This is a genomic window from Pelagerythrobacter marensis (assembly GCF_001028625.1).
GTDB lineage: Bacteria > Pseudomonadota > Alphaproteobacteria > Sphingomonadales > Sphingomonadaceae > Pelagerythrobacter > Pelagerythrobacter marensis.
In genome coordinates, this window is record NZ_CP011805.1 from 219,389 (window position 1) to 275,820 (window position 56,432).

Genomic DNA, 56,432 nt, shown 5'->3' on the forward strand with positions numbered 1-56,432 from the left:
GTGCCTGACTGGCAAGACCGTAGCGGTCCGCCAGGGCTGGAATATCGAGCTTCAGGATCGGTCGGCCATCGTCGAGCAGTGCGGTCCCGCCGAACAGCCCGATGCCTTCAAGCACTGGGGGGAGAGGCTTGAGAACGAGATCCTCGTTATCGAGCACGCGGTCCACCGCTACGGCGAAGAGATCGCCGCTGACCAGACGTATGAAAACGAAAGTGGCGCGGTCGAGATCGACGCCCTGATCCAGCCCCAGGACTTCTCCCAGATCGAGACAGGGGACTCTCTCGTTACGAAAGGTCAGAAAGATGCCGTCTCCCAGCCGGTCGACAGAGATCGCTCGCGAGGCGCTGCGGGCGATCTCCACGATGTAGGAACGCGGCAGGCCCAGCGTGTGGGCGCCGACGGTGACTGTCAGGCCTTCGACGATGCTCAGGGTCAGCGGGACGTAGAGGAACACGATCGTGCCCTGGCCGGCCTTGCTCGACACGGTCACCGATCCGCCGATCCGTTCGATATTGGCGCGCACGACGTCCATTCCGACCCCGCGGCCGGAAACCTGGCTGACCCGGTCGGCGGTGGAAAATCCCGCAGCGAAAATCAGTTCCAGCGTCTGTTCTTCGCTCAGCGCGGCGGCCTGGGCTGAATCGATCAGACCGGCGGCTACCGCCTTCTTGCGCAACCTGCCCGGCTCTATCCCGCGACCGTCGTCGCTGACCGCGATCACGATGCGATTGCCGGTCCGCCGGGCCGAAACGGTGATCGTGCCGATTTCCCGCTTGCCGGCGGAGAGGCGTTCCGACGGCGGCTCTATCCCGTGGTCGATCGCATTGCGCAGGATATGGGTGAGCGGATCGCGCACCGATTCGATCATTTCGCGGTCGAGTTCGACGTCGCCGCCATCCAGGTCGATCATTACCTGCTTGCCCAGTTCGGCCGACAGATCGCGGACCATGCGCGGCAGGGCGCCGAACAGATGTTCGAGCCGCTGCATCCGCATCCGGGTTGCGCCTTCGCGAACCGTATCCAGGATAGACGACAGGCGATCGAAAGGCCCCTCCAGCGCAGGGTCGGTGCCGTGTTCGCGCAACCTTCGCGCCAGTTCGTTGCGGGCCAGGACCATGTCGGAAACGCCGCTCATCACCCGGTCGAGCAGTTCGACGGGCAGACGGATCGAGCGTGATCCGCTGGCTTGCCGGGGTGCCCTGCCGCCCGACAGCTCTTCAGCCTGTATGCTTTCGCTGTCGGGTTCGTCGCCCTTGGGTTCGAGCGCTGCGATCAGTATCTCGTCGGCGCCGTCCGGGATCGTTTCGCCCCCATCGATCGCGTCGATCATGTCGTTGATGCGATCGATGATCGCCAGCACCGCGCTCACCAGCTGGCCGCTGGCGCGGCGCTGGCCAGCGCGCACTTCGGAAAGCGCGCTTTCCGCTGCGTGGCTGAGTTTTTCGAGGCGCGGGAAGTCGAAAAACCCGCAGTTCCCCTTCACCGTATGGACGAAACGGAAAATGGCATCCAGCCGCTCGCGGTCCGCGGGATCGGCTTCCCACGCCACGATCTCACCCTCGATCGCTTGGAGCATCTCGCGGGTTTCGGCCACGAAGTCTGCCAGCAGGTCGTCCATCTAAGTCCATGCCCCCGGATAATGGCGAGCGGTATGGACTTAGATGGTTAACGAAATGTCACCGGGAGGTGGCGGTCTTCCGCAGGGCCCGTGCGACGACATAGAGGGCGATCGCGCCCCCGATCAGGTTCGCCGCCAGCTCAGCGGCATAGATCGATTCCGCACCCCATGCCGGGCGCAGCACCCAGCCCACTGGCAGCATGATCAGGAACACCCGGGCGAAGCTTTGCAACAGGGCCCAGCTTGCCCTGTCGACCGCGTTGAGCGCCCCGTTGGCCACGATCAACAGGCCGAAGCCGGCATAGCCCCAGGCCGCGATGCGCAGATAGCTGTCGAATTCGGCGACGACCGCAGGATCAGCCGTGAAAAAGCCGGCGAACCATTCCCCGGCGGCGAACAGCACCAGCGCCAGGGCGAAGCCATAGACTATGCAGAATGCACCGGCTTCGCGCATTGCACGGCTGGCCCGGTCCGCGCGGCCCGCGCCCCAGTTCTGCCCCACGATCGCGCCGATCGAACCCGACAGGCCGAGCAGCGGGACGACAGCGAAGCTCTGTAACCGCCCGGCAGCGCCGAAACCCGCCACCGCCGCTTCCCCTTGCGAGGCGAGCAGTGCGGTCAGGACAGACAGCCCGATGGGGTTGATGGCATTGGAAAAGGCCGCCGGCGCGGCCACACGCACGATCGCGCGGGCGGATTCGGCAAAGCGGCATTCGCGGATCAGTGCGGGCCTGATCGGCAGTGCGGTCCGGGCAATCAGCCACAGCGCCATGGCGATCGCGAGGCCATAACCGGCGATCGTCGCGTAAGCGGCCCCGGCGATGCCGAACCCGGCAAATCCGAACGCGCCGGAAATCAGCGGCGGGTCGAGAACCCAGTTGGCCGCGGCATAGGAAAGCGAGACGAGGAAAGTCTTGCGCGCTTCGCCCTGGCCGCGCAGCACGCCGTTGAGCGCCATCTGCAACAGCAGGATCGGCATGCCGAGCGAGAAGGGCACCATATAGGCGCGGATCAGCGGTAGAAGCTGCTCGCTGGCCTGCATCATCCGAAACAGCGGATCGAGCAGAAGATATAGCGCGCAGCCGAGCGCGAGCCCCAGGCCAACCGCGAAGACGGCGCCGAAATTGGCCCGCCGCGCGGCCCGATCGACATCCCCTTCGCCCAGCGCGCGGGCGATCACGGCGTTGACCCCTACCATCACGCCGACACCCAGGCTGGAAAGGGCGATGGTCACGGGAAAGACGAAAGCGACCGCGGCCAGCTCCGCACTGCCCAGTTGGCCGATGAAGTAGGCATCGACCAAGCCCACCGACATGATCGCGGCGACGCCCACGACCATCGGCAGCGTCTGTTGTACGAGATGGCCGCGGATCGATCCGCGCGTCAACTTGGCCGTCTCGTTCATGGTTCCGCCGATAGCCGCCCGATCGCGCCCTGCCTAGCGGGAAGCTTGTGCGCGCCGCCGTGGCTGTGCGATAGCTGCCGCAAAGGACACCGACCCAGGCATCGCATGACCGCGCTCACCGTCAACGACCGGCCCGTCGAATTTGCGATGGACCCCGAAACCCCGCTGTTGTGGGCGCTGCGCGATGCGGCCAACCTGACGGGCACCAAGTACGGGTGCGGCGTGGGCGATTGCGGCGCCTGCATGGTGATCGTCGATGGTGAGGCGCTGCGCAGTTGCCTGATCACTCTGGCAGAGGCGGAGGGGCGGTTCGTCACCACGATCGAAGGGCTCAGCCGCGACCGGTCGCACCCTGTGCAGCAGGCGCTGGTCGCGGAACAGGCAATTCAGTGCGGGTTCTGTACGCCGGGTATCGCGATGGCCGCTGCCGCGCTGATCGCCAGAAATCCCGATCCTTCGGACAGCGAGATCAAGGCGGCGATCCCCAATCTCTGCCGGTGCGGTGTCTATCCCCGTCTCGTTCGGGCGGTTCAGCGGGCAGGGCGTGTGGCGCGCCGGCTCGAACGGATCAGTGCCGCGCCCGCACCGGGAATCAGCGCCGAAGACGCGGCGAGAGAAGTGCCGGCGATGGCGGCGCCCGATCCCGCCGAGGGGGATTGAACGCCGCCGTTCCTGCCGGGGCAGCCGTTACAGCGCGAACCGCACGCCGATGCGGGCGCTGAACGGTTCGGCCGGCTGAATATTGTTGTTACCGTGCGCGCTCGGGTAATAGGTTTCGTCGAACAGGTTTTCGATGTTGAGCTGCACGGAAACAGCCTCGTTGACGGTAAAGTAGGCAGCGGCATCGACCCGCCAGTACGCGGGCAGAACGACGGTGTTGGAAAAGCTTGCGTATTGTTCCGACTGATGAACAACACCAAGCCCGAAGCCGAGCCTGTCGTTGAGGTCGAAGCGGTTCCAGGCGGCGATATGGTGGCGCGGAAGCTGCTGCAAACGGGCACCCGCGGTGCCGAAGTCGGACGTCGTCCGCAACTCGCCATCGAGATAGGTGTAGCCGATATTCGCCTGCCAGAAATCGGTCACCGACCCGGCAGCGCCGATTTCGAACCCTTCCACCCGGCTTTCGCCAGCCAGTACCACGACGCCCGGCCGATCGGGGGCCGGTGCCTGCGTGTTGGTGCGATCGAGGCGGAACGCCGCTGCCGTTATCAGCAGATCGTCTAGCGGCGACCATTTCAGGCCGATTTCGTAATTGGTGAACTTCTCAGGCTCGAACGCAGTGTCGCCGGGGCTGAGGATCAGGAACTGGTCGCCCGCCTGCGGCAGGAAGCTTTCGGCGAAACTGGCGTAAAGCGACAGCCGCGTGTCGGGCTTGACGATCAGGCCCAGACGCGGACTGACTTTCTCGTCCACCCGGTCGCCCGGCGTCCCGCCGATCAGATCGGTGGTCTGAAGGTCGAAGCGATCCCAGCGCAGCCCGGCCACGATTTCGACGTGCTGGCCGATGCGAAGCTGTTCCTGCAAGTAGGCGGACAGCGTTTCGAGCTGGCTATCGCGCGAGCGGCTGGTGGGGGCCAGCGTGAATGCGGGAATCGCGATCCGCTCCGCCAGCGGCACCTGATTGGTGGTCGTGAAATCCACCGTGCGGCGGGCGTTCAGCGTATCCTGCCGCGTGGCCTCTACCCCGACAAGCAGGGTCGAGCCGATCCCGTCCCCGCCGGTTTGCCAGACAAGGTTGGCCTGCCCGATCACGTTCTCACGTTCGGTCGCGTCCTGGTATCCGCCCAGCGTCACGCTCTGCCCATCGGTGCCGGAAGGCACGATGTTGGCATAGATCTTGTCGTAATCGGCGTATTGCACGCTGGCGTTGGCGCTCAACCCCTCGGCGAAGCTATGGTCCAGCCGCATACGCGCGATGTGAACCTTGGCGCGCGAGCGATTGAACTCGGGATCGCCGAAGAATGTATCGTCGTACCCGCGCAGCGGTTCGCCCATGAACGAGGGGATGCCGCGATCGGTGACACGGCTATCGTCGTCGTAGCTGTAGCTGGCGGTCACGCGCGTTTGCGGCCCCAGTTGCGCCGTCAGCGTCGGCGCGATCCCGATGAATCGCCCTTCGTAGAAATCGCGGTGACTGTCGAATTCCTCGTACGTGCCGTTCACGCGCAGCGCGACATTGTCGGCGAGCGGCTGGTTGAGGTCTGCGAGCAGGGCGAAGGCACCGAACGTATCGACCGAAGCCTGCCCGTTCAGAAAGGTTTCGCCCGCGCGCGCTGTCTTGCTGACCCGGTTGACCGCGCCGCCCCCCGCACCGCGCCCAAAGATCAGGGCATTGGCGCCCTTCAGCACTTCCACCCGCTCGATATTGTAGAGCGAACGATAGTACTGCGCATCGTCGCGCAGGCCGTCGAGATAGAAATCGGCGGTGGTTTCCTGGCCCCGGATGAACACTTCGTCCCGGTGCCCTTCGCCCGTTTCCAGGCTGACGCCGGGAACATAACGCAGCGCTTCGTTCAACTGGCGGACGGACTGGTCTTCCAGCTGGTCGGCGGTCAGAAAGTTCACCCCCTGCGGCACGTCGATCAGCGGGGTGGGGGTCTTGGTAGCCGTCGACCCGTCGTCGAGGCGATAACCATCCGCCGTACCCGTCACCACGATTTCGCTGGGCAGATAGTCGCGGTCGCCCGATGGGGCCGACGACGCCTCGTCCGATGCGAGGCCCGGGGCGGCCATTGCGGCTATGCCTGCCATCAGCGCGGAGCGGAGTGCGTAACGTGTCATGGTGGTTTCCTGTGCAAGGGGCAGCGGATGATTGGCGGCGCCGCTATTGCAACGCCCTCGCAATAGCAATCGACATCTGCCGCAGTCGCAGGGAAATGGCGCCGCTGTGACTTTTCCGCCACGAGCGATGGCGCTAGGGAGCTGGCAGCACTGCGAATTTCAGGAGAGCGACGATGAAGGCAACCATCTGGCACAACCCCAAATGCGGAACGTCGCGCAATACGCTGGCCATTCTGGAAGCGCGGGAGGATATCGACCTGACGGTGGTCGAATACCTCAAGACTCCGCCGAGCCGGGACAAGCTGGCCCAGCTCTATCGCGATGCCGGAATGTCCCCGCGTGAGGGGTTGCGCCTGCGCGGCACGGATGCTGCGGAGCGCGGACTACCCGACGCGGGCGACGACCAGGTGCTGGATGCGATGGCCGATGATCCGCGGCTGATCGAACGTCCGCTGGTCGAAACGGAAAAGGGTGTGCGCCTGTGCCGCCCGAAGGAAGCGGTCGACGAAATCCTCTAACCGTCTTCTGCCGCTGCGCGCCCCTCCAGAACCGCATCGGCATCGAGCGAGCGATAGCCGAGCACGAAGACGGCGGCGCACAGAAGGCAGATCGCGGCAAAGCCGATCCACTGATGATGGCCATAAAGCCAGACTCCGATCGCGGGCGCGACGACATAGGCCGCACCGTTGACCGAAGCGACGATGCCGCCGATCTGGCCCTGTTCCTGCCGGGTGACGGCAAGCGAGGCCCCGGCGGTAAAGCCGGGCCGGTAGAGGCCGAAACCGAGTGAAGCGACGGCGAACCCGAGCGCGATCGCGTGCAGGTTCTGCGCTACCGAAAAGCCCAGAACGCCGACAATGGCCAGCGCCATGCCCCACAAGGTCGAGGCACGCGGGCCCAGTTTGAGCATCGGGATCAGGCCCCACTGCGCCAACAGGGTGGCGATCGCGCCGCACATCAGGATCAGGCCGATCGGGCCGGTGCCGGCGGCGGGATCGTCCCGCAGACCCAGCCGGTCGAGGATGAAGAACCCGATAATTCCCAACGTCGCGGCCTGGGCATGTCCGCCCAGAAGGCCCGCGACCACCCACGGGCGCAATCGCCGATCGCGCCATGAAAGGTCGGGTATCGCCGCTGCGCCGACGGTTCCATCCGATGGTGCAGCACCGCCTGCGTCCGTCGTTGCCGCTACGTCGTCGCTCTCGCTACCGTCATCGTCGCCCCGGCCCACGGCGGGGTTCGAATTGGCGCTGAAGGGGGCGGCCACGACATTGCCGCGCGCGGCGAAGCTGGGCGCATCGTTGGGCAGCCGCAGGCGCAGCGCGACCAGCACCGCAACCCCGACCGCCGCGAAGGCGAAGAACGGCCCGACCAGCCCGGTGGCGGGGAAGATCAGCAGCGGTGCCAGGGCCGGGCCGATCACCGTGCCCAGCCCGAAGCTGGATGCGATCAGCGCCATTGCCTTGGTCCGTTCCGAACGCGGCGTCCGGCTTGCGACGTAAGCCTGCACCGCCGGCGGTGCGGCAGATCCGAAGCCGCCATAGAGGCTGCGCGCGGCGGCGAAGAAGATCAGCGTGGCTGCCGCCGGGATTGCGGCGGCCAGGCCGAACATCAGGACAAGGCCGCACAACGCGAACGAGGCGATAAAGCCGCCAAGCCCGATCGCCATCATCGCCTTGCGCCCCCGGCGGTCGGAGCGGCGGGCCCATATCGGGGCGAAAATCACCCACAGTAGCGCGGACCACGTATAGGCGATCGAAATCCACACGTCCGCCACGCCCAGGGCGGTGCCGACGGAGGGCATGACCGATTGCATCGCGGTATTGCCCGCCGCAGTAACCAGCATGACCAGGAACAGCAGGGTCATCCGGCCGCGCGAAATGCCGAGCGGCGGGGCGGGGGGAAGGGGGGCCTGCAGAATCTGCGGTTCGGGGGCGGAGTCGCGGTCGCTCATCGCAGGCCGGGCTAGGCCGGGCGCGCGATGCTTGCAATATGCCCGCCGATTTGCAAACGGCGCGCGATTGCGGCAGCTTGGCACCAACGCAATCGAGCGAGGCATTTTTCTTGTCCAATTATAATGATCTGGCGGTTTCGCCGCGCACCCGGCTCCGCGACCGTATGGGCCGGCTGTTCGGCCAGTGGGGTGTGTTTTTCCGGGGATTTGTCGAACACCCGAGGATGGTGGGATCGATCATCCCGTCATCCCGCTTCACGATCCGCAAGATGCTGGACCCGGTGAAGTGGGAAGAATGCAAGCTGTTCGTGGAATACGGCCCCGGCGTCGGCACGTTCTGCCGCCCGGTGCTGGAACGGCTGCCGCGTGATGGCAAGCTGCTCGTGATCGATACCAACCCGCTCTATATCGATTATCTCAAGCGCACGATCACCGATGGACGCTTCGTCGCAGTTCACGGTTCGGCAGCGGACGTGCAGGAAATCGTCCGCGCGATCGGGTATGAGGAAGCGGACTACGTGCTATCCGGCCTGCCGTTTTCGACCCTGCCTGATGGCGTTGGCCCGGCCATAGCGCAGGCGACGCACGACGTTCTGCGGCCGGGCGGTGCATTCCTGGTCTATCAGTTCAGCGCGAAGGCCCGCGATTACATGGTCAAGCACTTCGCCCGGATCGAACAGGGGTTCGAACTGTGGAATGTCCTGCCGTGCCAGCTTTTCTGGGGCTGGAAGGGCGAGGCGGCCTGATCCGCGCTGCGGACCGCGACCGCCCGGCCCAATCCCTTATTCGAAAGTTTCGCTGACCGCTTCGGTCGAAGGCCCTGAAAGCTGTTTGTACACCGCGGCGATCACGCACACGATCAGCACGCTCCAGATCGCCGCGAGCACGCCGTTCAACGCCCCGCCGATCAGCAGGCCGGCCGTGTTCTGGCCCAGCATGGCGACGAACAGGCCGGACACCATGCCGATGACCATGGCAACCACGGCCACCCCGATCCCGAGCAGCAGATAGAACGCGAACAGTCGCAGGCTGTTGCCTTTCGTCAGCCGCCACGAATTGCGCAGCGCGGCAATGGGGTTGAGCGTTCCGCCAAGCACCATCTCCGGCGACACCAGCGAAACCTTCACCATGATATAGATCAGCGCGATCGCGGCGATCAGGCCCACGATCACACCCAGCGCGGCGCCGCCGACGCCCGCCGCGAGGCCCACGGGCACACCCAGAACGATAGCCAGCCCGAGCACGACGATCAGCTGCGCCGCAAGATAGGGCAGCAATGTGACCAGACCGGTTCGGATCGCCTCACCCACAGTGGGGCGCCGGTCGTGCAGCATCGCGATCAGCGAAAGCGAGCCGACAGCCTGCACGATCGCCAGAAGGAAGAACCAGATCCCGTTTTCTGCGTAGAAGGCCTGCATCGTGGCCATGGGATTTTCGGGATCGACCTCGGCCGGCCCCTGCATCATATCCGGGACCAGCATGGCCAGCGCCAGATTGGGCAGAAAGATAAAGATGCCGGCGATTACCGCGAGCAGTTCCTTGTTGGCGCCGAGCAGTGCCGTGGCTTCGCTCCAGGCGCGTCCCATATCGAATTTCATCGTCGAACCCCTCGTGTTTTTGCCTTCCCCCTTGATAAGCCCTGCAAGGCACGCCACGCAATCGGCAATGTCAGGCAATATCCCAAGCGACATCGAATGGCGGTGCGAAAGCGGGCAGGTGCCCTATCGCGAGGCGCTCGACCGGATGGAGGTGCGCAATCGCGCCATCGCCGCGGGCGAAGCGCGCGAACTGATCTGGTCGCTCGAACATCCACCGGTCTATACCGCGGGAACCAGCGCCGCAGCCGCCGAAATGCTCGATCCGCGGTTCGAAGTGGTCGAAGCGGGGCGCGGCGGCCGGTACACCTATCACGGGCCGGGCCAGCGGATCGGCTACGTCCTGCTCGACCTCAACCGGCGGGGCAAGGACGTGCGCTGTTTCGTTCATGCGATCGAAGGATGGGTGATCGACACACTGGCGGATTTTGGTGTGGACGCCTGGCGGGCCGAAGGGCGCATCGGCATCTGGACCCGCGATATCGACGGTTCGGAAGCCAAGATCGGGGCCATCGGCGTGCGGGTGAGGCGCTGGGTCACGATGCACGGGTTCGCGGTGAACCTGGCGCCCGATCTGTCGCATTTCGCAGGGATCGTGCCATGCGGCATTGCCGAATACGGCGTCACCAGCCTCGAACGATTGGGAATCGCGGTTGCGCCGGATGAATGGGATAAGGCATTGGAAGCGCGCGCGCCGGGATTTCTGGATGGGCTCGCACGCGCTTGTGGAGTGAAACGATGATGCACAGGATGGCGGCTGCTGCCGCGCTCGCAGTCGCGCTTGCCGCTTGCGGCGACCAGACGGACGACACCGCCGGAACCGGCGATGCGGAAGGCGAAGTGCTGGGCGGGACGATCAGCGACGAGATGCTGCCGCTGGACACGACCCGCTCGCAATCGCCGCCGCTGCGCACCGATCCCGATGGGGAAGGCGGCAACAACGGTGCCGGCGACAGCGAAACGGCATCGGATGGTTCGGACGACGATGCACCGCAGGATCGCGAGCCCGCCACCCAGACCGCCGGGGAACCGAACGAACCCGAACCGCCCGCATCCGATGAAGACGGAACGAGCGACGGCCAGGAATAGGGCGGGATCTTTGGTATGACCTGAACCGCTAAGCCGGTGGGCAGGCCGGGTCATGGATTCCCGCTTTCGCGGGAATGACAAGTTCAGCGATGACAAGCGGCCATCGTTCTCGAACCACACCTTCCTTGTCATCCCCGCGAAGGCGGGGATCCATGGTGGCCCCTTGGGACCCAACGTCGTGTCCCAGCTTGAAGTTCGATGCTGTCGCCCGTCACGCTGAAATGCGTTCAGGGCGACAATCCTTCAGCGGTACGAACTTCGTTTCATCGCAACTAGGCCGAGACTTGTTCTTCCTGAAGCGTGGGGTAGTCGACGTAGCCTTCCGGGCCGCTTCCGTACCAGCTCTGCGGTACGCCCTTGTTCGGTGCCAGGTCCGCACCCTGCGCGATGCGCTGGGGCAGGTCGGGATTGGAAATGAAGGGGCGACCGAAACTGACGGCATCGCACCGCCCGCTGGCGACATCGCTCGATGCCTCCTGGGGCGAATAGTCGGAATTGAGGATCAGCGGGCCGGTGTAGATCTTGCGGATCAGGTCGTCCTGCTTGGGCACATCGGTGCTGCCGAAAGTGCCATCGGGGCCGGGCTGGCGCAGTTCGAGGAAGGCGATCCCCAGCGATTGGGCGACGTTCGCTGCCGCGGCGAAAGTGGCCGCCGGATCGCTGTCGTCGCAGCCCTGCGTTTCGCCATTTGGGCTGAGGCGCAGGCCCACGCGTTCCGCGCCCCAGACATCGACGAGCGCGGACAGAACCTCGCGCAGGAAGCGCGCGCGGTTTTCCGGCGATCCGCCGTATTCGTCGTCGCGGTGATTGGTGCCGTCGCGCAGGAACTGGTCGACCAGATAGCCGTTCGCGCCGTGCAGTTGGACCCCGTCGAAGCCGGCATCTTTCGCGTTCTGCGCAGCCTTGCGATAATCTTCCACCACGCGGGCGATGTCTTCGATCGAAAGCGCGCGGGCCGGTTCGTAATCCTTGCGCCCGTCATACGTATGGGCGTGGCCGGGCGCGGTCGTCGCGCTGGCGGAAACGGGCGGCGCGCCGTCGAGAAAATCGGGATGGACCAGACGGCCCATGTGCCACAATTGCAAAACGATCCGGCCGCCTTCGTCATGCACGGCGCGGGTGACGGCTTTCCAGCCTTCGACCTGTTCCTGGCTCCACACGCCCGGCGCGGCAGGCCAGCCCGATCCTTCCACGCTGATCCCGGTGGCTTCGCTGATGATCAGTCCCGCGCTCGCGCGCTGGCGGTAATATGTCGCCATCATGGGATTGGGGACAACCCCGGGCACATCGGCACGCCCGCGGGTCAGCGGGGCCATGACTATCCGGTTGGGGGCGTCGATCGCGCCCATCGTCAACGGTTGGAACAGGTTTTCGTGCATCGCGTCAGCCCTTTTTGCTGTGGCTTCGAACGATTGGAGCTAGGTGCCCGCCATGACGCTGACAACCGAATCGGTAGCAGAGAAAAACTTTCAGGTCGGGGCGTGGCACTTTCTCGCGCTGATGGCCGGCAACGTCGCGCTCGCGCTCGGGCCCTGGCTGGTCAGGCTGGCCGACACCGGGCCTGTCGCCGCCGGCTTCTGGCGAATGCTTCTGCCCATTCCCTTGCTGGCGCTGCTGGCCTGGCGCGGGCGGACGCCGGGGCCGCTAAACCGGCGCACCGCACTGATGGTTGCGGCAGCGGGCCTGTTCTTCGCGCTCGATCTGGCCAGCTGGCATATCGGGATCGAGCGCACGCGGCTGGCGAATTCCACGCTGTTCGGCAATTCGGGCAGTGTGATCCTGATGGTCTGGGGCCTTGTCGCGCTGCGCCGCGCGCCGGCGGGCCGCGAATGGCTGGCGCTGTCGGCGGCATTGGGGGGCGCGGCCATCCTGATGGGGCGCAGCCTCGAAATTTCCGCTGCGACACTGGTGGGCGACCTGCTGTGCCTGCTCGCCGGGGTTTTCTACGCCTTCTACCTCATCCCGGCCCAACGGGCCCGGGCCACGCTGGGCCAATGGACGGTTCTGCTGATGGTCGCCGTGGTCGCCGCGCCGGTCCTGCTGGCGATCGCGCTGTTCCTGGGCGAGCCAGTGTGGCCGGGGGATGCGGGCTGGACCCCGGTGGTCGCGCTCGCGATCTCCAGCCAGCTTGTCGGGCAGGGGTTGCTGGTCTTTTCCCTCCGCCATTTTCCGCCGCTGGTGATCGGTGTTGCCCTGCTGACGCAGCCGGCGATTGCGGCGGCCGTGGGCTGGTTTGCTTTTGGCGAGGTTCTGGGCCTGCCGGACATGGCGGGTATGCTGCTGGTCGCCTGCGCGCTCCTGCTCGCCAAGCTGGCCGAACCGCGTGCGGCGCGGGTGGCGCCCGAACGGGGGTGATCCTCAGTTGGCGAAAGCCTGCCTGAACGTGGCGTAGCGGTCTTCGATCGTTTCGAGATCCGGGCCGTCCAGGCAGTGGCGGGCCTGCTCGTACAGCTTCTCCCCCTGCAGGCGCAGCATTTCCTTCCGCGCGCGATCGGGCAACGGCTCTGCCGCCGTGCGCAGGGCGTTGAACATGATCAGTGCGGCGGCCGGGCTGACGGCAACGCCGCTGCGCATGGTGCCGAAACTGCGGTGGAGGAAGTGATTGAACGTGTCCGGCAGCGGCTCGACCCGGTCGCCATCGGGATGATCTTCGCGCCGCCGTTTCAGATCGCGCAGGCCGAGTTCGGCGATAGCCGCGCCCAGCCAGTGGATTGCGGTAATGGCGGTGAAGGGATCGTTGATCCCGGGGGACAGCGCGCGCAGGCCGATTTCGACCAGTTCGTCGATCAGGAAGCGCGGGTCCTGCGTCGGCGTGCGGGTCGATCCCAGCGTGAACGCGCCGCGCAGCTTCTCCCCCACCTGTTCGTCAACGCTCCCCTCGCAGATGCGGATCAGGGGCATTCCGGCGTGCACGAAATCGCCGGTGCGCACTTCCAGCGCAATCTGGCATTCGGCCTCCTCCGCGATTTCCTGCAGCTCGTCGAACTCGATCAGCTGGACGTAGCCGGTGGCCTGGGCGGTCAGCGGGCGCCCTTCCGGCGCGGGCGGCGTTTCGCCGCCGTTGTGATCGTCCGGATAATTGTCGGCAATGTCGCGCAGCAGGCGCCGGCCGATCCCCTCCAGCACCGAATTGATACGGATCGAGGACGGGATGTGGTTGAGGAAATAGACCAGAACCGCGATCGAAAGGGCCATCAGCAGGTAAGCGACCAGCAGCGAAAGCTGCGGCACGAAGCCGGGCAGCGCGGTCGCGATCGCCTGATCCGTGCCCGCCGGTGGTTCTTCGCCGGTGCGCACGGACCGCAGAACCGTGATCGCATAGACGAAGGTGCCGATGAAGGTCGCCAGGCTGAGCTGGTTGCCCTTGTCCTCCATGAAATTGGTCAGCAGGCGCGGGCCGTATGTGCCGCTGGCGTATGCGACGGCGGCGATCGTGATCGAAAAGACGGTGGAGGCCACGCCGATCATCGAACCGGCGATGACCGTCAGCATGTTGGCCGCGCCTTCCGGCCGGGCGGGGACGATTGCCTCCACCCGGTTGAGCCACTCCGCCGCGCCCATCCGGTCCACCTGGATGAGCCCGAAGGCGAGCAGCACGGCGACGAGCGCGAACAGCGCCGGATAGAACCAGTAGTTCGCGTTGAGCCTGGCCAGGAACCAGCGAATATCCACCCTCATGGCGCTTCAACGCCCGGGGCGGCTATCGGTTGCATGGATCGGGGGCGATTGCCGTTCAGACTTTGCCCAGATCGCCCTTGCCGATCGTGCCGCTGGCCATTTCGAGCATCTTGTCGAGGCTCTGCTTGGCCTTCAGCCGCAGCCCTTCCTCGATCTCGATCCGCGGTTCCAGATCGCGCAGGCAGGTATAGAGCTTCTCCATCGTGTTCAGCGCCATGTAGGGGCAGATATTGCACGAACAGTTGCCGTCAGCCCCCGGTGCGCCGATGAAGTTTTTCTCCGGCAGCGCCTTTTCCATCTGGTGGATGATGTGCGGTTCGGTGGCGACGATCAGCGTGTCGCCTTCGAACGTGCGCGCAAACTGCAGGATGCCGCTGGTCGAACCGACATAGTCGGCATGGTCGATGATCGTCGGCGGGCATTCGGGATGGGCAGCGACCGGGGCACCGGGGTGCTGTTCCTTCAGCTTCAGCAGCTCGGTTTCGCTGAACGCCTCGTGCACGATGCATACACCGGGCCAGAGCAGCATGTCGCGGTTGAACTTGCGGCTGAGATAGCCACCCAGATGCCGGTCGGGGCCGAAGATGATCGGCTGGTCTTCGGGGATCTGGCTGATGATCGTTTCGGCGGAGGAGCTGGTCACGATCACGTCCGACAGCGCCTTAACCTCGGTCGAGCAGTTGATGTAGGTCAGCGCGATATGGTCGGGGTGCGCCTCGCGGAAAGCCTTGAACTTTTCCGGCGGGCAGGAATCTTCCAGCGAGCAGCCGGCGTCGAGATCGGGCAGGACGACGATCTTTTCCGGGCTGAGGATCTTGGCCGTATCGGCCATGAACTTGACCCCGCAGAACGCGATCACGTCAGCATCGGTTTCGGCGGCCTTGCGGCTCAGTTCGAGCGAATCGCCGACGAAATCGGCCAGGTCCTGAATGTCCGGCGTCTGATAGTAATGCGCGAGGATGATCGCGTTGCGCTCCTTGCGCAGGCGATCGATCTCTGCAAGCAAGTCATTGCCGGAGGGGATATTGTTTTCAAACGACATACCGGTCTCCTATGCCTGGCCATATAGGAAGCGGTCGGGCGATTGTCGCGGAGATATTCTACGACATGCCATTTCCGCGCTTGTCAGGCGCGGTCGTGCCCCCCTTCCTGAACGGACGAACTGAACGGAGAGAGGCGTGAACGACCCAATCCTGGAGGAAGCGGCGCCGGTGAAGCAGAGCGCGCGCATCAAGGTCAATCCCCCCGTATTCTTCACCTCGGCCGGCCTGATCCTGGCCTTCGCGCTGTTCGGCGCGCTGTTTTCGGAGCGGGCAGGTATGGTCTTCGGCCAGGTCCAGCAGTTCATCGTGCTCGACTTCGGCTGGTTCTACATCGCGGCGGTGGCCGGCTTTCTCGGTTTCGCGCTGTTCCTGATGGTCAGCCGCTACGGCGACATCAAGCTGGGCCCGGACGATTGCGAGCCCGAATATGGCTATCTTTCGTGGTTTGCGATGCTGTTCAGTGCGGGGATGGGGATCGGCCTCGTGTTCTTCGGCGTGGCCGAACCGATCCAGCACTATGCCTCGCCCCCGGTGGGCGAGGGCGGCACGGTCGACGCCGCGCGCCAGGCGCTGGTGCTGACGTTCTTCCACTGGGGTTTCCACGCCTGGGGCATCTACGTCGTTGTCGGGCTGGCGCTGGCCTATTTCTCGTTCCGCCGCGGCCTGCCGCTGACGGTCCGTTCCGCGCTCTATCCGCTGATCGGCAATCGCATTCATGGCCCGATTGGCCACACGGTCGACGTGTTCGCCGTGCTGGGCACGATGTTCGGTGTGGCGACTTCGCTGGGGGTCGGCGTTCTGCAGGTCAATGCCGGCTTCGCGTATCTCTTCGGGATGCCGGTGGGGACGCCGGTCCAACTGGCCCTGATCGCCGTGATCACCGGCCTTGCCACGATGTCGGTGTTCCTCGGCCTCGACAAAGGCGTCAAACGCCTTTCCGAACTGAACATAATTCTGGCCGTACTGCTGCTGCTGTTCGTGCTGTTCGCCGGTTCCACCGTGTTCCTGCTGGAAGCGCTGATGCAGAATATCGGCACCTATCTGGCTTCGTTCGTCCAGCGGACGTTCCGCATGTACGCTTACGAACCCAATCCCTGGCTGGGCGACTGGACGTTGTTCTACTGGGGCTGGTGGATCGCCTGGTCGCCGTTCGTGGGCATGTTCATCGCGCGCATTTCACGCGGGCGGACGATCCGCCAGTTCGTTGCCGGGGTGCTGCTGGTGCCGGTCCTGTTCACTTGCCTGTGGATGACGGTCTTCGGCAATACCGCGATCAATCTGGACATGACGGGGGTCGCGCCGATCGCGGATACCGTTTCCAACAATCTGCCGATCGCGCTGTTCGAAATGCTGAACCAGTTGCCATTCTCCGCGATCACTTCGCTGATCGCGACGCTGCTGGTCATCACCTTCTTCGTGACATCGGCGGATTCGGGCGCGCTGGTGATCGATATGATCACTTCGGGCGGGGCGGAAAATCCGCCCGTATGGCAACGCATCTTCTGGGCGGTCAGCGCGGGCGGGATCGCCGCCGTTCTGCTGGTGGCCGGGGGGCTGGATGCATTGCAGACGGCGGCCATCGCCAGCGCCCTGCCGTTCGCCGTGATCATGGTGTTCATCTGTTTCGGCCTGCTCAGGGCCTTGCAGATGGAAGACCTCGGTTCCGCAGTCGATCTGTCGCAACCGATCAACGCGCCGGCCGACCCGGAACTGAGCTGGAAACAGCGCCTCGCTTCGATCACGCAGTTGTTCCACCGGCACGAGATCGAACACTTCCTGAACCAGATCGCGCGCCCTGCGATCGACGAAGTGGCGAACGAACTGCAACAGCGCGGTCTTGCGCCGGAACTGGTGCAGGAAGGCGACCGGCTGGAACTGACAGTGCCGCATGGGGAACGGGGTGCGTTCCGCTATACCATTCGCAGCCGCGCGTTCCTGGCACCCAGTTTCGTCTGGGCCGAAACGAAGAAGGCACATGACGAGGAACGGCGCCATTTCCGCGCGATGGCGCACAGTTCCGAAGGGGAACACACCCACGACGTTACCGGATACACCAGCGCGCAGCTGATCCACGATCTTCTGAACCGCTACGCGCACTTCCGGCACGCGCGGCGCCTGGCCTGAGTTCGTTTCGGATGCGGGGGAAGCGGTACCCGCCTGCGCTTACTGCGTGGGAACCGCAGGTGTTTCTTCCCCGTCGAACGTGACCGATACGTTCGCGCGTTCATAACCCGCGACCTGCAGCGGGATCGCCAGGTTTTGCCGCACCGCTTCTTTCGCGGCGGTCCGGGCGAGCGCCAGCACTTGCGGATTCTTGGCAAATTCGGTCGCCTTGCGTTCCGCCTGCTGCGAATTGTTGCGGCTGAGGTCGCGCGAGGCATCGCGAGTGATGAACACGCCGTCCTGGAACACGCGGGCCTGCGCTTCGTCGAGATTGGGGCGGGTGGTCTGAAGCTGCGGCAGCCGGACGGTCAGCCGCTGTGCCTCAGGCTCCCACTCCATCCGTTCGCGCCCCATTTGCGACAGGTCCAGCCGATATTCCACCGATGCAGGGATGATCATCGCCTGGCGCGACCGCAGCACGGGCATGCCCAGTACGCCGCGCGTATCCTCGCTTTCGGCGACGACTTCGAACCGCGATGAAAAGACCGTAAGCGAATTCTGTTTTTCGAATGCCAGCATCGCGCTGCCGACCGGATCGCCTTCTTCCTGATAGAAGAACGCCCGCCAGCCAAGCCATGCGGCGAGCGCGATCAGGGCGATCACGATCATCCACGGAACCCCCTGGACCAGCGCCAGCGGCCGTTCGCGCGAAACGGCGGGTTCAATCTCGTCGAGCCGTTCGCCCGTTTTCATGCGGTCTGCCATATATCACCCGAACGACCGACAAGCCCGCGACGTTCCAGATCCAGCAGGTGCGCGGTCACGCTCATTTCCGCCGCACCGTGCAGACGGGGGTCCAGCCCCTTGTACATGCGCGACACGAAATCCGCCGCCGCCAGCGGCGCATCGCCCAGAAGGCGCAGAATCTGGTTTTCCCGCTGGCGGCGATGGCCGATCATCCCGCGCACGAGCTGGCGCGGCTTGTCGATCGCCGGACCGTGGGCCGGATAATAGACGCGATCTTCCCGCGCGTGCAGGCGTTCCAGGCTGCCCATATATTCGCCCATGTCGCCATCCGGCGGCACGACGACGCTGGTGGACCAGCCCATCACGTGATCGCCGGTGAACAATGCGCCCGTTTCCTCCAGCGCGAAGCACAGGTGGTTCGACGTGTGGCCGGGGGTATGGACGGCGCGCAGCGTCCAGCCGGTGCCGGTCATCGCCTCGCCATCTTCCATCACGCGGTCGGGGGCATAGCCGCTATCGAAGGCAGCATCCGCGCGCGGGCCCCAGGCGTCGAGCACGTCCTGATCCAGCGCCAGCGGAGCGCATCCGACCACCGGCGCGCCAGTCGCCGCGGCGAGCGGGCGCGCACCCGGCGAATGGTCGCGGTGCGTATGGGTGCACATGATCGCGGCAACTTCCGCCCCGTCCAGCGCGGCCAGGATCGATGCGATATGGGCATCGTCGTCAGGTCCCGGGTCGATCACCGCGACCGGCCCGGTATCGCCGACGATGTAGGTCTGCGTACCGGTGTAGGTATAGGGCGAGGGATTGGGCGCGAGCAGCCGGCGCACCAGCGGTTCGGGCCGTTCGGCCTTCCCCGTGGGCCAGGGTTTGGGGGGCGGTCCTGCCATAGGGCCCATATGGGGGCGCGCAGCGTCCGTGTCGAGTTTCGCCGTGCCGGCTATGGCACCGACCGGCAAAGCCGCTAGGATGCCGGGCATGGGAGATCAGATCCTCGTCCTCGATGCGGGCACCACCTCCACCCGGGCCATGCTGTTCGGTGCCGATGGCGCGCTGCTGCAAATGGCCCAGCGCGAGCTGACCCAGCACTATCCGCAGCCCGGCTGGGTCGAACACGATGCGGGCGAGATCTGGCAGCGGACGCTCGCCTGTGTGCAGGATGTGCTGGCGAAGGCCGGGGGCGGTGGGGCAGTCGCGGCGATCGGGATTACCAACCAGCGGGAAACCGTCGTCGCATGGGATCGCAATACGGGCGAACCGCTGGCGCGCGCGATCGTGTGGCAGGATCGGCGCACCGCCCCGCTGTGCGCCGACCTGAAGGCCGCCGGGCACGAAGCCGAGGTCCAGCGCCGCACCGGCCTTTTGCTCGATCCCTATTTCTCCGCCACCAAAATGCGCTGGCTGCTCGATAACGAGGCTTCCGTGCGGGCGGCGGCGGAGCGGCGCGCGCTGGCGCTGGGGACGGTGGAAAGCTGGCTCGTGTTCAAGCTGTCGGGCGGGGCCTTTGTCACCGATGCCAGCAATGCCAGCCGCACGCTGCTCCTGCCGCTGGAAGGGGCGCAGTTCGATCCGGGTCTGTGCGCGCTTTTCGGCGTTCCGCCGGCGGCGCTGGCCGAAGTGGTCGATACGCACGGGATGCTGGCCCGCACATCCGGCGATGTTCTGGGGGCATCAATCCCGATCTGCGGGCTCGCCGGGGATCAGCAGGCGGCCACGGTGGGGCAGGGGTGCCTCGCGCCGGGGGAGACCAAGGGGACGTACGGCACGGGGGCATTCGTGCTGACCAACCAGGGTGACGCCGTGCCACGATCGGCGCATCGCCTGCTGGGGACGGTCTTGACGCAGCGCGATGGGAAGCGGCGCTTCGCGCTGGAAGGTTCGGTCTTTGTAGCCGGCAGCCTGGTGCAGTGGCTGCGCGATTCGCTGGGCCTGATCGGCTCTGCCGCGGAGACGGAGGCGCTCGCACGCTCGATCCCCGATAGCGGAGAGGTAACGATCGTTCCCGCGCTATCGGGGCTGGGCGCTCCGCATTGGCGCAGCGATGCGCGCGGGGTGATCGCGGGGCTCAGTTTTTCCAGCGGAAGGGCGCAGATTGCCCGCGCCGCGCTGGAGGCGATGGCGCACCAGACGCATGATCTAGCCGATGCCTTCGCCGCCGACGGAGCGCCCTGGGCAACCTTGCGGATCGACGGGGGGATGAGCGCCAACGACTGGATGGCGCAGGATCTGGCCGACATGCTGGATATCGGGGTGGAACGGCCGGACTTCGTGGAAACGACGGCCTTTGGCGCGGCCATGCTGGCGGCGGTCGGCGTTGGCCTGCACCCGAGCCTGGAAGACGCCGTCCTCGCCATGCGGGGCAAGGTTCGCCGGTTCGAACCTTCGCTGGCGCCGGAGAGGCGCGACGAACGGCTGGCCCGGTGGCGCAAGGCGCTGGGCGCGGTCTAGCGGGGGCGGTTCGGGCGGGACAGTTCGGGCGGGACAGTTCGGGGGGCGGGCGGCTAGATCTCGCCGACTGCCCGGTCCAGCCTTTCGCGCAGCCGCAGCACGGCCGCGGGCCGCATTTCGAAACTGTCGCGCCACGCCTGATCGAGCCGGGCGATTCTGGCGTGCAGCATTTCGCTCACGCCGATCAGCTCGCGAATGCGCGGCGACAGATAATCCAGATTGTCCGGGTCCGCCGGGCGATCGGGCGGCAGCGTGCCGTGGCGGCGCAGTTGAAACTCGCTCATCTCGCCCCGGAAATAGGCCCGCCGGTTGAGCAGCCAGGCCAGCGCATGCATCATCCTGGTGGTCGTGCGCAGCCCCTCCACCGACAGCGCGATACGGGCGAAATCGTTTTCGTGGGCGGGAAGGTGGTTGTGCGACAGGTCGAACGTGGCGCGAACGTCGTCCGCCAGCATCAGCGCCTCTTCATAAAGCGCTTCGATAATCGCCTGGCTGATGTCCGCGTGCGTGCCCATTGCCCGTATAGCGCTAACGCAGTGGCGCGCCCCTCGCCAGTCGCCATGCATGGGTTATCCCACGCGGGATGCGCATGTGTCGTACCGGGACGGCAATTCGGCGCTTCTGCCTCGACGGGGCGGCGCGCTATCAGGCGATGATATCGGGCAGCAGCTCGTCTTCGATCACCGCGATGCGATCGCGCAGGCGCAGCTTGTGCTTCTTGAGCCGGGCGAGCTGGAGCTGATCGGTCGAACCGGCCGCGCGCAAGGCGTCTATCGCCGCATCGAGATCGCGGTGTTCGACCCGCAGGGTCGCCAGTCGCTTGCGCAGTTCCTGCTCGTTCATCGGGTCCGATTCGTCTCGCTTCGGTTCGACGCGCCTGTGCCCGGTCTCGTCGAATTGCGCAATCTTGGGACTTCGCAAGCGGGAAGTGTTGTGGTTTTATGACAAAACGCGGTTCGCCCGCGAAGGCGAGTCGCTGTCCCCACGGTCTTCAACCAGAGGAGAACCCGATGATATCGTCTCACGTCAACGCCTTGCAAAGTAAGCATGCCGGGCTTGAGCAGCGCTTGCGCGCCGAGCTTAACCGGCCATCCCCCGACGCGGCGACGATTCAGGCGATCAAGCGGCAGAAGCTCAAGATCAAGGAAGAGCTGTCGACTATCTGAGAGCGACGATTATCTGAGAACGACAGGGCGTCGGTGACCGTGAAATTCGCCGACGCCGAAATTCGGCAACGAAGCGCGTTCCCCCTCGCGCGCTTTTGGTATAGGTCGCCTGCATGAGCGCCGCAGCCGCAGCCCGCCGAATCCTCACCCGCCTGCACGAGATTATGGCCTCGCGCCTGCACGCGCAGGGCAAGCTGGACCAGGTGGTCGACATTATCGCCGAGGCGCTCGATAGCGAGGTCTGCTCGATCTACCTCCTGCGCGAAGGGATGCTGGAACTGTTCGCGACGCAGGGCCTCAACGCGGAAGCTGTCCATGTCACGCGCATGGCCATCGGCGAAGGGCTGGTCGGCACGATTGCCGACAATGTCGAAACGCTGAACCTGGCCGAAGCCAAGGCGCACCCCGACTTCCAGTACCGGCCCGAAACGGGGGAGGAGAAGTTCCATTCCTTCGCCGGGGTGCCGATCGTCTATCGTGAACGGGCGGTAGGGGTCCTGTGCGTCCAGCACGTCGACCCTCGCCGGTACGAAGATGTCGAGATCGAGGCGCTCCAGACCACGGCGATGGTCCTGTCGGAGCTGATTTCGAACAACGAACTGATCGATGAAGAGGAAGCGCGCGGCCTGACCCCCGCCGATACCGGCCCGGCGACCGTTTCCGGCCTTCCGCTGGTCAAGGGGCTGGGCAGCGGCGTTGCCGTCTATCACCAGCCGCGCATTACGATCGATCAGGTCATGGCCGACGATATCGAGGCCGAACGCCAGCGCGTCTATCGCGCGTTCGACCGGATGCGCGACCAGATCGACAATCTGGCGGATCGCGCGGAATTCGGCGTCGGTGGCGAACACGAAGAAGTCCTCGAGACGTACAAGATGTTCGCTTATGACGAGGGGTGGAGCCGGCGGATCAACGAGGCAATCGATTCCGGGCTGACGGCGGAGGCTGCGATCGAGCGCGTGCAGCAGCGCACCCGGATGCGTATGCGCGAGATCGACGATCCCCTGTTGCAGGACCGGATGCACGATCTGGAAGATCTGGCCAACCGGCTGCTGCGGATCGTTTCCGGCCAGATCGGCACCGCGGCCAGCCAGGGATTGCGCGGCGATGCCATTCTGATCGCCAGGAACCTGGGCCCGGCCGAACTTCTCGAATACGACCGGCGGCGCCTGAAGGGCGTTATCCTGGAAGAAGGATCGCTGACCGCGCACGTGGTGATCGTGGCGCGCGCGATGGGCGTTCCGGTGCTCGGCCGCGTGCGCGGCTTGCGCGGCATGGTTCAGGAAGGCGATCTTGTCCTGCTCGATGCCGACAACGGCAATGCCGTTGCCCGCCCGGCACAGCAGGTGGTCGATGCGTTCGAGACGCGCTTCGCCAAATCGCGCGAGCGCCAGGCGCTCTATGCCGAATTGCGCGATGTCGAACCCTTCACTCGCTGCGGCACCCGGATCGAGGTGATGATCAACGCCGGGCTGCGCGACGATATCTCGGCTCTGCCGCTCGTCGGTGCGGACGGGATCGGGCTGTTCCGCACCGAATTCCAGTTCCTCGTTTCGGCCACGCTGCCCCAGCGTGAACGCCAGTTCCGCCTCTACCGCGACGTGCTCGACGCTGCCGGCGATCGCCCGGTGATCTTCCGCACGGTCGACATCGGCGGCGACAAGGCCCTGCCATACTTGCGCGAAAGCGAATTCGAGAACGATGAAAATCCCGCGATGGGCTGGCGCGCGCTGCGGCTTGCGCTGGAACGCGAAGGGTTGCTGAAAGTTCAGGCCCGCGCGCTGCTGGAAGCGGCTGCAGGCCGGGCGCTCTACGTCATGTTCCCGATGGTCAGCGAACCGTGGGAGTTCGACGCTGCGAAGGCGGTGTTCGACAACCAGCTCGCGCATTTGCGCCGCAAGAAGAAGCTGCTGCCGGAATCGATCCGCTACGGCGCCATGCTCGAAGTTCCGGCGCTGGCCGAAGTGCTCGACCAGTTGCTGCCGCGCATTGCCTTCCTTTCGGTCGGGACCAACGATCTAACCCAGTTCCTGTTCGCGGCCGACCGGGCCAATCCCAAGCTGGCCGAACGCTACGACTGGCTGAGCCCGGCCATCCTGCGGTTTCTTCGCCGTGTTTCGCTGGCCACCGCCGGAAGCGGAGTGGCCCTTGGCGTATGCGGAGAAATGGGCGGGCGCCGGCTGGAAGCGCTGGCCTTGCTCGGCCTGGGCTTTCGGCGGCTTTCCATCACGCCGGTTTCAGTCGGGCCGATCAAGGAACTGGTGCGCCAGGTCGATCTGCGCGAGTTGGAAAAGGCCATGCAGGGCTGGCTCTCTGCCCCGCCGCCGGACATGCGCGCTGCCATTACGGCCTGGGCCAGCGAGCGTGGCATCGATACCGACTGACCTGTCGTTTGCGGCGATCCGTCGCAAAGCTACGGGCCGCAGACATCGTGTGCTTGACAGGGTGGCGCGCCGGCCCTTGTCGGTTTACAACCGAACGAACCGGGTAACATCTGGTATTCTATCTGCTATTTTAGGGGCCGCATGTCGGACGAAACAAACGAATCTCCGGGCGAGCTTCCGCTAGAGGGTGCCGGCGACCGTCTCCGCCGTGCCCGCGAAAAGGCCGGACTGACGGTCGAACAGGTGGCCGCCGAAACGCGCATTCCGCTGCGGCATCTCGAAGTGATCGAGGCCGGCGATTTCGAGGCTCTGCCTGCACGAACATACGCCATCGGCTTTTCGCGCACTTATGCGAAGGCGGTGGGGCTGGATGAAGCCGATATCGCGCGTCAGGTGCGCGAGGAAACCGGCGGGGCCCGATCGCACGAACCGGTGCGCAGCGCCAGTTTCGAGCCGGGCGATCCGGCGCGCGTGCCGACCCGCGGCCTGGCCTGGTTGAGCGCGCTGGCCGCCCTGCTTCTGATCGCGGGCGGGTTCGCTTACTTCAAGGATTACTTCTTCCCCGGTGCCGGGCCCGGGCCGATTGCGGCACCGCAGGACGTTGCCGATGCGGCGGGGCCGGATGGTGGGACGCAGCAGACATCCGGTCCGGCGGCGAGTGCCGCGACTGGGCCGGTCGTGTTCACCGCGCTGGAAGACGACACCTGGGTCAAGTTCTACGACGCCAATGGCGATCAGCTGATGCAGAAACAGATGGCGGAAGGCGAAACCTATACCGTGCCTGCCGACGCGGAAGGGCCGCAGATCTGGACCGGGCGGCCCTATGCCCTTGCAATCACCGTGGGCGGACGCAGCGTGCCCAAGCTGTCGGAAGTTGATGAAATCGTGCGCGACGTGCCGGTAAGTGCCGAGGCCCTGCTCTCCCGGGCCGAAGAGGCAGCCGGTGAAGATGAGGGTGCGGCAGGGGGCGCGTAAGCCATGTAAAGTTTCCCCCGGTTTACATGGCCCGGTGCCTCGACAGTACGGGCCGTTTGGGGCAAAATTTGACACTATTCAGGTGCCATTCGGGAAGGCTGCCTGATTTGACGGGGTGCCGAACCGCACCATTTGAGGGACAGGAGCGACTTACCATGACCAGCCGCACGGGCCGTGCAATTCTCGGCGTACTGGCAATCGTAACCGTCGGGGCCGGGGCGGGGCCGGCGCTGGCGCAGGATGGCAGCGCGGAAGCGCGCCTGCGCAAGGTGGAAGCTGAAGTGCGCGCCTTGCAGCGCACCGTCTTCCCGGGGCCGGAAGGGCGCTTCTTCCAGCCGGAAATTTCGGGTTCGTCGCAGGGCCAGACCACGGCGGCCATGCCGTCGACGACCGCGGTGACCGATATCCTCGCCCGTCTTGACGCGCTGGAAACGCAGATCCAGTCGCTCACCGCGCAGACCGAAAACAACACCAATGCCCTCAGTCAGCTGGAAACCCGCCTTTCCGCGCTGGAAGTGACCGGGGGCACCACCAGCGGGCAGGGTGGCGGGCCGACTGCATCGCAGGACAACCTCTCCGCCATGACGGGCGGTGCTTCGTCAGCGCAGACTGCGCAGCCGCCTGCCGCAGGGCCGACCGCGGCGCGGCTGGCGGCGGTGCAGGAAATCGCCAAGCCGCAGACCGACGATGCGGGCGACGATGAATATTCCTACGGCTTCCGGCTGTGGGACGCGGGTTTCTATCCCGAGGCGCAGCAGCAGTTGACGCTGTTCGTTGAAAAGTATCCCGATCACTGGCGGACCACCTATGGCCGGAACCTGCTCGGCCGGGCCTATCTCGATGCGGGCAAGCCCGCCGAAGCCGCCCCGTGGTTCCTCAAGAACTATCAGGCCGACAAGCAGGCGGCGCGCGCACCCGACAGCCTGCTCTATCTGGCCGAAGCGATGATCGCGTCCAAGGATACCAGCCGCGCCTGCATCGCACTGGCGGAATTCGCAGACACGTATCCGGCGATTGCCGCCGGGCGCCTTTCCGACCAGTACGAGGGGAACCGGCGCAAGGTGAGCTGCAATTGATAAGCCGGTCGATCCTTCACATCTGACCCGTTTTCGGGCCGATCTGGCCAGCGTCTGGCCGGAAGTCGCCGGAACGGGGAGCCTGGACGGAGGGCGGCTCGGCGTCGCGGTATCCGGCGGCCCCGACAGCCTGGCCCTGCTCCTGCTGGCGCAAGCCGCAATGCCGGGGCGGATCGAGGCGGCGACAGTCGATCACGGCCTGCGCCCCGAAAGCGCGGCGGAGGCGGAGATGGTCGCCGATGTCTGCCGCGAACTGGGCGTGAAGCACGCGATATTGCCCGTCACCCTGGGCCGGGGCAACAGGCAGGGGCAGGCTCGCGTCGCCCGCTATGCCGCGCTGAACGACTGGCTGGGCGAACGCTCGCTCGACGTGCTGGCCACTGCACATCATGCGGACGATCAGGCGGAAACGCTGCTGATGCGGCTGAATCGCGGCAGCGGCCTGCCGGGGCTGGCGGGTATCCGCTCGGCCACTCGTCTGCCCGACGGGACGCATTTCGTTGTCCGTCCGCTGCTGGAATGGCGCCGGTCTGAACTTGCCGCGGTGGTGCAGGGCGCGGGGCTGCAGGCGGTGGACGATCCGTCCAACCGTGATCCGGCCTATGATCGCGCCCGCATCCGGCAGGCGATGGGCCAGGCGGACTGGCTCGATCCTGCTGCGCTCGCCACCAGCGCGCGCTTGCTGGGCGAAGCGGAAGGAGTGATCGAAATGGTTTTGGCGCACGAACTTCGGGTTGCCGTTTCCCGCGAGGATGGGGGCGTGCGTTATCGGCCCCAGGGGCCGCGCCTTATCCGGCATCTCGCGGTAGAGCGGATTCTCAGCGATTTCGCGAAGCAGGCACGCGGCAGCCAGATCGCGGCGCTCGTGACGGCGCTGGAAGGCGGCGGGAAGGGTAACCTTGCCGGCATCCTTGCCCGCGTCGACGGCGATTGCTGGATTTTCAGCGAGGAACCGGCGCGCCGATCCGGCTGATCAGATGATCGATTCGCCCAGTTGCAGCGTTTCGCCGCGGGTGATGATCACTTTGTCGCCTTTCTTCGCCACAGCGAAAAGCCGGCTGGCCAGATCGTCGGGGATCGCGATGCAGCCGTGGCTGGCATAGCCGTTTTCGACTTCAGAACCGCCGTGGATCGCAATGCCATCGTGGGTCAGGCGCAAAGTCCAGGGCATCGGCGCGTTGCCATACTTTTCCGAGATGTTGTGGCGTTCCTTGGAAATGATCGGGAACGTCCCCACCGGCGTCGGGTGGGCATCGGTGCCCAGCATGGCGGCGGCGGCACCGATCTCGTACCCGTTGCGGAAGATCGAAATCACGCGCGCCTCAAGATCGACGGTGATCACCAGCGGCCCCGGCGGAACCCCCTCGTCATCCCAATGCCATTCGCCATATCTGATCGGCCCGTCGATCGGCAGAACCCGCTTCACGACGAACTCGTCGGAATCGGTGGCAGCGGCGGGCTGCGGGGCTGGCGTGGCGCCATCGTCGGCCGATCGCTCGCTTGCTGCGCGCGTTGCCGATGCCTCTTCGCCGTTGGATCCCGCGCCGTTCGCTTCGCCTAGCGCGGCCTTGTCGACCGGGATCGCCGTTTCGATCGTGGTGGCAGGCGCGTTATCGGCCTTGCTGCGGGGCCACATCCCGCTCGCCAGCGTTGCGCCACCGAACAGGAGAACGAGTGCGGCGGTCGCGCCGCCAATCCATTTCAGCATCGGGTTCATGGCCAGCGCTATGCGGATATTTCCCGCCGGATGCCAGCCTGTCACGCGAAGCGTCCCGTCCGGGGACGCACCGCTGGCGGAGGTTAACGCCCCAGGCTGGCGGCCTGCCGCGCCAGATCTTCGATTGCCGCAGGATCGGGCTTCCCACGCGGGGCGACCCAGCTTCCGCCGACGCACAGGACGGGATCGAAGGCCAGCCACTCTGCGGCATTGTCGGGGCTGATACCGCCAGTCGGGCAGAACCGGCAGGGGCCGAACGGTGCGGCCAGAGCCTTGAGCGCCGGCAGCCCGCCGGCGGCCATCGCGGGAAAGAACTTGAAATGGGTCAGCCCCAGATCGAGCCCGCGCATGATGTCGCCGGCATTGGCGATTCCGGGCAGGAAGGGCACGTTGCGGTCGATCGCGGCCCGGCCCAGCGGTTCGGTAAGGCCGGGGGACACGACGAATTCGCTGCCCGCGCGCAGGGCCTGGTCCAGCTCATGTTCGTTGGTGACGGTGCCCGCGCCCACGATCGCGCCGGGCACCTGCTTCATCGCTGCAATCGCATCGAGCGCGGCGGGCGTGCGCATGGTCACTTCCAGCACCGGCAGCCCGCCTGCCACCAGCCCTTCTGCCAGCGGCACCGCGTCGGCGACATCGTCGATCACGATCACCGGGATCACGGGGGAGGTATTCATCAGGGTGGCGATATCGGTCATGGGGTCAAAGTCCTGCTGTGGCGAGCATGGCCGATCCGCCCTTTTCGGCGCTGTCGGCAAAGTTGTGGAACATGGCGAACAACTCGCGTCCGGTTCCGCCCTCAGGGGCCGGTTCGGGCGCGGGTTCTCGCGAATCGAGGTCGGCCGTGGTGGAAAGCTCGCCAGTTGCGGCGCAGATCCGCACCATATCGCCATCGCGCAGGCGCGCCAGCGGGCCACCGCCGAGCGCTTCCGGCGTGCAATGGATCGCCGCCGGCACTTTGCCGCTGGCACCCGACATGCGCCCATCGGTGATCAGCGCGACGCGATATCCGCGATCCTGCAGGACCCCGAGCGGCGGCGTCAGCTTGTGCAGTTCGGGCATGCCGTTGGCGCGCGGGCCCTGGAAACGGACGACGACGACCACGTCGCGGTCGAGTTCGCCGGTCTTGAAGGCTTCGGCCACTGCACGCTGCGTGTCGAAGACGCGGCACGGTGCCTCGATCGTCCAGCGGTCGCGTTCGACCGCCGATGACTTGAAGCAGGCCCGGCCGAGATTGCCCTGGAGCAGCCGCATTCCACCGTCCGGCTGGAACGGATCGGATACGGGGCGCAGCATCTCGCGGTCGCCGCTGGGGCCGGGGTCGCGCCAGGTCAGCGCGTCGTCGTCCAGTCCGGGCTCCAGCGCATAGCCGCCCAGGTCGCCTTCGCTCACGGTCAGCACGTCGCGGTGGGCCAGCCCGGCTTCGAGCAGCTCGCCGACGACATATCCCATCCCGCCCGCAGCGTGGAACTGGTTCACATCGCCGGCGCCGTTGGGATAGACGTGGGCCAGCAGCGGCACGACCGAGGACAGTTCCGCCAGATCGTTCCAGTCGAAAACGATCCCCGCAGCGCGCGCCATCGCCGGAATGTGGATCGCGTGGTTGGTCGATCCTCCGGTCGCGAGAAGTCCGGCGGCGGCATTGACGATCGCCTTTTCGTCGACGCAGCGGGACAGCGGGCGGTAATCGTTGCCATCCTGCCCGATCGCCGCGACGCGGTGCACCGCCTCGCGGTCCAGCGCCTGGCGCAGCTTCGTGCCCGGCTGGACGAAGGCGGCGCCGGGGATGTGCAGGCCCATCAGTTCCATCATCATCTGATTGGAATTGGCCGTGCCGTAAAACGTGCAGGTCCCGGGCGAATGATAGGAGCCAAGCTCGCTTTCCAGCAGCTCCTCCCGCCCCACCTTGCCTTCGGCATAGAGCTGGCGGACGCGCTGCTTTTCCTTGTTCGGAATGCCGCTCGGCATCGGGCCGGAGGGGACGAAGATGCAGGGCAAATGGCCGAAGCGCAGCGCGCCGATCAGCAGGCCGGGCACGATCTTGTCGCAAATGCCGAGGGTCAGAACCCCATCATACATTGCGTGGCTCAGCGCGACACCGGTGGAAAGGGCGATCACGTCGCGGCTGAACAAGCTCAGTTCCATGCCCGTTTCGCCCTGGGTCACGCCGTCGCACATGGCCGGCGTACCCCCGGCAACCTGCGCCGTGGCGCCGACTTCGCGGGCATAGATCTTCAGCCGTTCGGGATAACGGCCATAGGGCTGATGCGCCGAGAGCATGTCGTTATAGGCGCTGACGATCCCGACATTGGGCCCGCGCTGGGCCTTCAGCGCGTCCTGATCTTCCAGCGCGCCGGCATAGGCATGGGCGAGGTTGGAACAGGAAACGGAGCTGCGATCCGGGCGGTTATCCGCCTCCCGCTGCATCAGGTCCAGATAGGCGGAGCGCGTCTGGCGCGAATTTTCGATCACCCGCTGGGTGACGCGGTGGACGGTGTCGTGGAGGGTCATGCGAGCCTCCTTTCAAGAGTTGTCATGGTCAGGCCGAAAGGGTGGCTATTCATGCCAGGTCACCCCATCGCGTTCGGCGAGCGCGATTGCCGCGCTCGGCCCCCAACTGCCGGACGTGTAGGTTCGCGGCGTCAATCCCTGAGCTGTCCAGCCGGCCCGAATTGCGTCGATCCATTCCCACTGCGCCTCCACCTCGTCGCGGCGGACGAACAGCGTCTGATCGCCTTCGAGCAGGTCGAGCAGCAGGCGTTCGTAGGCAATCCGGCGAACCGCACCGGAAAAGGCGTGCGGCATCGCGATGTTGAGCGGGACGCTGCGCAGGCGAATCCCTTCGCGGTCCAGCCCGGGCACTTTGGCCATCAGCGACAGGGTGATGTTTTCTTCCGGCTGGATTCCGATCACCAGCTTGTTCGCCTGAACTTTCGCGCCCTTGCCTTCGAAGATCGAGTGGGGAATGCAGCGGAACTGAACGACGATTTCGGTCACCCGTTCGGGCATCCGCTTGCCGGTGCGCAGATAGAAGGGCACGCCCTTCCAGCGCCAGTTATCGACATGGGTCTTGATCGCGACGAAGGTTTCGGTGTCCGAAACCTTGCCCAGTTCCTCGTCGTAACCGGGCACGGCTTCGCCCTGGATTGCGCCGGCGCGGTACTGGCCGGTGACGGTTTCCCCCTCGGCCACCGGGCGCAGGCTGCGCAGGACCTTGACCTTCTCGTCGCGCACTGCGGTCGCGTCGAAACTGCCGGGCGGTTCCATCGCGACCAGCGCGAGGAGTTGCAGCATGTGGTTCTGCACCATGTCGCGCAGTGCGCCGGCGTCGTCGTAGAATGCGACGCGCCCTTCCAGGCCGACCGTTTCCGCCACAGTGATCTGAACGTGTTCGATATGCGCGGCGTTCCACAGCGGTTCGAACAGGATGTTGGCAAAGCGCAGGGCCAGCAGGTTCTGGACCGTTTCCTTGCCCAGATAGTGATCGATGCGGAAAATCCGCTCTTCGGGAAAGGCCGCCGCAACCGCGTCGTTGATCTCGCGGCTCGTTTCCAGATCGGTGCCGAGCGGCTTTTCCAGGCACATGCGCACGTTCGGCCCGTCCAGCCCGGCGTGCTGAAGGCCGCGAATCGTGGGTTCGAACAGGCTCGGCGCCGTGGACAGGAAAATGCACAGGCCCCGCGCCGGCTCGCCGACACGCGCGGCCAGATCCTCGTACCCTTCCAGCGTCGTGGCATCGAGCGGCTGGTACGTCAGGCGATTCAGGAAATCGGCCATGCCGCCGCGCCGGTTGGCCGGCAGATACTTTTCCAGTGCCTCGCGCGCGAAGTTGCGGAACGCGCCATCGTCGAGATCGGATCGTGCAGTGCCGACGATCTTGAGGTCCGGCGCCAGAAGGCCATCGTGATCGAGCGCGCACAGCGATGGCAGCAGCATGCGCTGTGCCAGGTCGCCGGTGGCGCCGAACAGGACCAGTCGGTCTGCCGTAAAGCTCATGCGTCGATGCCTTTCGCTCGTCGCCTGCTACCTAGGCAGGCATGTCATTGCGCGCCAGTGTGCCGCATACATATTCAGCCTCGCTTGCGCTTTGCCGCGCTCTTGCCGATAGGGGATGATAATGGGCGAGAGGTCAATGGATACGCGAACCAAAAGGCGGCCGACATCGATCGATGTCGCGGAACGGGCAGGCGTAAGCCAGTCGACGGTTTCGCGCGCGCTCGCCGGATCGGAAGTCATTACAGAGGCGACCCGGGCCCGCGTCCTGCGCGCGGCAGAGGAAATCGGCTATTTCGTGGACGAGCGCGCCGCACGGCTGCGACGCGGATCGACCGGCACCATCGCGGTGGTGGTCATCTGCCGGCCGGGGCAGGGCGCGGCGGACATCAATCCGTTTTCCTACATGCTTCTGGGCAGCGTCTGCCTCGCTGCGTCGGAGCGCGGGTTCGAAACGCTCGTGTCGTTCCAGGCTCGGGAAGAGGATCTTTTCGGCCATTACGAGGAACGCGGCTGGGCCGATGGGCTGGTGGTAATCGGCACGACAACCAATCGCGTGGCGTGGGATTATTTCCGCAAACTGGAAAATGCGGATCGCAATGTCGCCTATTGGGGCTCTCCGTTCGACGATCTCGAATGGGTCCGGTCGGACAACCGGGCGGCGGGCCGGCTGGCGGTCGAACACCTTCTTGCCCAGGGGTATCGCGCACCGTGTTTCCTGGGCGCGATCGATTCGTCGCAACACCAGTTTGCCGAGCGGTACGAAGGGTATTGCGAGGCGATGCGCGAAGCCGGGCTGACGCCCAGCCTTATCGCCACGCGCGAAGGCGCCACGCGAGAGGAAGAGGGCGAGGAAGCCTGCGCCCGATATCTTGCCGGCGGCGGCAGGGGCGATGCGATTTTTGCCGCCTGCGATGCCATGGCGCTGGGTGCGCTGGAGGAACTGGCCCGGCGCGGGGTATCGGTCCCCGAAGAAATCGGCCTGGTCGGGTTCGACGATCTGCCGGCGACCCGGTTCAGCCGGCCGCCGCTGACCACGATAGCCCCCGATCCCGCAACCGCAGGGGGGCTGCTGATCGACGCGGTGCTGGGCAATGGGGATGGCGACGGGGGCCAGCAACGCCGCCGGGTGCCTGTATCCCTTTCCCCGCGTGGCAGCACCGCCCGCTAGGCGGATCGCCCTTCTGGCGTCACCCGTGGGCGCCGAACTCGTTGGCGATTGCCGTCGCGATCCGCAGGTTCAGCGCATGGGCGCGTTCGATCGGGGCAATGAATTCCGCCTCGATCGCGGCATAGCCGCCGGCGCCGTGGTCGGGATAGTCGGACGGTTCTTCGAGCACGTAATCGGATGGGCCGGGGAACCGGGTCGGGAAGGCGCGGCGCAATTGCGCCAGTGCATCTTCCACCCGCAGGGTCAGCACCATTTCGATCACGTCGTTCCGGCTGATGTCGTTCGCGCGGCTGAAAGCGGGCACCGACACCGCGCGCAGGAACATGTGTTGCAGCAATGTCAGGCGCAGCGCCTGAAGCACGCCGATCCGGCGCCGCACGTCTTCGCGGTTTTCCACCGGCTCCTCGTCAGGAAGCAGGTCGAGCAGGCGGTGCAGTTTCAGTGCGTCGATCCTCAACCGCGAAGCGAGGCGGCGGAACACGCCGGTGCGATCGTCCTTGACCAGATATTCCGCCAGCGCGGCGCACCGGTCGGACAGATCGCGTTCTGTCCCGCGGTAAGTGCGGCTGGCCCAATAGGCGGAATTGTACAGTTCGCCGAAAGCGGCCACTGTCTTGATGCTGGCAAGCGCGTTAGATGCGCGCACCAGCCGGACCATCTGCCGCCCGCGTGCGCTCTCGGTCAGCAAGGCGGCGATCTCTTCGCGATTGCCCTCCGCCGCGCTGCCGAAACCGGCAATCACATTGACCGGATAGCCAAGCTGCTGGAGGATTGCGTTGTGGGGGATCGCGCGGATTTGCCGCAGGCTCATTTCGCGATCGGCCGACAGGTCGGACTGGCGGCGCGATACGCGGCTGCCGGTGGCGTTGAGCAGGCCGAGGCCGAACGCTGTCACCGCGCGCGAATAAGTCGCGCTTTCCAGATGCTCGTTCTGGTGGTCGCGGATCGCGCGATAGAAATCGAGGCTCAGATCGGTGCGGCGATAGAACGGATCGGCCGGCGTGCCCGCTTCCGTTTCGGCCGGACGCAGTTGCGCGATCCGGGTCAGTGTGGCCAGCGCCAGTTCGGGGTTGGCGAAGAACAGGTATCCGTCGCCGCCCTGGAAGCTGACTTCGGGTTCCAGCCGAATGCCCGCACGGGCGAACCGGCGCCGGGTCCACGGGCTTAGCGGCCATTCGAGCCGGTCGGCGAACCCGCCGGGATGGGCGCCGCGGCCCATCGATTCCCCGTGCGTGTTGAAAATCAGTGCGGCGACATCGGTCAGCCCGTTGGCGGCCATTGCATCCGCCAACCGCCCCTGCAGGCGTTCGATGGCGAGGCTGGCCGGGATCTGGCCGACGAACCGGCCGGCATCGGAAAAGCCCGTCTGAATGCACACGCGCCCGCGCCGGCGGGCATAATCGCGATAGATATCTTCGGCCAGCAGCGCGTCGAGGAACCGGCCGCCGTGTTCCAGCGCGGTTTCCGTTTCGAACAGGGGGGACACGTCCACTTTGTCCTCGACCCCGAACAGGCGCGCGAAATAGACGGCGGCCAGCACGGTGGCCGGCTGTTCGCATTCGGCGATCAGCATGCGGATCGGGGCATCGGCGTCGACGTGGCGCAGGATCTGCGCCATCGCCAGGAACTGGCGGATCGCGGTGGAACTTTCGGTCGCGAGGGCAGCGAAATTGCTGCGCAGCGGCTCGGCCCCGGCAATCAGCTCGCGCAGAGTGCCCAGCGCGCCCTGGCTTGCCAGATCGACCATCTGGCCCGCTTCATCCAACCTGCGCCGGATCGCATTGTGCAATTGCTTGGCATTGACCCGGAAATGGATGCCGCCCATCCCCAGCCCATCGGCACGCATGGCCGCTGCCAGCGTCTTCAGCGCCACGGCGCGTTCGCCATCCCCACCGCTGTCGCGCGCTTCCGCCTCGAGTTGTTCCACGATCGGTGTCAGCGACAGCAGCTTGGCCGGATCGTCGGCAGTCAACCGGTTGGCGGCGGCGGACAGCGCCTCGGGATCGTCGAGCGGTTCGCCGAACATCCGGGCGCATTCGGCCGTATGCGTCTGCGCCGCGCGGAGCGTTTCGAGCTGCCCGTGCGCTTCGTCGATTGCGGCAAGGCTGTCGGCATAGCGGGCCAGGCGTTCCGCCTTCTCCGCCAGGCGGAACCCGATCGAGGTGTGCCAGCCGATGTCCGTTCGCCCGTCCATGTCATATCCGACCCAGGTCGCGAAGCGGAACGGCAGTGGGGTGAGGGCGTGCCATTTGTCCGGCCAGCGCTCGCGTGCAGTATCCAGCAATCGCGCCACGATCCGGTCGCGCGCGTCCTGGCCGCGAGCCATCGCCCCCATCGCCTGCCGGTGTTCGAAATCGAGCGTGATCGCGGGGCGTTCGCTGGGGATGGCGCACGCGGTTTCGTCGATCGCACCGTCGGCGGCCGCCGCGGTGGCGACCGCTTCGGATTGCGTCGGCGCGAGAAGGAAAGTCGGGTGGGCGGTGAACACCGCGTGCAACTGGGGGCTTTGCCATGCGGCGGCGAAAGTCTCGAAGTCGTGCGTGTCGAGACAGGTGTCGAGCGCGGCCCGGTTTTCGTCGGGCGATACCGGCGCGACCAGCCCCCGCAACCGCCCGGCACGGGTCATCAGCGCGTCGCACTCCAGCTCCGCAATCATGCTTTCGATGGCGGCGAGGTCGATTGTCCCGCTTTCCAGCTCGCGCGAAAGGTCCAGCGCGAGCTGGAACACCGGGTTGAACAGGGGCGTTTCCTGCGTCTGTTGATGCAGGGCGCCAAGGCGGTCGATAAGTTCTGCCACGGTCTTCATGCAGCGTCTCCGTGTTCCGCGACGAATGCCGCCGCGGCGCCGTATAATCCAGGCTGGGGGTGGACGATCAGCTTGACGGGAATTTCGGCCATCAGCCCGGCGAACCGGCCCTTGGCCCGGAAGCGTTCGGCAAAGCCGGATGCGGGCAGGGTGTCGCGGATGCGATACCCCAGGCCGCCCGCGATCACGACCCCGGCGAAACCGCCCTGGGCCAGCGCCATGTCGCCTGCGACCGAACCGAGCGAGAGGCAGAAACGATCGACGGCGGCAGCAGCCAGGCTGTCATCGCCCTGCATCCCGCGGGTCCAGATCTCGACATCGTCGTATTCGGGCACCGTGCGCCGCTCCATCGCCGCCAGCGTCTGGTAGATGTCGACGATGGCCGGTCCCGACACGACCCGTTCGACCGAAACCCGCCGGTGCCGCCGGCGCAGGCGTGCAAGGATCGCGTCCTCGATCGAATCGAGCGGGGCGAAATCGATGTGGCCCCCTTCGGTCGCCTGAACGCGGTAGCCCTCGCCAGTGCGCCACAGGTGCGCGACGCCCAGACCGGTTCCGGGGCCGAGCACGGTGACCGTGCCTTCGCTGCCCAGCGGCTGCTCGGGGCCGGCGAGATGCAGGAACTGGTCGTCCGGCGCGCGCGCGACGGCGTGGGCGACCGCGGCGAAGTCGTTGACGATCGTGTAGCGCTGGACGCCCAGCTTCGATTTGACCAGCGGCGGGCGGATGATCCAGGGATTGTTGGTGAAGCGGATGATGTCGTCGCTGACCGGTCCGGCGATCGCCATGCTCACGGCGTCGGGCAGCGAACCGCCCTGCCGCTGGCGGAAATCTTCCCAGGCGGTCTGGAAACTGGCGTGATCTTCGGTGTGGAGCGTTTCGGGCTCGCTCAGCGCGATTGCCCCGTCGGCTTCGACGGTCGCGATTGCGAACCGCGCATGCGTGCCGCCGATATCCACCACGACGAGTTCCATCGCTATCCTCCCGGACTCTCCCCTTTCCGGCCTGCTAGCAGCCCGATCGCGCCGTGCCCACGCGCCGCATACATATTCACTCGCCCGGATGACGATCGGCGGCGGGGCGGTTTGAGTCCCGTTCGACCGATACGGTCTTCTCGATAAAGGTCGCCGGCCCGAAACTGGTCATGAAGCTCACATCGGCAGCATCGCGCCCAACGCCGATCTTCACGATTTCGTCCGCCCGCGCCATCCGCGTGGCATCGACCAGAAACCAGGCTCCGCCGCCGGGCGTGGTCGGATCGGTCAGAAAAACCTCGGCCACGGCGTGAAAATCCTGCGGGGTGACATCCGGCGCGAAGCAGCTGACGAACCGCGCGGGTATGCCCGAAGCCCGCGCGAGCATGACCATGACATGGGCATAATCGCGGCAGATACCGCGCCGTTCGATAAAGCTGTCGAGCGCGGTCGTATTGGGCGTGCTCGACCCTGGAACGTAGCTGAAGCTGCCGGCGATCCATTCTTCTATCGCGGCGATCCGCGCGCCGCCTTCCAGCGATCCGAACTCTGCCTCCACAAACTGCTGGAAGCGGTCGGCCGGGCAATAGCGCGAATCGAACAGGTACTGCACCGCTTCGCCGGGCAGCTCGTGCGGGTGCAGGCGTTCGAGCCCCGCGACATCGGCAGGCATTCGCCCGACCGCCACGGTCGCGTTGTAGTTCACATCGTAGCGGCCTTCCGCCCGAATCCATACGCGGTCGCCAATCGAATCCTGCGCCGGGATGCGGGCGAAATGTTCGCCCTTGGTGACCCAGGTATCGGTTTCGAGCAGTCGCTGCTCGGGGATCATGGCCGCTTCGAACTGCAACAGCACGTCGGTCGGCCTTTCCATATGGAAAGCGAATGCGAGGTCGATGGTAATGGCCATATCAATGATACGCGGGAAGGCCCCCTATGTTTCGGTTATTCTCCGGCCAGATGCAGAACGACCTCGCGCCGGTGCGGCCGGGCGCGATGTTCGACCAGAAACAGGCCCTGCCATGTGCCGAGCGCCAGCCTGCCATCGACCACCGGAATCGAATGACTTGCGCCGGTCAGCGCGGTCTTGAGATGGGCGGGCATATCGTCCGGCCCCTCGTCATCGTGATCGTAATGCACCCCCTGGGGCGCGAGCCGGTCGAGCCAGCGCAGGATGTCCCCCTGGACCGCGCGCGCCGCGTTCTCGTTTATCAGCAGCGAGGCGGAAGTATGGCGGCAGAACGCAGTCAGCAGGCCGGTCCGCACGCCGGCGCCCGCCAGCCAGTCCGCGGCATCGGCGGTTATATCGTGCATGCCGGGGCCGGCGGTTTGGACAGCAAGCGTGGTGGCGAGATGGGGCATTGCCTCCATATAGAGGCCATGCCGCAGCAGATCGACCTTTTCGCCTCCACCCCCGTCGTTTCGGGACTGCGCATGGTGACAGATGCCGTCGATCCTGCGCTGGAACGCGCTCTGGAGCAACGGATCGATGCAGCGCCCCTGCAACCGTTCCAGTTCGGCCAATGGCGCGGCAAGCGGCTGACGGCGAACTTCGGATCGGGATACGATTATCGGCGCGGCAGGGTTGCCGACGCGCCGCCGCTGCCGACATGGATCGAGGCGCTGCGCGAACGGCTGACTCCCCTTGTCGGTCGCGATTCGGGCGCGTTCGTTCAGGCCCTGCTGATCCGTTACGATCCGGGGGCCGGCATCGGCTGGCATCGCGACCGGCCGCAGTATGGCGAAGTGATCGGCCTGTCGCTCTCCGCGCCCGCCGTCCTGCGCCTTCGCCGCCGCACGAAAAACGGGTTCGAACGGCGCAAGGTCGAACTGCCGCCGCGCTCGCTCTATCTCCTGAGCGGAGAAGCGCGCACCGCGTGGGAGCATTCGATCGCGCCGATGGCCGTGACGCGCCGTTCGGTCACCTTGCGAACCCTGCGCTAGAAGTCGACCGAAACCGACGCATTCACCGTTCGCGGGCGGCCCTGGAGCAGCGCGGCGCCGAAGCTGTCGAAGCCCGATGCCCAGTACCGCTTGTCGGCCACGTTATCGACCGTCAGGCGCAGCGTCACCGGCCTGTCTGCAGCCGCGAAGACATAGCGCGCGCCGAGATCGAACACGGTCCAGTCGTCGAGGCGCAGGGTGTTCGCGGCATCGGCCCACTGTTTGCCCGTGTGCGTCATGCGGCCGGTCAGGGTCAGGCCGGGCACGAACGGCGTGTCCCATTCCACATTGGCGTTGGCGGTAAAGCCGGGCACGCCGGCCACGTCCGCACCGCCTTCCAACCCGGCATCGATCGTGGAAAGGCCCGCGATCAGGCGCAGCCCTTCGACCGGTTCGCCGTTGACGGTGAACTCGATCCCGCGATGGCGCTGTTCGCCGATATAGCCGTAGCGCTGCGTGCCATCGCCATCCGTAATCGTGCCGTCGCCCGGCCGCTCGATCTGGTAGAACGCCAGCCCGGCGTAGAGGAACCGGCCCAGCGCCAGCTTCGCACCCGCTTCGTATTGCGTGGACTTGCGCGGGGCGAGCACTTCGCCGCGGTTAACCAGCGTATCCTCCAGCGGCGCGATGGCACCCTGCTGCAACGCCTCGATCCGGTTGGCGTAGAGCGAGACGTAGGGCAACGGTTTGAACACCACGCCAACAACGGGGGTGATCGCGTCCTTGTCGTAAACGGTGTCGAGCTGTCCATTCGCGGCGAGATAATTTTCGACATGGATCGTCTGCATACGCAGGCCGCCGGTGATCAGGACACGGTCGTCCCACAGGCCGATCGTGTCGGATGCGAAGGCGCTCCACAGGCGGCTTTTGACGATCGGAAAGGGATCGCCAAGATCGCCGCCCGGGTTCCACGAAGCCACTGTCGATGGCGGCAGCGCCACCTGCGGTGTGTCGTACAGGTTGGTGGCGAAGCCATCCCGGAAATCGAAGGCATTGCGGTTGGTCTGCCAGGTCGCGCTGCCGCCGAAGTTGAATTCGTGCGTCACCGTCTCGCCCAGGTTGACCCGAATGCCGGCCTCCGCCGCCTCGTTATTGTCGGTGCGCGGAACGACCAGCCCGGCCCCGGTGGCCGCGCCCGATGCCGCGTGGGTCAGGGTGATGCGGCTGTAGATGCCATCTTCACGCCCATCGCGCGCACCGGCGCGGGCATAGAGCAGCGCGTTGTCGGCAACATCCCATTCCAGGCTCAGCGTGCCGAACACGTCGCGCATTTCGGTATAAGTGAAATCCTGCGCGTAGTTCGCATCGGCTTGCGGCACGCGCGGGATCGCAGTCAGGTCCGCCCCCAGCGTCACCTTGGGCCGCAGCGAATCCACCCGGACGTTCTGATAGGCAAGATCGATTGCGGCACGGAAATTGCCGCCGTCGTAATCAATCGCGCCGCCGATCACCTGCGTCCGCCGATCCTCGCGCTCGACAGCGGTTTCGCCGTCGCGATAGGCGCCGTTGATGCGCAGGCCCCATTCGCCATTGTCGCCGAAGCGCCGCGAAACGTCGAAGCTGCCGCCGAAATGCGCGCCCGAGGTATAGCCGATCGTCGCGCGGGTCAGCGGATCGTAGCCGGCCCGTTTCAGCTCCAGGTTGACCGCGCCCCCCAGCGACGATCCGCCCGGGGCGGCTCCGTTCAAAAATGCGCTCGCGCCGTTCAGCACCTGCACGCTATCGTAAAGCTCCGGCGCGACGATCTGGCGCGGCGCCACGCCGTAGAGGCCGTTGACCCCGACATCGTCGCCGAACAGCGCAAACCCGCGGATCACGAACAGTTCTGATGCATTGCCGAAGCCGTAGCTGGTCCGCACGGTCGGGTCGTTGTCGAGCACTTCGCCCAGTGTCAGCGGCTGCTGGTTCAGGATCAGCGATTCGTCGAAACTGCGGATCGAGAAGGCGAGATCGGCCGCGTGCTTGTTGCCCAGCACGCCAGCATCGCCGCCATTGGTTATTTCGGTCGCATTCTCGCGCTGGGCGGTGACGACGATCTCGCTCGATTCGTCCTGGGCCAGTGCCGGGGCGGCGGCCACCGCGCACAGGGCGAGGGCCGAAATCGTCGAAGTGCAACGAACAGTCATGTCAGGTCTTTCTGTATCTGGAAGGCAGCCCGCGTCGGCGCCAGGCCGCGCCGATGGCAAGAAGGGGAAGCGAAAGGAGCAGCCAGGCGATCAGATCGCGCGGGCCGTCTCCGGTAAGGCCGAGCGCGAGGCCCGCCGCACTGGCGACGAAAATCGCCGCCGGAATTGCGAATACCCGGATGGCGGAGTGCCGCGTCCGGTATCGCAGGGCCGGTGCCGGCTTCATGACAGACGCCCTTCCGCCCCGCCGTCGATTTCCGCCACGCGGCGTTCGATCGCGCCGGGGCTGCGCCGCCACCACAGCAACACGCCTGTCCACAGGACCCAGATCGTGACGAGCGTCAGCAGGGCCCAGACGATCTTGAGCGGCAAGCCGCCGTAGTCGCCGAAGTGCAGCGGTTTGGACATCATCAGCGCCTGGTTCAACGCGGGCATGGCGCGCGCGTCGACCAATGTTCCGTCTTCCGCATCGATCAGAGCGGGGGTGAGCAGGCTCTGTGTCAGGGGCCGGTCGCCTTGGAAGAACACGGCGTAGTGGCGCGCCGTGCTCCATCCGCCGCCGGGGAAGGCGATGAACTGCGGGCTGCGGCCGGGCAGCACGGCCTGCGCTTCGGTCAGCGCGGCATCAAGCGAGCTGTAGTCGGCCGGCGCGACCGCTTCGGCGCCGCCGTGTTCGGCGGTCATCGCGGCAAGCTCGCCTTCGCGCCATGCGTCGGTCAGCGGATCGGCGAAGGCGTTGATCATGCCGGTGCCGCCGACGACAAGCGCCCAGGCGAGGACGACGATGCCGGCGAGGTTGTGCTGGTCCAGCCGGCCCACGCGGCGGCTGCGATCCAGCCGGAGCGCCCCGAACCGCAGTCGCCGCATGAACGGCGCGTAGAGCACCGTGCCGGAAACCAGCGCGACCACGAAGAGCGCGCCCATCGCGCCGAGGAACCACATGCCCGGCTGGCCGAGGAACATGTCGATGTGGAGCTGAAGGAGGAAGTCCATCACGCCGCCGCCCGGTGCAGGGCCGAGCGATTGCCCGGTCGCCCGGTCGAAGAACAGCAGGGTCATGTCCTCTCCTGCGGCGTCGGGCGTGGGGCCGGTGGTGACGGTCAGCAGCGGGCTTTCCTGGCTGAAGGCCATGAACAGCGGGACCTCGCCCGGCCGTTCGGCCAGCGCCGTCTCCACCATCGTATCGAGCGCAACCCCGCCTTCCGCCGAAGGCGCGCCGGGCAGGGCGGTTTCGTAATCGACCCCCTCCAGCGCCTCGATCTCGTCATGGAAGATCAGCGGCAGCCCGGTCACGCACAGCATGAGGAGGAACACCGTGGGCACGATGCTGCTCCACTTGTGGATCAGATACCAGGCACGGATGGTGCTGCGCTGCATGGCCCGCGCTTATGTCGAGGCATGAAGAAGGTCAATGATAGGCATTTGCAATAACGACGCGTGCAATAACGGCGCCTGGATGAAGGGCACCGACAGGCGCGGGATCAAACGATTTTCCTACAGGCCGATCGCTTGATAGCGTCCGCGGCGATTGCCGATTCGTCCGGTCTTCAGGCTCTTTCCCAGCGTCGATAGTCGCCCCTGAGATGGGCGCATGTGCCAATGCGGGGGCATTTTCTCGCCGTGAATCCCTGTCCGTCCGTCTGTGCAGGTGGGCCGAATAGTAAGGAATAACAATTGGCTGCCGGCGAAAGGCGAAAGTTACACGGTGTCGCCTTTGTCACCCGGATCGGGATGATTCAGGCCGGTGCGGCGTAGAGATCGTGCGCGTCGGCATCTTCCACCACGACATCGACGAAATCGCCCGCCCGAAGATCGGCGGACACGTTGCGCAGGAACACCTGGCCATCGATTTCCGGCGCGTCGGCCTGGCTGCGGGCGGTGGCCCCGATATCGCCGTCCTCGTCCGGCTCGCCCACTTCGTCCACGATTACCGGCAGGGTGCGGCCGACCTTGGCCGCGAGGCGGGCCGTGCTGATCCGCTCGGTCACTTCCATCAGCCGGGCGTAGCGTTCTTCCTTCACGGCCTCGGGCACCGGATCGGGCAGGGCATTGGCGGCGGCCCCTTCGACCGGTTCGAACCGGAACGCGCCGACCCGGTCGAGCTGCGCTTCCTCCAGCCAGTCGAGCAGGTAGCGGAAATCTTCTTCCGTCTCGCCGGGGAAGCCGACGACGAAGCTCGACCGGATCGTCAGGTCCGGCGCGATCCGGCGCCATTCACGGATGCGTTCCAGCACGCGCGCTTCGTTCGCCGGGCGCTTCATCGCCTTCAGCACGCGCGGCGCGGCATGTTGAAAGGGGATGTCGAGATAGGGGGTCAGCAGGCCATCGGCCATCAGCGGGATAACCGCATCGACGTGGGGGTAGGGATAGACGTAGTGCAGCCGCACCCAGGGCACGTCGCCTTCCGGTGTGCGCAGCGCGCCCAGTTCGCGCGCCAGATCGGTCATGTGCGCGCGCACTTCCCGCCCGTGCCACTGGCGCGGTTCGTGGCGCGTGTCGACGCCGTAGGCCGAAGTATCCTGGCTGATGACCAGAAGTTCCTTCGTGCCCGCGGCCACCAGCTTTTCCGCTTCGCGCAGAACGGCATCCACCCGGCGGCTGGCCAGCTTCCCGCGCAACTGCGGGATGATGCAGAAGGCGCAGGAATGGTTGCACCCTTCGGAAATCTTCAGATAGCCGTAATGCCGCGGGGTGAGCTTCAGCCCGGCCTCGTCGAAAGCAGCCTGGGGAATCAGGTCGACGTAGGGGCCCTGGGATGGCGGCGCGGCTTCGTGCACTGCCTCCACCACGTCTTCATACTGGTGGGCGCCGGTCACTGCCAGAACGGAAGGGTGCGCGGCGCGGATCGCCTCGGCATCTTCCCCCATGCAGCCGGTCACGATCACGCGACCGTTTTCGGCAATCGCTTCGCCGATCGCGGCCAGGCTTTCTTCCTTGGCGCTGTCGAGGAAGCCGCAGGTATTGACCAGCACGACGTCGGCGCCGGCGTAATCGGCGCTCATCGCGTAGCCATCGGCGCGCAGGCGGGTAAGGATGCGTTCGCTATCGACGAGCGCCTTGGGACAGCCGAGGCTGACCATCCCGATCTTCTTCTGATCGGGAATCGACGGGGTGGCGTTGGTGGACATTGCGCCGCGCCCCTACACCTACGCGACACTTTACGCTAGCAGGGAGCATAAACGAAGGAGAAGGCACCTTTGGGTCCGGTAAACTGGATTGCCGTAATCCTGGCCACGCTGGCCGCGGGTCTGCTCGCGCTCGGCTGGTTCGGGCCGATTTTCGGAATGGCCAAGGCGCGCGAAGTCGCCGCCGGCAAGATCGCCGTCCGGCGCAGGCCGGAACGGGTGGTGGCGATCACAGGCGGCCTGCTGTTCCTGAGCGCAGCGATGATGGGGCACATGTTCGCCCGCGTCGGCGGGGCTACGCTGGAGGGCAAGCCGTGGCTCTTTTTCATGATGTCGGGCGGGCTGGCGGGTGCCTTCGTCATTCCGGCGCTGCTGATCAGCTACAGCCATATCCAGGTGCCCACGCGGGTCGCGCTGATCGACGCGGGGTACTGGCTGGCGGCCTATCTGGCGATGGGGGGCGTGTTCTGGCTGTTGGGATAGCTTTGGGGTAAACCGGCACCGGGTCGCGCCTCTGACAAGGGGGAGGGACAAGCAATGCTGTTCGAACTCAACTGGCTGGCAGTGGTGCTGGCGGCGCTGGCGGGATTTGTCGTCGGCGGGATCTGGTACGGCCCCATCATGGGCAAGCGCTGGATGGGCGCGGTGGGGATCACCGAAGACCAGATCAAACAGGGCAACATGCCGCTGATCTATGGCGGCGCATTCGCGTTCTCGCTGGTGGCGAGCTGGACGCTGGCCCACACGTTCGCGACATATGGGCAGGACCTGTCCGTGTTCATCAAGGTGTTGACCGCATTCGGCGTTGCGCTGGGATTCATCGTTCCCGCGATCGGGACGAATTACCTGTTCTCGCAGAAATCGAAGGTGCTGTTCTTCATCGACGCGGGATACTGGCTGCTGTTCTATATCGCGATGGGCCTCGTCCACGCCTATCTGCGCTGACGGGGCGGTTGCCGGTCAGCTTTCGCTGTCGGTGGTCGGCCGAATTTCGACGATGATGTCGCCTGCGCGCAACGTGCCGGCCTCGTCTTCCCAGAACCCGCAGGCCCCGCCGTTGCGATAGATGCGCAGTCCGCGCCCACCCGTTGCCAGTTGGTCGAGCGGCTTGCCGATTTCTTCGGGCAGGACGGCGCGTTCGATCAGGTGAACCCGCCCGGTGACGGAAGCGAGATCGGCCATATATTCGGCGATATGCGTCCCCTGCGCACTGCCGGCGAGGAGCAGACCGGTGAAGCGCACCGGATTGATGACGTTGTCCGCCCCGGCCTGCCGCGCGAGCACTTCGTTGTCGGCGGCGCGAACGACCACGCTGATGGGAAGTTTCGGCGCCAGATGCCGCACGGTCAGGACGATCAGAATCGATGCATCGTCGCGCCCGGCCGAAACGAGCACCGTCTGCGCCTCCGTAATGCGAACCGCCATCAGGCTTTCGTCGCGGGTCGCGTCGGCCGCCATGACATTGCAGCCGAGCGTTTCGGCTTCCGCCAGACGTTCCTCTCGCGTGTCCATGACGACGATATCGCTCGGGTCGGTGCCGCGCTCGATCAGTTCGTTGACGGCTTCGGAGCCGGAGACACCGAAGCCGAGAACGACGACGTGGTCGGACAGCTTTTCCTGGATGCGGGCCATGCGCCATTTCTCCCAGCTGCGCCTGATGATGAAGTGATACGCCGCGCCGACGAAGATGAAGATCACGGCGAAACGGATGGGGGTCACGATGACGGCTTCGACCAGACGCGCGCGATCGCTGATCGGGGCGATGTCGCCGAAACCGGTCGTGGTGATGGAAATCATGGTGAAATAGACGACGTCGAGGAAGGATACCTCGCCGTCCAGATTGTCGACCAGCCCCTCGCGATCCCACCAGTGGATCATGATCACGAGGAAGACGAGCGACAGTGCCAGGCCAAGGCGGATGAACAGATCGGCCCAGACCGGCACCTTGAGCGCGCGCCGAAGCGGCTGAAAACGCTGCGTGCGGTTGGCGGTCCTGTGCCGGCGCCCGTGATTGCGCGGAAGGCGCCCCCAGATCACGAACCGGGCTTTCCGCGGAAATGCTCCTGCGGATCGAGCTTGCGGCTGCCCTTGCGGATTTCGAAATGCAGTTCGGGTGCCTCGGCATCGCCGGAAGCGCCGGCGATGCCGATCCGCTCCCCGCTCTTGACCACATCGCCGGTCTTCACCGTTACCCTGCCCAGATGGGCATAGGCGCTGCGCCAGCCGTTGCCGTGGTCGATCACCACCAGTCGCCCGAACCGTGGGGCGTCCCTGCGCGCTTCCACCACGGTCCCGCTGGCTGCGGCACGGATCATGTCGCCGGACCGGACGGCGTAATCGATCCCGTCATGCCCGCCGCCATCGGCGCGCAGAGCATATCCCAGACGCACCCGGCCATCGTGCGGCGGCCGGAAATAGGGCTTTGCCGGCGCGGCGGCGACAGGGGGCGGGGACTTGAGCACGGCGGGAATGATCAGCCGCTGGCCAGGCCGAATGCGGTAGGGCGCCTCCAGCCCATTGGCGACGGCAATCGTGGCGAACGGCACGCCGTGGCGCACGGCGATGGCGAAGCCGGTGTCGCCCGGTTTGACGGTGTACGTCCGCTGTCGCGGTATCGCCAGGGTCTGGCCCTGCTGGACCACGTAGGGTTCGCGCAGGCCATTCGCGGCGGCAATGACCGAGGCGGGCACGCCTGCCCGGTTCGCGATGCCGCCCAATGTCTCCCCTTCCGCCACGACGTGTTCGGTTTCCGTCGCCGGGTCGCCCGCAGCGATCAGCAGCGGCAGGGCAAGGATCAGGGCGAGGCGTTTCATCCGTTGTAACGCTCGCCCAGTTCGCCCAGCGAAGCATGGTGAGTAAGGTCGAGCTGAAGCGGCGTCACCGAAACATACCCCTCGTCGATCGCTTCCAGATCCGTTCCATGGTCCAGCGTGTGCTCAATCGCCTCCAGCCCAAACCAGTAATACTTGTAGCCGCGCGGGTCACGCCCTTCCACCACGGTGCCGCGCGAATAATCGTGGAAACCCTGCCGCACGGCGCGAATGCCGCGCACATCCTGCGGGTTCATGGCGGGGAAGTTGACGTTGACCAGCGTGCGCTTGGGCAGCGGAGCATCCAGCAGCGGCGCCAGTACGCGTGGGCCCCATTCGCGGGCGGCGGCGAAGGGCACGTCGTCGCCCATGCCTTCGCGGGCATAGACCTGGCTCAGCGCGATGGAGCGAATGCCGGCCAGCGCCCCTTCGATCGCGGCGGAAACGGTCCCCGAATATGTGATGTCGTCGCCCAGGTTGGCGCCGCGGTTCACGCCCGAAAGGATCACGTCGGGCGCGGTGTCCATCACCGTGCGCAGGCCCATCGTCACCGCATCGGTCGGGGTGCCGGTGACGGAAAAGCGCCGATCGTCATGCTTGCGCAGGCGCACGGGGCGGGTGAGCGTCAGCGAATGGCCGGTGCCAGACTGTTCTTCGTGCGGGGCGCAGATCCAGATATCGTCGGAGAATTCGCGCGCGATTTCCTCCAGAACTTTCAGGCCGGGGGCGTAGATACCGTCGTCGTTGGTGAGGAGAATTCTCATCTGTCGCGCTGCTCCGAATTCCGGTCCTGACGCCGCGGACGCCGACCCTGCCTGAATATGGCGAACGATATGACCAATTAGGTTAGAACATCAAATAAAAAGTCGTAAAATAGGTTTTCCTTTTTACCTCTCCAACGATCAAATCAGGGCTGCAGCCGTTCGATGCCGCCCATCCACGGACGGAGCGCGGCGGGCACTTCGACCGATCCATCTTCCTGCTGGTAGTTCTCCAGCACGGCGACGAGCGTGCGACCGACGGCAAGGCCCGATCCGTTCAGCGTGTGGACGAATTCGGTCTTCTTCGATCCTTCAGGGCGATAGCGGGCGTTCATCCGCCGCGCCTGGAAATCACCGGTGTTGGAGCACGACGAAATCTCGCGCCATGCGCCCTGGCCGGGCAGCCAGACTTCCAGATCGTACGTCTTGCGCGCGCCGAAGCCCATGTCGCCAGTGCACAGCAGAACCCGGCGATAGGGCAGGTTCAGCGCTTCCAGGATGCCCTCGGCGCAGCGGGTCATGCGTTCATGTTCCGCCTCGCTATCTTCGGGCCGGCAGATGCTGACCATTTCGACTTTCTCGAACTGGTGCTGCCGGATGAAGCCGCGCGTATCGCGCCCTGCCGAACCCGCTTCGGACCGGAAGCAGAGCGTATGCGCGGTCAGACGGATCGGCTCCGCAAGATCGGGCACGATCTCGCCCGCTACCGAGGCGGTCAGGCTGACTTCGGACGTGGGGATCAGCCAGCGATCGTCGGTCGTGCGAAAACTGTCCTCCGCGAATTTGGGCAGCTTGTCGGTGCCGTACATCGCCGCATCATTGACCAGCACCGGCGGATTGCACTCGGTATAGCCGTTCTCGCCCGTTTGCGTATCCAGCATGAACTGCGCCAGCGCGCGGTGCAGGCGGGCCATCTCGCCGCGCAGGAAGGTGAAGCGCGCGCCCGACAGCCTGGTGCCGGTTTCGAAATCCATGCCGAGAGCGGGGCCGAGATCGGCGTGCTCTTTCGGCTCGAACGCGAAATCGCGCGGGTCGCCCCATTGCGACTGTTCGACATTGTCGCTCTCGTCCGCGCCTTGGGGTACGTCGTCGGCGGGGAGGTTGGGCAGGCGTGCCAGCGCGTCGTTCAGCTCGGCGGCGAGGGCGCGATCTTCCTCCTCCAGCGCGGGCAGGGCCTGCTTCAGTTCGGCCACTTCGGCCTTCAGAGCCTCCGCCCGGTCCTTGTCGCCCTGCGCCATGGCCTGCCCGATGGCTTTAGAGGCCTCGTTGCGGCGGCCTTGCGCGTCCTGCATCCGCGTGGTCACCGCGCGGCGCTTCGCATCGAGGGCGATGAGGGTTTCGGCGACCGGTTCCACCCCGCGCTTGGCAAGGGCGGCGTCGAAGGCTTGCGGATCGTCGCGGATCAGGCGGATGTCGTGCATGGCGCAGCCTATGCCCCACCGCCGCACCCATTTCCAGTGGGGTTCGGGGAACGCGAACCGGTCCGGGGGGTAGACAAGCCACGGATCGATTGGCAGCGAAGGGCGCGCCAAGTCCGCAGCCGGGCGAGAGAATTGAACAATCCGACTATCCGTCCACCGCGGCGAACACCTTTCATCGACGTTCTCGATTTCGGCATTCGCGCCGGTCGCCGGCTGGGGGCGGTCGCTCCTGCGCGGCTGGACAAGGCGCATCTGCTGGAACAGGCGGTGGAAGCCACCGGCCTCGACGATTTCGGGGATCGCTGGTTCGAAAGGCCGATGGACGTGTTGCTCGATGCGATCGCGGGCGAAGCCCGGCTGAACGCAGCGGGCGATTTTTCCGCCATGCAGCAGTTTCACCATGTCCTGCGCGACCGGTTGCTGGCGCAGATGTGGTTCAAGCGGCATCCCGAGATTCTTGCACGCCCCATGCCGCGGCCGGTGGTGATCGTGGGGCCGATGCGTTCGGGCACCACGCGGATGCACCGCCTGCTCGCCAGCGACCGGCGGTTCAGCCACATGCGCAGCTTCGAAACGATCAGCCCGCTGCCGCGCCCCGATTTCGAGGAGGTGCTGGACGGGCGGCGGGAGGATTTTCGCCCGGTGCTGGCCCGGCGGATCATGAAAGTCGCCCGGCTGGCCAACCCGCGCACACTCTCGATCCACCCGACCGGCCCTTATGAGCCGGAAGAAGAACTGGGCCTGCTGGTCGCCAGCATGTGGGGGATGAAGCACGAGGCGCAGTGGCATATCCCCGCTTACGGCCGCTGGTGCGAGGGGGAGAGCGCGGTTCCCGCCTATCGCCACATGGCCGACCTGCTGCGGCTGGTCGGCTGGTCGCAGCAGGTGTCCAGCCTGCGCCCGTGGATTCTCAAGACCCCGCAGCACATGCTGGACCTGCCCGCGCTGTTGGAGGTTTTCCCTGATGCGCGGCTGATCTTTACCCACCGCGACCCGCTCAAGGTCGTCGGCAGTGCGGCCTCGCTCGCGTGGAATCAGACGATCATCTATTCCGATCATGCCGATCCGGCGCGCATGGGGCGCGAATGGCTGCACAAGACGGCGTTGCAGGTCGAACGGATGCGGGCCGCGCGCGATTCGATCCCGAAGGAACGGATGATCGACGTCCAGTACGAGGATATGGAACGCGACTGGCACGCAACGATGGAGCGGGTGTATCGCTTCCTCGATCTCGACATGGCGCCGGCCCTGCCGGGGATGGAAGATTACATGCGGCGCGCCGGCGCGCTCAAGCGGCGGCCTCACGCCTACAGCCTCGACGAATTCGGCCTGACGAGCGGCGACGTGCTCGATCGGCTGGGTGACTATGTCTGCACGTTCGACGTTCCGATCGAGGGGGAGACGCCGCCGCCGATTGCTTCGCGGCGCACCATGCGCGCCTGAACGGCCTGAAAGGGAAAGGGCCGGAACCGCAGTCCCGACCCTTCGCCCGTTGGCCCGGCAGTGCCGGTCAGTACTTGAAGGTCGCCGTTACGAAGACCTGCCGCGGATTGCCATAGAATGCGGTCAGCGTACCTTCCGGCCCGAGCGTGGGGATCGGCTGTCCGTTGGCCGTCAGGATGTCACCCGTCGTGGGATCGGTTGCGACGAACGTGTAACCGGACGTTTTGTACTGCTTGTCGAACAGGTTCTTGCCGTAGAGCCCGATGCTCCAGCGGTCGCCCGGCGCGGTATAGACCACGCTGGCATCGACTAGCGCATAGCCATCTTGGTCGAGATAGGGATTCGGGATCTCGAACTGATAGGTCTTGCTGCGGTAGGAAACCGTCGTGCCGAGATAGAGATCACCGGCGCCCAGCGGGGCGGTGTAGCTGGCCGTGCCGCTGGCGGTCCACTTCGGCGTGTTCTGCACCTTGCGGTGTTCGGCCACATCGGTGGGCGTATTGCCGATGTTGGTGATATATTCGTCGTACTGCGCGTCGATATAGCCCAGTGACCCCGACAGGTTGAAGCCGCCGCCCAGCCGCGCGCTGGCCTCCAGTTCGAGACCCTTGAAAGTCGCCTTGCCGGCGTTGGACACGACGCCGCAGAACGATGGTGTGGGTTCGGGCGGGTCGTCGCCGACCATGATCGTACAGGCGACCGATCCCGGGATCTGGACATCGGTGTAGTCGGCATAGAAGCCTGCCACTGCGACATTCAGCCGGCCGCCCATCAAGCTGCCCTTGTAGCCGATTTCGTAACTGTCGACCTGTTCGGGCGCGAAGCTGAGGAAATCGGCGATTTCATCGTCGGTCGGCGCGCCCGGCGTTGCCGCCGGGGCATTGGTGCCCACACCCCGCGGATCGAAACCGCCGCCCTTGAAGCCTTGCGAATAGCTTGCGTAGAAGTTGTGGTCGCGCGTCGGCATGAAGCTGATCGAAGCGCGCGGGGTGAATTTCTTGAACTCGCGGCTGCCGTCGAAATCGGTGCTCGGCGCCCCGAAAGGAACCCCCGCGCCGCCGAAGATCGGCGATCCGCCGCCAAAGTAGTTCTGCCGCAGGATCGAAGCGGTGCGTTCGTCCCAGGTGTAGCGGCCACCCAGCGACAGGCTGAGCCGGTCGGTCAGATCGTAGGTGAAGTCGCCGAATATGGCGTAAGTTTCCGTATCGACTTCGGCCGCCGTGTACGCCGTAAGCCCCGCGGCCGTGGTGAAAATCCGCACGTCGAACAGCGTATCGGCCTTGGCATCCAGGTAATAGAGGCCGAGCAGCCCGGTCAGCGGCCCGCCGTCATCGTAGACGACCTGGAATTCCTGGCTGATCTGTTCGTTGTAATATGCGCCGGGCACGTCGAGATCGACCGCCGGCAGGGCGTCGAAATCGATCGGACCGATGCTGTCGTCCTTGCGCCATGCCGAGATGGAGCGAAGCGTCAGCCCGCCGCCCAGTTCGGCCGAAATGTTCATCGACAGCCCGTAAGCCTCGACATCCTGGCGCGGATCATCCAGCCCGCCGCGCGTATCGTAGACATCGTCGAGCACTGGCGCGCCCGAAACAAGGCCGGGGATCAGTCTGTGGCCGCCGCGCTGGAGGCTCTTGTCGCGGGTGTAATCGCCCGAAATGCGGATCAGCACCGGCTCGCCGTGCCCCCCAATCTCCAGCGAGGCCCGTCCGGCCCAGATATCCTTGTTATAGTTTTCCGTGCCCAGCGTCAGGTTGTCGCCGAAGCCCCCGCGTGAAAGACGCGCGACCGACCCGCCGATCCGCACGATATCGCCCAGCGGCGCAGAAGCGCTGATCACCGCTTCTGCCTGGTCGTACGTGCCGTAAGTCGCGCGCGCCTTGAAAGAGACTTCCTGCGGCATCTGACTGGTCACGTACTTGACCGCGCCGCCAATCGTGTTGCGGCCATAGAGCGTGCCCTGCGGGCCGCGCAGCACCTCGATCCGTTCGACATCGTAAATGTCGAGCACGGCGGCTTGCGGGCGATTCAGGTAAACGTCGTCGAGGTAGATCCCGACCCCCTGTTCGAATCCCGATACGGGGTCCTGCTGGCCGATGCCGCGGATGAAGGCGGACAGGGTCGAATTGGTGGCGCGCGAACTTTCCAGCGTCACGTTGGGCACCGACTGCGCGATATCGGTAATGTCCAGCGCGCCGCGTTCCGCCAGTTGCGCGCCGGAGAAGGACGAGACGGCCACGGGAACGTCGATCAACCGTTCTTCCCGCCGGCGGGCGGTGACGACGATCATGTCCGCGCTATCGGCCGGGGCGGCTTCTTCGGGGCTCGGGTCCGGCGCGGGCTGTTCCTGCGCGGATGCCGGGGCGGCAGTCAGGGCGGCTACGGCCGCACCGCTCAGCAACAGTGCGGAAATCTGCATTTTCGGCCTGGTCATTTATCTCTCCCGTCCTTTGTTTGACCCTCTGATATTGAAACATGAACCAACTTTCAAGTTTGCTCTTGCCGCATTGCTCTCCGGGCCCTAGCTCTTCGATCCATGGACACGGGGAAGACAGCGACGCCCGGCGATGCCGACAAGCAGCCGCGAACCGAACGGGGGCGGCGCACCTTGCGCAAGTTGCTCGATGCTGCGGCGGCGGAATTCGGGGAAAGGGGATTCCACGAAACATCGATCAGCGGCATCACCGCGCGGGCGGGAACCGCGCTGGGCAGCTTCTACACTTATTTCGATTCGAAAGAGGCGATCTTCCAGGCGCTGGTCCGGGACATGAGCGAAGCGGTGAAGCTGGCCGCACGCGAGGCGCTGGCAGAACCGCTACCCGCGCTGGAGCGGGAGCGTCAGGCACTCGCCGCCTTCCTCCGCTTCGCCGGCGAGCACAAGGAAGTCTATCGCATTATCGACGAGGCGGAATTCGTCGATCCCGACAGTTACCGCCAGCACTACGAAACGACCGGCGCCCGCATTCTGGAGCGTCTGCGAGAGGGCGCCCGGCAAGGCGAATTGCGCGGCGACCTGGAGGAAGCTCATGCCTGGGCCATCATGGGCATGAACGTGTTCCTGGGCCTCCGCTACGCCGTATGGGGCGACGGCGCGATGCCCCCCGACCGGGTCGCATCCCTGGCCAACGACCTCCTGACCCGAGGCATCGCCGCCGAACGGTAATGGGGTGGTTCCAGAGGGGAAGGCCCAGGATCCAGTGCCCGCCGGTGCGCCGGGAACTACCGGACCTTAGCCCGTGCGCTCCAGTTTCTCACCCAGTGCCAACCATTCGGCTTCAAGCGTTTCGAGTTCGCTTGCGACTTTCGCCCTTTGCACGAGCAGCTCGTTCATCGTTTTTCCGGCCAGATCGGGCCGGGATTCTGCGGGCCGGGCTATCGCTTCGTCGATCTCCGAACATTGCGCCTGAAGCCTGGCGATGGATTTTTCGACCGCTGCGACCTCTGAATTGATGGAGCGAGCCTCCTTGCGTGCCTTGTTCGAACCCTTGCGACCGGCCTTCGCCGGCCTGGCGTTCGCCCCTTTTCCGGGCTGGTTCCGGTCCAGCACGAAATCGATGTAATCTTCCATGCTCCCGGCATATTCCCTGGCCGTACCGCCATCGACCAGCACCAGTCGGTCGGCGGTGAGTTCCACCATGTGGCGATCGTGGCTGATCAGGATCACGGCCCCCGAGTAGTCGTTGAGTGCCTGCACCAGTGCCTCACGCGCATCGACATCGAGATGGTTGGTCGGTTCGTCGAGGATCAGCATGTGCGGTGCATCGCGGGTGATCAGCGCCAGCGCCAGTCTGGCGCGCTCGCCGCCGGACAACCGCCCAACGTCGGTGGTCGCGCGATTGCCGGAAAAGCCGAAACGCCCCAATTGTTCGCGAACCTCGCGCGGCGATTTGCCTTCCATCACGCGGGTCATATGTTCCAGCGGAGTGGCATCCGTGGCCAGTTCCTCCACCTGATACTGGGTGAAATAGCCCACCTTCATCCTGGCGGACGCATTCATGGCCCCTTCCATCGGGGGAAGCTGCGCAGCCAGCAGGCGGGCAAGAGTGGTCTTGCCGTTGCCGTTGCGGCCCAGCAGGGCAATCCGGTCATCGGGATCCACCCGCAGATTGAGCCGCCGCAACACCGGCGCATCGGCGGCATAGCCCACCGCGGCAAGATCCAGCGAAATCAGGGGCGGCCTCAGTTCACCGGGATCGGGAAAGTCGAAGCTTAGCGAAGGGTCGTCGATCAGCGCGGCGATCGGCTGCATCTTTGCCAGCATCTTGGCGCGCGACTGCGCCTGCTTGGCGGTCGACGCTCTTGCACTGTTGCGCGCGACATAGTCCTGCAACCGGGCGCGCTGTGCATCCTGAGATGCCTTGGCAGCGGCAAGCTGCGCCGCGCGTTCCGCGCGCTGGCGCTCGAAGCTGTCGTAGCTGCCCGGATAGAGCGCCAGCTTGCCGCCCTGAAGGTGAAGGATATGATCGACGACATTGTTCAGCAGATCGCGTTCGTGGCTGATAACGATCATCGTCGCAGGGTAGGATTTGAGGAAGTTTTCGAGCCACAGCGTAGCTTCGAGATCGAGGTGGTTCGACGGTTCATCCAGCAGCAGAACGTCGGGCGCTGAAAACAGCAGCGCAGCCAGCGCCACGCGCATGCGCCAGCCACCGGAAAAGCTGTCGAGGGGCTGGTCCTGCATCGCTTCATCGAACCCCAGGCCAGTCAAGATCCGGCCTGCGCGAGAGGGTGCGCTGTAGGCGTCGATCGCGAGCAGCCGATCATGAACGTCGCCAAGCCGGTCGGGGTCTGCACAAGTCTCCGCTTCTTCGAGCAGCTGGGCGCGTTCGACATCTGCCGCCAGTACCGCCTGCGCGGGCGTGGTCGAACCGCCCGGGGCGTCCTGCGCGATATAGCCCAACCGTGTGCGGCGCGGCATCTCGGTCCCGCCATCGTCGGGTTCGAGCTGGCCGATGATCACCTTCATCAAGGTAGACTTGCCCGCGCCATTGCGGCCGATCAGGCCGACCTTCCCGCCTGGCGGAATCGCTGCGCTTGCGCGGTCGATGATAGTGCGCCCGCCGAGCCGCACGGTAAGGTCGTTGATTGCCAGCATCCCCGCGCCGTAGCAGCACAGTACGCACGTCCCAAGCCGCATTCATCCAGAATAGGCGCTGCAGATCTGTTCCCTGCAGGTCGAGGCTGAAGGTTCGCTTTCGATCCAACAGCGGTAAATTTTCTGCTGTGGGTTGGGGCTGCACGGTCGTCCTTGTGGAGGAATTGCGGCTTTCTGACCCGTCTCTGGCTTCGCAACCTCGCTCGCAGACGGAGTTACGCAGCGAATTCACGCTGTCACACTGAATGGGCATGGCAAGCTCACCTGAACATGGACTCGCGGGTTGCAGTAAATGTCATTATTTCAGGAGTTCGCGCCGCGCCTTAACCTAATATTGCGTCGCCGGGGGGTGCCTGACGACGACCTGGAAGACATTGTTCAGGAAGCGTTCCTCAGGTTGGAGAAGTACCGGTCAAACAATGGCGTTGGGCACGAGGAGGGATTCCTGGTCCGAACTGCAGTGAACTTGTCGATTGATGCGGGCCGGCGTCTTCATCGGAGGCAGATTTCACCGCAACCGATTGATGAAATGGAATTGGTGGATGACGGACCGGACCCCGAGAGGACGGCGATCGGCAAACTGCGGCTCGAACATCTGGCAGCCGGATTCGAACGGCTCGATCCGAAGACCAGAGACATGGTGCGGGAGCGCAGGCTGGAAGGGAAGTCGGTGAAAGAGATCGCGCTTGGCCACGGGGTGAGCGTCAGCGCGGTCGAGCAGCGCCTGACGAAGGGCATGCTCTATCTCACGACATGGATGCGAAAATTCTGATGATGAACGACCGTGCTCCCGATGTTTCCGAGGCAGAGGCTGCCTTGTGGCTCGTGCGGCTGGGAGATGCAGCTTGCGATCCTCAAGCCCATTCCGGCCACGCTAAGTGGCGCTCAGAGCGCCCGGGCAATGCGGCCGCTCATGCCGAACTGCAAGCGATTTGGGACGATCTGGGTGAAGTTGCCAACCTTGGTTTCGCCACGCCGCGGCGC

The 56,432-nt window shown here is 65.5% G+C and carries 51 protein-coding genes (2 of these 51 running past the window's edge); 21 read left to right on the forward strand and 30 right to left on the reverse strand.

Going from position 1 to position 56,432, the window contains the following annotated elements:
- Window positions 1-1,618, reverse strand: the 5' portion of a protein-coding gene (locus AM2010_RS01140) for a chemotaxis protein CheA (RefSeq protein ID WP_047805517.1). It extends 740 nt beyond the left edge of the window; the window shows 1,618 of its 2,358 coding nt (coding positions 1-1,618); it begins with the start codon at window positions 1,616-1,618; the stop codon falls past the left edge of the window.
- A 58-nt stretch (window positions 1,619-1,676) separates the two neighbouring features.
- Window positions 1,677-3,023: an MATE family efflux transporter gene (locus tag AM2010_RS01145; protein ID WP_047805518.1), complete on the reverse strand. Its 1,347-nt coding sequence runs from the start codon at window positions 3,021-3,023 to the stop codon at window positions 1,677-1,679.
- A 105-nt stretch (window positions 3,024-3,128) separates the two neighbouring features.
- Here AM2010_RS01145 and AM2010_RS01150 point away from each other — a divergent pair, with 105 nt between their 5' ends.
- A complete protein-coding gene (locus AM2010_RS01150; protein ID WP_047805519.1) occupies window positions 3,129-3,683 on the forward strand; it encodes a (2Fe-2S)-binding protein in 555 nt (184 codons plus the stop codon).
- Window positions 3,684-3,710: 27 nt separating this feature from the next.
- Here the strand turns inward: AM2010_RS01150 and AM2010_RS01155 are convergent, their stop codons facing one another.
- On the reverse strand, window positions 3,711-5,804 hold the full coding sequence (locus tag AM2010_RS01155; protein WP_047807579.1) for a TonB-dependent receptor: 2,094 nt from the start codon (window positions 5,802-5,804) through the stop codon (window positions 3,711-3,713).
- A gap of 173 nt (window positions 5,805-5,977) precedes the next feature.
- Here AM2010_RS01155 and arsC point away from each other — a divergent pair, with 173 nt between their 5' ends.
- On the forward strand, window positions 5,978-6,322 hold the full coding sequence (arsC, locus tag AM2010_RS01160) for an arsenate reductase (glutaredoxin) (protein ID WP_047805520.1): 345 nt from the start codon (window positions 5,978-5,980) through the stop codon (window positions 6,320-6,322).
- On the opposite strand, the gene AM2010_RS01165 is transcribed toward arsC, so the two are convergent.
- The gene (locus AM2010_RS01165; RefSeq protein ID WP_338047410.1) at window positions 6,319-7,758 is read right to left on the reverse strand and encodes an MFS transporter; all 1,440 of its coding nucleotides are present in this window, start codon (window positions 7,756-7,758) and stop codon (window positions 6,319-6,321) included. The genes arsC and AM2010_RS01165 overlap by 4 nt on opposite strands.
- Window positions 7,759-7,922: 164 nt before the next feature.
- Between AM2010_RS01165 and AM2010_RS01170 the strand changes: the two genes are divergently transcribed.
- A complete protein-coding gene (locus AM2010_RS01170; RefSeq protein ID WP_047807581.1) occupies window positions 7,923-8,504 on the forward strand; it encodes a class I SAM-dependent methyltransferase in 582 nt (193 codons plus the stop codon).
- Window positions 8,505-8,540: 36 nt separating this feature from the next.
- Here AM2010_RS01170 and AM2010_RS01175 read toward each other — a convergent pair whose 3' ends face one another.
- Complete coding sequence (locus tag AM2010_RS01175) at window positions 8,541-9,356, reverse strand: DUF7847 domain-containing protein (RefSeq protein ID WP_047807582.1); 816 nt, start codon at window positions 9,354-9,356, stop codon at window positions 8,541-8,543.
- A gap of 67 nt (window positions 9,357-9,423) precedes the next feature.
- On the opposite strand from AM2010_RS01175, the gene lipB reads away from it, so the two are divergent.
- On the forward strand, window positions 9,424-10,095 hold the full coding sequence (gene lipB / locus AM2010_RS01180; protein WP_047805521.1) for a lipoyl(octanoyl) transferase LipB: 672 nt from the start codon (window positions 9,424-9,426) through the stop codon (window positions 10,093-10,095).
- Window positions 10,092-10,442, forward strand: coding sequence for a hypothetical protein (locus tag AM2010_RS01185; RefSeq protein WP_047805522.1), 351 nt, complete (start codon window positions 10,092-10,094; stop codon window positions 10,440-10,442). The genes lipB and AM2010_RS01185 overlap by 4 nt, the downstream gene beginning before the upstream one ends.
- 272 nt (window positions 10,443-10,714) lie before the next feature.
- Here AM2010_RS01185 and AM2010_RS01190 read toward each other — a convergent pair whose 3' ends face one another.
- Window positions 10,715-11,821, reverse strand: coding sequence for an alkene reductase (locus AM2010_RS01190; protein WP_047805523.1), 1,107 nt, complete (start codon window positions 11,819-11,821; stop codon window positions 10,715-10,717).
- A gap of 52 nt (window positions 11,822-11,873) precedes the next feature.
- Between AM2010_RS01190 and AM2010_RS01195 the strand changes: the two genes are divergently transcribed.
- Window positions 11,874-12,797: a DMT family transporter gene (locus AM2010_RS01195; protein ID WP_047805524.1), complete on the forward strand. Its 924-nt coding sequence runs from the start codon at window positions 11,874-11,876 to the stop codon at window positions 12,795-12,797.
- A 3-nt stretch (window positions 12,798-12,800) separates the two neighbouring features.
- Here AM2010_RS01195 and AM2010_RS01200 read toward each other — a convergent pair whose 3' ends face one another.
- On the reverse strand, window positions 12,801-14,120 hold the full coding sequence (locus tag AM2010_RS01200; RefSeq protein WP_047805525.1) for a DUF2254 domain-containing protein: 1,320 nt from the start codon (window positions 14,118-14,120) through the stop codon (window positions 12,801-12,803).
- A gap of 55 nt (window positions 14,121-14,175) precedes the next feature.
- Window positions 14,176-15,162, reverse strand: a complete 987-nt coding sequence (gene nadA / locus AM2010_RS01205) for a quinolinate synthase NadA (RefSeq protein ID WP_047805526.1) — start codon at window positions 15,160-15,162, stop codon at window positions 14,176-14,178.
- Window positions 15,163-15,298: 136 nt separating this feature from the next.
- Here nadA and AM2010_RS01210 point away from each other — a divergent pair, with 136 nt between their 5' ends.
- Complete coding sequence (locus tag AM2010_RS01210) at window positions 15,299-17,287, forward strand: BCCT family transporter (protein ID WP_201784060.1); 1,989 nt, start codon at window positions 15,299-15,301, stop codon at window positions 17,285-17,287.
- A gap of 39 nt (window positions 17,288-17,326) precedes the next feature.
- On the opposite strand, the gene AM2010_RS01215 is transcribed toward AM2010_RS01210, so the two are convergent.
- Window positions 17,327-18,019 carry a DUF4230 domain-containing protein gene (locus AM2010_RS01215; RefSeq protein ID WP_236699480.1) on the reverse strand — a complete coding sequence of 231 codons (693 nt, stop codon included), beginning with the start codon at window positions 18,017-18,019 and terminating at the stop codon, window positions 17,327-17,329.
- Complete coding sequence (locus AM2010_RS01220; RefSeq protein ID WP_047805528.1) at window positions 18,016-18,903, reverse strand: MBL fold metallo-hydrolase; 888 nt, start codon at window positions 18,901-18,903, stop codon at window positions 18,016-18,018. The genes AM2010_RS01215 and AM2010_RS01220 overlap by 4 nt, the downstream gene beginning before the upstream one ends.
- 88 nt (window positions 18,904-18,991) lie before the next feature.
- Here AM2010_RS01220 and AM2010_RS01225 point away from each other — a divergent pair, with 88 nt between their 5' ends.
- A complete protein-coding gene (locus AM2010_RS01225; protein WP_047805529.1) occupies window positions 18,992-20,461 on the forward strand; it encodes a glycerol kinase in 1,470 nt (489 codons plus the stop codon).
- Between the two features lie 53 nt (window positions 20,462-20,514).
- Here the strand turns inward: AM2010_RS01225 and AM2010_RS01230 are convergent, their stop codons facing one another.
- A complete protein-coding gene (locus tag AM2010_RS01230; protein ID WP_047805530.1) occupies window positions 20,515-20,976 on the reverse strand; it encodes a DUF1465 family protein in 462 nt (153 codons plus the stop codon).
- 130 nt (window positions 20,977-21,106) lie between these two features.
- Window positions 21,107-21,304, reverse strand: coding sequence for a YdcH family protein (locus AM2010_RS01235; RefSeq protein ID WP_047807584.1), 198 nt, complete (start codon window positions 21,302-21,304; stop codon window positions 21,107-21,109).
- A gap of 167 nt (window positions 21,305-21,471) precedes the next feature.
- Between AM2010_RS01235 and AM2010_RS13895 the strand changes: the two genes are divergently transcribed.
- The 5 genes from AM2010_RS13895 to tilS all read left to right on the forward strand — a co-directional run bounded on the left by AM2010_RS13895 (window position 21,472) and on the right by tilS (window position 27,035).
- On the forward strand, window positions 21,472-21,627 hold the full coding sequence (locus AM2010_RS13895) for a YdcH family protein (RefSeq protein WP_082132758.1): 156 nt from the start codon (window positions 21,472-21,474) through the stop codon (window positions 21,625-21,627).
- A 113-nt stretch (window positions 21,628-21,740) separates the two neighbouring features.
- A complete protein-coding gene (ptsP, locus tag AM2010_RS01240; protein ID WP_047805531.1) occupies window positions 21,741-24,011 on the forward strand; it encodes a phosphoenolpyruvate--protein phosphotransferase in 2,271 nt (756 codons plus the stop codon).
- A gap of 141 nt (window positions 24,012-24,152) precedes the next feature.
- Complete coding sequence (locus tag AM2010_RS01245) at window positions 24,153-24,986, forward strand: helix-turn-helix domain-containing protein (RefSeq protein ID WP_047805532.1); 834 nt, start codon at window positions 24,153-24,155, stop codon at window positions 24,984-24,986.
- A 155-nt stretch (window positions 24,987-25,141) separates the two neighbouring features.
- Window positions 25,142-26,062 (forward strand): tetratricopeptide repeat protein, encoded by a 921-nt coding sequence (locus AM2010_RS01250; protein WP_047805533.1) that lies wholly within the window; start codon window positions 25,142-25,144, stop codon window positions 26,060-26,062.
- 82 nt (window positions 26,063-26,144) lie between these two features.
- Window positions 26,145-27,035, forward strand: a complete 891-nt coding sequence (tilS, locus tag AM2010_RS01255) for a tRNA lysidine(34) synthetase TilS (protein WP_269084058.1) — start codon at window positions 26,145-26,147, stop codon at window positions 27,033-27,035.
- Here tilS and AM2010_RS01260 read toward each other — a convergent pair whose 3' ends face one another.
- The 4 genes from AM2010_RS01260 to zwf form a co-directional block, all read right to left on the reverse strand.
- A complete protein-coding gene (locus tag AM2010_RS01260) occupies window positions 27,036-27,779 on the reverse strand; it encodes a L,D-transpeptidase family protein (RefSeq protein ID WP_047805535.1) in 744 nt (247 codons plus the stop codon). It abuts the gene before it with no gap.
- An 83-nt stretch (window positions 27,780-27,862) separates the two neighbouring features.
- Entirely contained in the window at window positions 27,863-28,477 is a 615-nt protein-coding gene (gene eda, locus AM2010_RS01265; protein WP_047805536.1) for a bifunctional 4-hydroxy-2-oxoglutarate aldolase/2-dehydro-3-deoxy-phosphogluconate aldolase, read from the reverse strand.
- A gap of 4 nt (window positions 28,478-28,481) precedes the next feature.
- Window positions 28,482-30,290: a phosphogluconate dehydratase gene (edd, locus tag AM2010_RS01270; RefSeq protein ID WP_047805537.1), complete on the reverse strand. Its 1,809-nt coding sequence runs from the start codon at window positions 30,288-30,290 to the stop codon at window positions 28,482-28,484.
- A gap of 45 nt (window positions 30,291-30,335) precedes the next feature.
- Window positions 30,336-31,775, reverse strand: coding sequence for a glucose-6-phosphate dehydrogenase (zwf, locus tag AM2010_RS01275; protein ID WP_047805538.1), 1,440 nt, complete (start codon window positions 31,773-31,775; stop codon window positions 30,336-30,338).
- Between the two features lie 136 nt (window positions 31,776-31,911).
- Between zwf and AM2010_RS01280 the strand changes: the two genes are divergently transcribed.
- Window positions 31,912-32,943, forward strand: coding sequence for a LacI family DNA-binding transcriptional regulator (locus AM2010_RS01280; protein WP_047805539.1), 1,032 nt, complete (start codon window positions 31,912-31,914; stop codon window positions 32,941-32,943).
- 19 nt (window positions 32,944-32,962) lie between these two features.
- Here AM2010_RS01280 and AM2010_RS01285 read toward each other — a convergent pair whose 3' ends face one another.
- The 4 genes from AM2010_RS01285 to AM2010_RS01300 form a co-directional block, all read right to left on the reverse strand.
- Entirely contained in the window at window positions 32,963-35,749 is a 2,787-nt protein-coding gene (locus tag AM2010_RS01285; RefSeq protein ID WP_047805540.1) for a phosphoenolpyruvate carboxylase, read from the reverse strand.
- Window positions 35,746-36,723: a glucokinase gene (gene glk / locus AM2010_RS01290; RefSeq protein WP_047805541.1), complete on the reverse strand. Its 978-nt coding sequence runs from the start codon at window positions 36,721-36,723 to the stop codon at window positions 35,746-35,748. The genes AM2010_RS01285 and glk overlap by 4 nt, the downstream gene beginning before the upstream one ends.
- A gap of 76 nt (window positions 36,724-36,799) precedes the next feature.
- Window positions 36,800-37,597, reverse strand: coding sequence for a transglutaminase-like domain-containing protein (locus tag AM2010_RS01295; protein WP_338047411.1), 798 nt, complete (start codon window positions 37,595-37,597; stop codon window positions 36,800-36,802).
- Window positions 37,598-37,668: 71 nt separating this feature from the next.
- Window positions 37,669-38,085 carry a secondary thiamine-phosphate synthase enzyme YjbQ gene (locus AM2010_RS01300; RefSeq protein ID WP_047807585.1) on the reverse strand — a complete coding sequence of 139 codons (417 nt, stop codon included), beginning with the start codon at window positions 38,083-38,085 and terminating at the stop codon, window positions 37,669-37,671.
- Between the two features lie 18 nt (window positions 38,086-38,103).
- Between AM2010_RS01300 and AM2010_RS01305 the strand changes: the two genes are divergently transcribed.
- Entirely contained in the window at window positions 38,104-38,667 is a 564-nt protein-coding gene (locus AM2010_RS01305) for an alpha-ketoglutarate-dependent dioxygenase AlkB (RefSeq protein WP_047805543.1), read from the forward strand.
- On the opposite strand, the gene AM2010_RS01310 is transcribed toward AM2010_RS01305, so the two are convergent.
- From AM2010_RS01310 to rimO, 4 genes are all read right to left on the reverse strand, one after another.
- The gene (locus AM2010_RS01310; RefSeq protein ID WP_047805544.1) at window positions 38,664-40,793 is read right to left on the reverse strand and encodes a TonB-dependent receptor; all 2,130 of its coding nucleotides are present in this window, start codon (window positions 40,791-40,793) and stop codon (window positions 38,664-38,666) included. The two genes, AM2010_RS01305 and AM2010_RS01310, sit on opposite strands and share 4 nt — an antisense overlap.
- Before the next feature lies 1 nt (window position 40,794).
- On the reverse strand, window positions 40,795-41,019 hold the full coding sequence (locus AM2010_RS01315; RefSeq protein ID WP_047805545.1) for a hypothetical protein: 225 nt from the start codon (window positions 41,017-41,019) through the stop codon (window positions 40,795-40,797).
- Window positions 41,016-42,170, reverse strand: a complete 1,155-nt coding sequence (locus tag AM2010_RS01320) for a PepSY-associated TM helix domain-containing protein (RefSeq protein ID WP_047805546.1) — start codon at window positions 42,168-42,170, stop codon at window positions 41,016-41,018. Before AM2010_RS01320 ends, AM2010_RS01315 begins: the two co-directional genes overlap by 4 nt.
- Window positions 42,171-42,529: 359 nt before the next feature.
- Window positions 42,530-43,921 carry a 30S ribosomal protein S12 methylthiotransferase RimO gene (gene rimO / locus AM2010_RS01325; RefSeq protein ID WP_047805547.1) on the reverse strand — a complete coding sequence of 464 codons (1,392 nt, stop codon included), beginning with the start codon at window positions 43,919-43,921 and terminating at the stop codon, window positions 42,530-42,532.
- Window positions 43,922-43,990: 69 nt separating this feature from the next.
- Between rimO and AM2010_RS01330 the strand changes: the two genes are divergently transcribed.
- Window positions 43,991-44,401, forward strand: a complete 411-nt coding sequence (locus tag AM2010_RS01330; RefSeq protein ID WP_047805548.1) for a DUF1761 domain-containing protein — start codon at window positions 43,991-43,993, stop codon at window positions 44,399-44,401.
- A gap of 54 nt (window positions 44,402-44,455) precedes the next feature.
- Window positions 44,456-44,863 (forward strand): DUF1761 domain-containing protein, encoded by a 408-nt coding sequence (locus AM2010_RS01335; RefSeq protein ID WP_047805549.1) that lies wholly within the window; start codon window positions 44,456-44,458, stop codon window positions 44,861-44,863.
- A 15-nt stretch (window positions 44,864-44,878) separates the two neighbouring features.
- Here AM2010_RS01335 and AM2010_RS01340 read toward each other — a convergent pair whose 3' ends face one another.
- The 4 genes from AM2010_RS01340 to serS form a co-directional block, all read right to left on the reverse strand.
- Window positions 44,879-45,952: a potassium channel family protein gene (locus tag AM2010_RS01340; protein WP_082132946.1), complete on the reverse strand. Its 1,074-nt coding sequence runs from the start codon at window positions 45,950-45,952 to the stop codon at window positions 44,879-44,881.
- Window positions 45,952-46,731, reverse strand: a complete 780-nt coding sequence (locus AM2010_RS01345; RefSeq protein WP_053043834.1) for a M23 family metallopeptidase — start codon at window positions 46,729-46,731, stop codon at window positions 45,952-45,954. The genes AM2010_RS01340 and AM2010_RS01345 overlap by 1 nt, the downstream gene beginning before the upstream one ends.
- The gene (gene surE, locus AM2010_RS01350) at window positions 46,728-47,492 is read right to left on the reverse strand and encodes a 5'/3'-nucleotidase SurE (RefSeq protein WP_047805550.1); all 765 of its coding nucleotides are present in this window, start codon (window positions 47,490-47,492) and stop codon (window positions 46,728-46,730) included. The genes AM2010_RS01345 and surE overlap by 4 nt, the downstream gene beginning before the upstream one ends.
- Before the next feature lie 143 nt (window positions 47,493-47,635).
- Window positions 47,636-48,910 carry a serine--tRNA ligase gene (gene serS, locus AM2010_RS01355; RefSeq protein ID WP_047805551.1) on the reverse strand — a complete coding sequence of 425 codons (1,275 nt, stop codon included), beginning with the start codon at window positions 48,908-48,910 and terminating at the stop codon, window positions 47,636-47,638.
- 132 nt (window positions 48,911-49,042) lie between these two features.
- On the opposite strand from serS, the gene AM2010_RS01360 reads away from it, so the two are divergent.
- Window positions 49,043-50,353: a sulfotransferase family protein gene (locus AM2010_RS01360; protein WP_082132947.1), complete on the forward strand. Its 1,311-nt coding sequence runs from the start codon at window positions 49,043-49,045 to the stop codon at window positions 50,351-50,353.
- Between the two features lie 67 nt (window positions 50,354-50,420).
- On the opposite strand, the gene AM2010_RS01365 is transcribed toward AM2010_RS01360, so the two are convergent.
- Window positions 50,421-52,787 carry a TonB-dependent receptor gene (locus AM2010_RS01365; RefSeq protein WP_082132759.1) on the reverse strand — a complete coding sequence of 789 codons (2,367 nt, stop codon included), beginning with the start codon at window positions 52,785-52,787 and terminating at the stop codon, window positions 50,421-50,423.
- Window positions 52,788-52,889: 102 nt separating this feature from the next.
- Between AM2010_RS01365 and AM2010_RS01370 the strand changes: the two genes are divergently transcribed.
- Window positions 52,890-53,516, forward strand: a complete 627-nt coding sequence (locus tag AM2010_RS01370; protein WP_047805552.1) for a TetR/AcrR family transcriptional regulator — start codon at window positions 52,890-52,892, stop codon at window positions 53,514-53,516.
- Between the two features lie 66 nt (window positions 53,517-53,582).
- Here AM2010_RS01370 and AM2010_RS01375 read toward each other — a convergent pair whose 3' ends face one another.
- Window positions 53,583-55,448 (reverse strand): ABC-F family ATP-binding cassette domain-containing protein, encoded by a 1,866-nt coding sequence (locus AM2010_RS01375; RefSeq protein WP_047805553.1) that lies wholly within the window; start codon window positions 55,446-55,448, stop codon window positions 53,583-53,585.
- 292 nt (window positions 55,449-55,740) lie between these two features.
- On the opposite strand from AM2010_RS01375, the gene AM2010_RS01380 reads away from it, so the two are divergent.
- Entirely contained in the window at window positions 55,741-56,220 is a 480-nt protein-coding gene (locus AM2010_RS01380) for an RNA polymerase sigma factor (protein ID WP_047805554.1), read from the forward strand.
- A protein-coding gene (locus AM2010_RS01385; RefSeq protein ID WP_053043837.1) for a FecR family protein crosses the window boundary here: on the forward strand, window positions 56,202-56,432 show its 5' portion. Its footprint extends 762 nt past the window's final position; 231 of the gene's 993 nt are visible here — the first part of the coding sequence; the start codon lies at window positions 56,202-56,204; its stop codon lies beyond the right edge, outside the window. The genes AM2010_RS01380 and AM2010_RS01385 overlap by 19 nt, the downstream gene beginning before the upstream one ends.

Excerpts from the sequence above, each read along its gene's own strand:
- AM2010_RS01175 (WP_047807582.1), bottom strand. The coding sequence starts at position 9,356 with ATGAAATTCGATATGGGACGCGCCTGGAGCGAAGCCACGGCACTGCTC.
- lipB (WP_047805521.1), top strand. The coding sequence starts at position 9,424 with ATGTCAGGCAATATCCCAAGCGACATCGAATGGCGGTGCGAAAGCGGG.
- AM2010_RS01345 (WP_053043834.1), bottom strand. The coding sequence starts at position 46,731 with ATGAAACGCCTCGCCCTGATCCTTGCCCTGCCGCTGCTGATCGCTGCG.
- AM2010_RS01260 (WP_047805535.1), bottom strand. The coding sequence starts at position 27,779 with ATGAACCCGATGCTGAAATGGATTGGCGGCGCGACCGCCGCACTCGTT.
- AM2010_RS01365 (WP_082132759.1), bottom strand. The coding sequence starts at position 52,787 with ATGACCAGGCCGAAAATGCAGATTTCCGCACTGTTGCTGAGCGGTGCG.
- AM2010_RS01145 (WP_047805518.1), bottom strand. The coding sequence starts at position 3,023 with ATGAACGAGACGGCCAAGTTGACGCGCGGATCGATCCGCGGCCATCTC.
- AM2010_RS01285 (WP_047805540.1), bottom strand. The coding sequence starts at position 35,749 with ATGAAGACCGTGGCAGAACTTATCGACCGCCTTGGCGCCCTGCATCAA.
- AM2010_RS01305 (WP_047805543.1), top strand. The coding sequence starts at position 38,104 with ATGCCGCAGCAGATCGACCTTTTCGCCTCCACCCCCGTCGTTTCGGGA.
- AM2010_RS01375 (WP_047805553.1), bottom strand. The coding sequence starts at position 55,448 with ATGCTGGCAATCAACGACCTTACCGTGCGGCTCGGCGGGCGCACTATC.
- rimO (WP_047805547.1), bottom strand. The coding sequence starts at position 43,921 with ATGTCCACCAACGCCACCCCGTCGATTCCCGATCAGAAGAAGATCGGG.
- edd (WP_047805537.1), bottom strand. The coding sequence starts at position 30,290 with ATGACCCTCCACGACACCGTCCACCGCGTCACCCAGCGGGTGATCGAA.
- serS (WP_047805551.1), bottom strand. The coding sequence starts at position 48,910 with ATGCACGACATCCGCCTGATCCGCGACGATCCGCAAGCCTTCGACGCC.
- surE (WP_047805550.1), bottom strand. The coding sequence starts at position 47,492 with ATGAGAATTCTCCTCACCAACGACGACGGTATCTACGCCCCCGGCCTG.
- AM2010_RS01190 (WP_047805523.1), bottom strand. The coding sequence starts at position 11,821 with ATGCACGAAAACCTGTTCCAACCGTTGACGATGGGCGCGATCGACGCC.
- AM2010_RS01250 (WP_047805533.1), top strand. The coding sequence starts at position 25,142 with ATGACCAGCCGCACGGGCCGTGCAATTCTCGGCGTACTGGCAATCGTA.
- AM2010_RS01195 (WP_047805524.1), top strand. The coding sequence starts at position 11,874 with ATGACGCTGACAACCGAATCGGTAGCAGAGAAAAACTTTCAGGTCGGG.
- AM2010_RS01170 (WP_047807581.1), top strand. The coding sequence starts at position 7,923 with ATGGGCCGGCTGTTCGGCCAGTGGGGTGTGTTTTTCCGGGGATTTGTC.
- AM2010_RS01245 (WP_047805532.1), top strand. The coding sequence starts at position 24,153 with ATGTCGGACGAAACAAACGAATCTCCGGGCGAGCTTCCGCTAGAGGGT.
- AM2010_RS01150 (WP_047805519.1), top strand. The coding sequence starts at position 3,129 with ATGACCGCGCTCACCGTCAACGACCGGCCCGTCGAATTTGCGATGGAC.
- AM2010_RS01335 (WP_047805549.1), top strand. The coding sequence starts at position 44,456 with ATGCTGTTCGAACTCAACTGGCTGGCAGTGGTGCTGGCGGCGCTGGCG.
- AM2010_RS01300 (WP_047807585.1), bottom strand. The coding sequence starts at position 38,085 with ATGCCCCATCTCGCCACCACGCTTGCTGTCCAAACCGCCGGCCCCGGC.
- AM2010_RS01310 (WP_047805544.1), bottom strand. The coding sequence starts at position 40,793 with ATGACTGTTCGTTGCACTTCGACGATTTCGGCCCTCGCCCTGTGCGCG.
- zwf (WP_047805538.1), bottom strand. The coding sequence starts at position 31,775 with ATGAGCTTTACGGCAGACCGACTGGTCCTGTTCGGCGCCACCGGCGAC.
- AM2010_RS01155 (WP_047807579.1), bottom strand. The coding sequence starts at position 5,804 with ATGACACGTTACGCACTCCGCTCCGCGCTGATGGCAGGCATAGCCGCA.
- AM2010_RS01200 (WP_047805525.1), bottom strand. The coding sequence starts at position 14,120 with ATGAGGGTGGATATTCGCTGGTTCCTGGCCAGGCTCAACGCGAACTAC.
- AM2010_RS01225 (WP_047805529.1), top strand. The coding sequence starts at position 18,992 with ATGGGAGATCAGATCCTCGTCCTCGATGCGGGCACCACCTCCACCCGG.
- AM2010_RS13895 (WP_082132758.1), top strand. The coding sequence starts at position 21,472 with ATGATATCGTCTCACGTCAACGCCTTGCAAAGTAAGCATGCCGGGCTT.
- AM2010_RS01220 (WP_047805528.1), bottom strand. The coding sequence starts at position 18,903 with ATGGCAGGACCGCCCCCCAAACCCTGGCCCACGGGGAAGGCCGAACGG.
- AM2010_RS01230 (WP_047805530.1), bottom strand. The coding sequence starts at position 20,976 with ATGGGCACGCACGCGGACATCAGCCAGGCGATTATCGAAGCGCTTTAT.
- AM2010_RS01320 (WP_047805546.1), bottom strand. The coding sequence starts at position 42,170 with ATGCAGCGCAGCACCATCCGTGCCTGGTATCTGATCCACAAGTGGAGC.
- AM2010_RS01315 (WP_047805545.1), bottom strand. The coding sequence starts at position 41,019 with ATGAAGCCGGCACCGGCCCTGCGATACCGGACGCGGCACTCCGCCATC.
- AM2010_RS01185 (WP_047805522.1), top strand. The coding sequence starts at position 10,092 with ATGATGCACAGGATGGCGGCTGCTGCCGCGCTCGCAGTCGCGCTTGCC.
- AM2010_RS01370 (WP_047805552.1), top strand. The coding sequence starts at position 52,890 with ATGGACACGGGGAAGACAGCGACGCCCGGCGATGCCGACAAGCAGCCG.
- ptsP (WP_047805531.1), top strand. The coding sequence starts at position 21,741 with ATGAGCGCCGCAGCCGCAGCCCGCCGAATCCTCACCCGCCTGCACGAG.
- AM2010_RS01235 (WP_047807584.1), bottom strand. The coding sequence starts at position 21,304 with ATGAACGAGCAGGAACTGCGCAAGCGACTGGCGACCCTGCGGGTCGAA.
- AM2010_RS01280 (WP_047805539.1), top strand. The coding sequence starts at position 31,912 with ATGGATACGCGAACCAAAAGGCGGCCGACATCGATCGATGTCGCGGAA.
- arsC (WP_047805520.1), top strand. The coding sequence starts at position 5,978 with ATGAAGGCAACCATCTGGCACAACCCCAAATGCGGAACGTCGCGCAAT.
- eda (WP_047805536.1), bottom strand. The coding sequence starts at position 28,477 with ATGACCGATATCGCCACCCTGATGAATACCTCCCCCGTGATCCCGGTG.
- AM2010_RS01215 (WP_236699480.1), bottom strand. The coding sequence starts at position 18,019 with ATGAAAACGGGCGAACGGCTCGACGAGATTGAACCCGCCGTTTCGCGC.
- AM2010_RS01165 (WP_338047410.1), bottom strand. The coding sequence starts at position 7,758 with ATGAGCGACCGCGACTCCGCCCCCGAACCGCAGATTCTGCAGGCCCCC.
- nadA (WP_047805526.1), bottom strand. The coding sequence starts at position 15,162 with ATGTCGTTTGAAAACAATATCCCCTCCGGCAATGACTTGCTTGCAGAG.
- AM2010_RS01295 (WP_338047411.1), bottom strand. The coding sequence starts at position 37,597 with ATGGAAAGGCCGACCGACGTGCTGTTGCAGTTCGAAGCGGCCATGATC.
- glk (WP_047805541.1), bottom strand. The coding sequence starts at position 36,723 with ATGGAACTCGTCGTGGTGGATATCGGCGGCACGCATGCGCGGTTCGCA.
- AM2010_RS01380 (WP_047805554.1), top strand. The coding sequence starts at position 55,741 with ATGTCATTATTTCAGGAGTTCGCGCCGCGCCTTAACCTAATATTGCGT.